51 protein-coding genes (1 of these 51 cut by a window edge) are annotated in these 57671 nt (G+C 59.0%); 33 read left to right on the top strand and 18 right to left on the bottom strand.

The window, feature by feature from the left end; genetic code table 11:
• Window positions 1-2: 2 nt before the first annotated feature.
• A complete protein-coding gene (locus tag O9X91_RS18995; RefSeq protein WP_142913059.1) occupies window positions 3-803 on the bottom strand; it encodes a hypothetical protein in 801 nt (266 codons plus the stop codon).
• Between the two features lie 139 nt (window positions 804-942).
• Between O9X91_RS18995 and O9X91_RS18990 the strand changes: the two genes are divergently transcribed.
• Window positions 943-2010, top strand: coding sequence for a linear amide C-N hydrolase (locus tag O9X91_RS18990; RefSeq protein ID WP_077983983.1), 1068 nt, complete (start codon window positions 943-945; stop codon window positions 2008-2010).
• Between the two features lie 224 nt (window positions 2011-2234).
• Here the strand turns inward: O9X91_RS18990 and O9X91_RS18985 are convergent, their stop codons facing one another.
• The gene (locus O9X91_RS18985; protein ID WP_269833822.1) at window positions 2235-2594 is read right to left on the bottom strand and encodes a VOC family protein; all 360 of its coding nucleotides are present in this window, start codon (window positions 2592-2594) and stop codon (window positions 2235-2237) included.
• Window positions 2595-2886: 292 nt separating this feature from the next.
• Here O9X91_RS18985 and O9X91_RS18980 point away from each other — a divergent pair, with 292 nt between their 5' ends.
• From O9X91_RS18980 to O9X91_RS18960, 5 genes are all read left to right on the top strand, one after another.
• Window positions 2887-3486 (top strand): superoxide dismutase, encoded by a 600-nt coding sequence (locus O9X91_RS18980; protein WP_269833821.1) that lies wholly within the window; start codon window positions 2887-2889, stop codon window positions 3484-3486.
• Between the two features lie 105 nt (window positions 3487-3591).
• Window positions 3592-3927, top strand: a complete 336-nt coding sequence (fdxA, locus tag O9X91_RS18975) for a ferredoxin FdxA (RefSeq protein WP_077983987.1) — start codon at window positions 3592-3594, stop codon at window positions 3925-3927.
• Window positions 3928-3938: 11 nt separating this feature from the next.
• On the top strand, window positions 3939-4514 hold the full coding sequence (locus tag O9X91_RS18970) for a flavin reductase family protein (protein ID WP_269833820.1): 576 nt from the start codon (window positions 3939-3941) through the stop codon (window positions 4512-4514).
• Window positions 4515-4631: 117 nt separating this feature from the next.
• Complete coding sequence (locus tag O9X91_RS18965) at window positions 4632-4985, top strand: GntR family transcriptional regulator (RefSeq protein ID WP_332909291.1); 354 nt, start codon at window positions 4632-4634, stop codon at window positions 4983-4985.
• Between the two features lie 28 nt (window positions 4986-5013).
• A complete protein-coding gene (locus tag O9X91_RS18960) occupies window positions 5014-6462 on the top strand; it encodes an alanine/glycine:cation symporter family protein (protein WP_269833818.1) in 1449 nt (482 codons plus the stop codon).
• 159 nt (window positions 6463-6621) lie between these two features.
• Here O9X91_RS18960 and O9X91_RS18955 read toward each other — a convergent pair whose 3' ends face one another.
• Together O9X91_RS18955 and O9X91_RS18950 are read right to left on the bottom strand one after the other, a co-directional pair.
• Window positions 6622-8604, bottom strand: coding sequence for a phosphatase PAP2 family protein (locus O9X91_RS18955; RefSeq protein WP_269833817.1), 1983 nt, complete (start codon window positions 8602-8604; stop codon window positions 6622-6624).
• A 213-nt stretch (window positions 8605-8817) separates the two neighbouring features.
• The gene (locus O9X91_RS18950) at window positions 8818-10098 is read right to left on the bottom strand and encodes an ABC transporter substrate-binding protein (protein WP_077984130.1); all 1281 of its coding nucleotides are present in this window, start codon (window positions 10096-10098) and stop codon (window positions 8818-8820) included.
• A 194-nt stretch (window positions 10099-10292) separates the two neighbouring features.
• Here O9X91_RS18950 and O9X91_RS18945 point away from each other — a divergent pair, with 194 nt between their 5' ends.
• From O9X91_RS18945 to O9X91_RS18920, 6 genes are read left to right on the top strand one after another with little or no spacing between them, the layout of a single operon-like run.
• On the top strand, window positions 10293-12815 hold the full coding sequence (locus O9X91_RS18945) for a hypothetical protein (protein ID WP_269833816.1): 2523 nt from the start codon (window positions 10293-10295) through the stop codon (window positions 12813-12815).
• A gap of 13 nt (window positions 12816-12828) precedes the next feature.
• Entirely contained in the window at window positions 12829-13923 is a 1095-nt protein-coding gene (gene bglB, locus O9X91_RS18940; RefSeq protein ID WP_269833815.1) for a beta-galactosidase BglB, read from the top strand.
• Window positions 13924-13928: 5 nt separating this feature from the next.
• Complete coding sequence (pglB, locus tag O9X91_RS18935) at window positions 13929-15281, top strand: polygalacturonase PglB (RefSeq protein ID WP_269833814.1); 1353 nt, start codon at window positions 13929-13931, stop codon at window positions 15279-15281.
• A complete protein-coding gene (locus O9X91_RS18930) occupies window positions 15281-16387 on the top strand; it encodes an ABC transporter ATP-binding protein (protein WP_269833813.1) in 1107 nt (368 codons plus the stop codon). Before pglB ends, O9X91_RS18930 begins: the two co-directional genes overlap by 1 nt.
• Window position 16388: 1 nt before the next feature.
• Window positions 16389-17384 carry a carbohydrate ABC transporter permease gene (locus O9X91_RS18925; RefSeq protein ID WP_269833812.1) on the top strand — a complete coding sequence of 332 codons (996 nt, stop codon included), beginning with the start codon at window positions 16389-16391 and terminating at the stop codon, window positions 17382-17384.
• Between the two features lie 2 nt (window positions 17385-17386).
• Window positions 17387-18436: a carbohydrate ABC transporter permease gene (locus tag O9X91_RS18920; RefSeq protein ID WP_142913080.1), complete on the top strand. Its 1050-nt coding sequence runs from the start codon at window positions 17387-17389 to the stop codon at window positions 18434-18436.
• Window positions 18437-18445: 9 nt separating this feature from the next.
• Here the strand turns inward: O9X91_RS18920 and O9X91_RS18915 are convergent, their stop codons facing one another.
• The 9 genes from O9X91_RS18915 to O9X91_RS18875 form a co-directional block, all read right to left on the bottom strand.
• On the bottom strand, window positions 18446-19492 hold the full coding sequence (locus O9X91_RS18915) for a LacI family DNA-binding transcriptional regulator (RefSeq protein ID WP_269833829.1): 1047 nt from the start codon (window positions 19490-19492) through the stop codon (window positions 18446-18448).
• A gap of 183 nt (window positions 19493-19675) precedes the next feature.
• The gene (locus O9X91_RS18910; protein WP_244614250.1) at window positions 19676-21163 is read right to left on the bottom strand and encodes an HlyD family type I secretion periplasmic adaptor subunit; all 1488 of its coding nucleotides are present in this window, start codon (window positions 21161-21163) and stop codon (window positions 19676-19678) included.
• Window positions 21160-23346, bottom strand: a complete 2187-nt coding sequence (locus O9X91_RS18905; RefSeq protein ID WP_142913084.1) for a type I secretion system permease/ATPase — start codon at window positions 23344-23346, stop codon at window positions 21160-21162. The genes O9X91_RS18910 and O9X91_RS18905 overlap by 4 nt, the downstream gene beginning before the upstream one ends.
• Window positions 23347-23494: 148 nt before the next feature.
• A complete protein-coding gene (locus O9X91_RS18900; RefSeq protein ID WP_161596360.1) occupies window positions 23495-27448 on the bottom strand; it encodes an AHH domain-containing protein in 3954 nt (1317 codons plus the stop codon).
• A gap of 43 nt (window positions 27449-27491) precedes the next feature.
• A complete protein-coding gene (locus tag O9X91_RS18895; protein ID WP_269833811.1) occupies window positions 27492-28136 on the bottom strand; it encodes a DUF1629 domain-containing protein in 645 nt (214 codons plus the stop codon).
• Window positions 28137-28755: 619 nt separating this feature from the next.
• Window positions 28756-29541 (bottom strand): TIM barrel protein, encoded by a 786-nt coding sequence (locus tag O9X91_RS18890; protein ID WP_142913088.1) that lies wholly within the window; start codon window positions 29539-29541, stop codon window positions 28756-28758.
• A 144-nt stretch (window positions 29542-29685) separates the two neighbouring features.
• Window positions 29686-30891: a 3-oxoadipyl-CoA thiolase gene (gene pcaF, locus O9X91_RS18885; RefSeq protein ID WP_142913090.1), complete on the bottom strand. Its 1206-nt coding sequence runs from the start codon at window positions 30889-30891 to the stop codon at window positions 29686-29688.
• A 10-nt stretch (window positions 30892-30901) separates the two neighbouring features.
• Window positions 30902-31597, bottom strand: coding sequence for a CoA transferase subunit B (locus O9X91_RS18880; protein WP_142913091.1), 696 nt, complete (start codon window positions 31595-31597; stop codon window positions 30902-30904).
• The gene (locus O9X91_RS18875) at window positions 31594-32301 is read right to left on the bottom strand and encodes a 3-oxoacid CoA-transferase subunit A (protein ID WP_077984019.1); all 708 of its coding nucleotides are present in this window, start codon (window positions 32299-32301) and stop codon (window positions 31594-31596) included. The genes O9X91_RS18880 and O9X91_RS18875 overlap by 4 nt, the downstream gene beginning before the upstream one ends.
• 139 nt (window positions 32302-32440) lie before the next feature.
• Between O9X91_RS18875 and O9X91_RS18870 the strand changes: the two genes are divergently transcribed.
• Window positions 32441-33202, top strand: coding sequence for an IclR family transcriptional regulator (locus O9X91_RS18870; protein WP_077984020.1), 762 nt, complete (start codon window positions 32441-32443; stop codon window positions 33200-33202).
• On the opposite strand, the gene O9X91_RS18865 is transcribed toward O9X91_RS18870, so the two are convergent.
• Complete coding sequence (locus tag O9X91_RS18865; protein WP_142913093.1) at window positions 33172-34095, bottom strand: helix-turn-helix domain-containing protein; 924 nt, start codon at window positions 34093-34095, stop codon at window positions 33172-33174. The two genes, O9X91_RS18870 and O9X91_RS18865, sit on opposite strands and share 31 nt — an antisense overlap.
• A 116-nt stretch (window positions 34096-34211) precedes the next feature.
• On the opposite strand from O9X91_RS18865, the gene pobA reads away from it, so the two are divergent.
• Window positions 34212-35384 carry a 4-hydroxybenzoate 3-monooxygenase gene (pobA, locus tag O9X91_RS18860; RefSeq protein WP_142913095.1) on the top strand — a complete coding sequence of 391 codons (1173 nt, stop codon included), beginning with the start codon at window positions 34212-34214 and terminating at the stop codon, window positions 35382-35384.
• Here pobA and pcaQ read toward each other — a convergent pair.
• Complete coding sequence (gene pcaQ / locus O9X91_RS18855) at window positions 35378-36322, bottom strand: pca operon transcription factor PcaQ (RefSeq protein WP_142913097.1); 945 nt, start codon at window positions 36320-36322, stop codon at window positions 35378-35380. The two genes, pobA and pcaQ, sit on opposite strands and share 7 nt — an antisense overlap.
• A 94-nt stretch (window positions 36323-36416) precedes the next feature.
• Between pcaQ and pcaD the strand changes: the two genes are divergently transcribed.
• From pcaD to aroQ, 11 genes are all read left to right on the top strand, one after another.
• On the top strand, window positions 36417-37214 hold the full coding sequence (pcaD, locus tag O9X91_RS18850) for a 3-oxoadipate enol-lactonase (RefSeq protein ID WP_142913099.1): 798 nt from the start codon (window positions 36417-36419) through the stop codon (window positions 37212-37214).
• 3 nt (window positions 37215-37217) lie between these two features.
• The gene (gene pcaC, locus O9X91_RS18845; RefSeq protein WP_142913100.1) at window positions 37218-37652 is read left to right on the top strand and encodes a 4-carboxymuconolactone decarboxylase; all 435 of its coding nucleotides are present in this window, start codon (window positions 37218-37220) and stop codon (window positions 37650-37652) included.
• Window positions 37649-38389 carry a protocatechuate 3,4-dioxygenase subunit beta gene (gene pcaH, locus O9X91_RS18840; protein ID WP_077984025.1) on the top strand — a complete coding sequence of 247 codons (741 nt, stop codon included), beginning with the start codon at window positions 37649-37651 and terminating at the stop codon, window positions 38387-38389. The genes pcaC and pcaH overlap by 4 nt, the downstream gene beginning before the upstream one ends.
• A gap of 2 nt (window positions 38390-38391) precedes the next feature.
• Window positions 38392-39012, top strand: coding sequence for a protocatechuate 3,4-dioxygenase subunit alpha (pcaG, locus tag O9X91_RS18835; protein ID WP_077984026.1), 621 nt, complete (start codon window positions 38392-38394; stop codon window positions 39010-39012).
• Between the two features lie 68 nt (window positions 39013-39080).
• Window positions 39081-40142 (top strand): 3-carboxy-cis,cis-muconate cycloisomerase, encoded by a 1062-nt coding sequence (locus O9X91_RS18830; RefSeq protein ID WP_142913102.1) that lies wholly within the window; start codon window positions 39081-39083, stop codon window positions 40140-40142.
• A 367-nt stretch (window positions 40143-40509) separates the two neighbouring features.
• A complete protein-coding gene (locus tag O9X91_RS18825; protein ID WP_269833810.1) occupies window positions 40510-41178 on the top strand; it encodes an amino acid ABC transporter permease in 669 nt (222 codons plus the stop codon).
• A gap of 10 nt (window positions 41179-41188) precedes the next feature.
• Window positions 41189-41839, top strand: a complete 651-nt coding sequence (locus tag O9X91_RS18820; protein ID WP_142913105.1) for an amino acid ABC transporter permease — start codon at window positions 41189-41191, stop codon at window positions 41837-41839.
• Window positions 41840-41878: 39 nt separating this feature from the next.
• On the top strand, window positions 41879-42718 hold the full coding sequence (locus O9X91_RS18815; protein WP_142913107.1) for a transporter substrate-binding domain-containing protein: 840 nt from the start codon (window positions 41879-41881) through the stop codon (window positions 42716-42718).
• A 13-nt stretch (window positions 42719-42731) separates the two neighbouring features.
• A complete protein-coding gene (locus O9X91_RS18810) occupies window positions 42732-43493 on the top strand; it encodes an amino acid ABC transporter ATP-binding protein (RefSeq protein ID WP_077984031.1) in 762 nt (253 codons plus the stop codon).
• A gap of 72 nt (window positions 43494-43565) precedes the next feature.
• Window positions 43566-44435 carry a shikimate dehydrogenase gene (locus O9X91_RS18805; RefSeq protein WP_142913109.1) on the top strand — a complete coding sequence of 290 codons (870 nt, stop codon included), beginning with the start codon at window positions 43566-43568 and terminating at the stop codon, window positions 44433-44435.
• The gene (gene aroQ / locus O9X91_RS18800) at window positions 44432-44875 is read left to right on the top strand and encodes a type II 3-dehydroquinate dehydratase (protein WP_142913111.1); all 444 of its coding nucleotides are present in this window, start codon (window positions 44432-44434) and stop codon (window positions 44873-44875) included. The genes O9X91_RS18805 and aroQ overlap by 4 nt, the downstream gene beginning before the upstream one ends.
• On the opposite strand, the gene O9X91_RS18795 is transcribed toward aroQ, so the two are convergent.
• Complete coding sequence (locus O9X91_RS18795) at window positions 44850-45542, bottom strand: TetR/AcrR family transcriptional regulator (RefSeq protein ID WP_142913113.1); 693 nt, start codon at window positions 45540-45542, stop codon at window positions 44850-44852. The two genes, aroQ and O9X91_RS18795, sit on opposite strands and share 26 nt — an antisense overlap.
• Before the next feature lie 119 nt (window positions 45543-45661).
• Between O9X91_RS18795 and O9X91_RS18790 the strand changes: the two genes are divergently transcribed.
• The gene (locus O9X91_RS18790; protein ID WP_142913320.1) at window positions 45662-47563 is read left to right on the top strand and encodes a bifunctional sugar phosphate isomerase/epimerase/4-hydroxyphenylpyruvate dioxygenase family protein; all 1902 of its coding nucleotides are present in this window, start codon (window positions 45662-45664) and stop codon (window positions 47561-47563) included.
• A 77-nt stretch (window positions 47564-47640) separates the two neighbouring features.
• On the opposite strand, the gene O9X91_RS18785 is transcribed toward O9X91_RS18790, so the two are convergent.
• Window positions 47641-47934, bottom strand: a complete 294-nt coding sequence (locus O9X91_RS18785) for a putative quinol monooxygenase (RefSeq protein WP_162520520.1) — start codon at window positions 47932-47934, stop codon at window positions 47641-47643.
• Window positions 47935-48424: 490 nt separating this feature from the next.
• Between O9X91_RS18785 and O9X91_RS18780 the strand changes: the two genes are divergently transcribed.
• From O9X91_RS18780 to O9X91_RS18755, 6 genes are all read left to right on the top strand, one after another.
• The gene (locus O9X91_RS18780; protein WP_142913117.1) at window positions 48425-50245 is read left to right on the top strand and encodes an ABC transporter ATP-binding protein; all 1821 of its coding nucleotides are present in this window, start codon (window positions 48425-48427) and stop codon (window positions 50243-50245) included.
• Between the two features lie 41 nt (window positions 50246-50286).
• Window positions 50287-51822 carry an ABC transporter substrate-binding protein gene (locus O9X91_RS18775; RefSeq protein ID WP_077984037.1) on the top strand — a complete coding sequence of 512 codons (1536 nt, stop codon included), beginning with the start codon at window positions 50287-50289 and terminating at the stop codon, window positions 51820-51822.
• Window positions 51823-51900: 78 nt separating this feature from the next.
• The gene (locus O9X91_RS18770) at window positions 51901-52824 is read left to right on the top strand and encodes an ABC transporter permease (protein WP_003519820.1); all 924 of its coding nucleotides are present in this window, start codon (window positions 51901-51903) and stop codon (window positions 52822-52824) included.
• 6 nt (window positions 52825-52830) lie between these two features.
• Window positions 52831-53679, top strand: a complete 849-nt coding sequence (locus O9X91_RS18765; protein WP_077984038.1) for an ABC transporter permease — start codon at window positions 52831-52833, stop codon at window positions 53677-53679.
• Between the two features lie 5 nt (window positions 53680-53684).
• Window positions 53685-55418, top strand: coding sequence for a M14 family metallopeptidase (locus O9X91_RS18760; RefSeq protein ID WP_269834363.1), 1734 nt, complete (start codon window positions 53685-53687; stop codon window positions 55416-55418).
• 120 nt (window positions 55419-55538) lie between these two features.
• The gene (locus O9X91_RS18755; RefSeq protein ID WP_077984040.1) at window positions 55539-56363 is read left to right on the top strand and encodes an AraC family transcriptional regulator; all 825 of its coding nucleotides are present in this window, start codon (window positions 55539-55541) and stop codon (window positions 56361-56363) included.
• A gap of 84 nt (window positions 56364-56447) precedes the next feature.
• Here the strand turns inward: O9X91_RS18755 and O9X91_RS18750 are convergent, their stop codons facing one another.
• Window positions 56448-56822, bottom strand: a complete 375-nt coding sequence (locus tag O9X91_RS18750; protein ID WP_077984041.1) for a hypothetical protein — start codon at window positions 56820-56822, stop codon at window positions 56448-56450.
• Window positions 56823-57165: 343 nt separating this feature from the next.
• Here O9X91_RS18750 and O9X91_RS18745 point away from each other — a divergent pair, with 343 nt between their 5' ends.
• Window positions 57166-57671, top strand: the start of a protein-coding gene (locus O9X91_RS18745; protein ID WP_142913123.1) for an ABC transporter substrate-binding protein. It continues 667 nt past the right edge of the window; 506 of the gene's 1173 nt are visible here — the first part of the coding sequence; its start codon is at window positions 57166-57168; the stop codon falls past the right edge of the window.

The following is a 57671-nucleotide window of genomic DNA, read 5'->3' as shown; positions in this document are numbered from 1 at the left end:
GGTCAGAACCGATAGGTCAGACCGACAACCGGCCCGCTCAGCCTCGAATCAAAAACATATCCGTCGTCAGAATAGTCCACGTCGAGCACCTTGTAGCCTGCCGAAACGGACAATGTGTCCGTGAAGATGTAGTTCACCGTCGCGAGCGCTGACCAGGTGAGATCGGATCCCGCGCCGAAACCGCCAATATCCACCTGCCCCTGGACGGAGAGCCTGTCTGTCAGGCCAAAAAAAGCGCGCGCGCCGATCACGGGATCAACCCAGCCGAAACTTTCCTTATGCGTGGCTGATACGCTGCCGATCAGGGGATGGCTGGCAGTGACCGCCACCTCGTTGGAGATATGCCAGAAGCGGGCTCCCGCCAAGGCGTCGAGCGAAAATCCGTCTGCATCCACGATCCGGTAACCGGCCTGCAGCGTCGCCATGAATTCCTGCGTATCGACGTTCGCGGCGATTGCCGCGCCAGCCGGAAGGGTGGGCAAACCCGGGATTTGTAGCGCCGGCAGCGGCCCGGCCGCCTTGCTGTCCGTGGTGTCGACATACATTAGATCGCCGGACAGGACAAAGCGGTCATAACGGCCCCAGATGTTCAAGAACCCGCCGAAGTTGAGATCCTCCATGACGTCGGAGAAGGATTTTTCGACATGCAGCGTCGGCGCGCGACGGAAGGGCGAAATGTTGCCGCTCAAACCCGTCGCCCACAGATAACCCGTTGCCTGAAACGCCCAATCCGCGTCATCAACCCTCGCGGGCAGGGAGCCGAGTTGATCCGCGGCTGAGGCCGCGCTTGCAGAAAAAGCCATAACGGCCACCAAAGCTGATAATTTTAGCAATGACGTCTCCCCAACCGATCGCCTGCAGCTAAACCTATTTGACACGCGCCAACAAGTCCGATTTTCTATCTTACGCTGTATTGGTACCGCGAGAACCGGAGACGTTCCCATGCGCCTGAACACCCTTCCGTTTTTTTCCGCCTGCACCGCCGCGATCTTTTCCATCGCGACGCTCACAACCTCTGTCGCGCAGGCCTGCACGCGGTTCGTCTATCTCGGCGAAAATGATCAGGTGATGACGGCCCGGTCGATGGATTGGAAAACGGATGTCGGAACCAACATCTGGGTCTTCCCCCGCGGCATGGAGCGCTCCGGCGAGGCCGGACCAAATTCGGTCAAATGGACCTCGAAATACGGTAGCGTCATTGCTTCCGGTTATGATATTTCGACGACCGACGGCATGAATGAGGCGGGGCTTGCTGCGAACGTCCTCTGGCTGGTTGAGTCGAGCTATCCCGCCTATGACGGCAAATCGCCGGGCCTGTCCATCGCGGCCTGGGCGCAATACGTGCTCGACAATTTCGCGACGGTGGAAGAGGCCGTCGCTGCACTCGAGAAAAACCCCTTCACAATCGTGACCGACAATGTGCCCGGCGAAGAGCGTCTGGCAACGTTGCACCTTTCCCTTTCGGATGCGAGCGGCGACAGCGCGATCGTTGAATATATCGATGGCAAGCAGGTCATCCATCACGGGCGTCAGTATCAGGTGATGACCAATTCGCCGACCTTCGACCACCAGCTGGCACTCAACGAATATTGGCAGCAGATCGGCGGCACTGTCATGCTGCCGGGCACCAACCGCGCATCGGACCGGTTCGCCCGCGCCTCTTTCTACGCCAACGCCATTCCCAAGAGCGAGAACCCTGTCGAAGCCATCGCCAGCGTCTTCAGCGTGATCCGCAACGTCTCCGTTCCTTACGGCATCACCACACCGGACCAGCCGAATATTTCCTCAACCCGCTGGCGCACGGTGATTGATCACAAACGCAAACTCTATTTCTTCGAATCGGCTCTGACGCCGAATATCTTCTGGATCGACATGACGAAACTCGATCTCTCGAAAGAAACCGGTGCGGTCAAGAAACTCGATCTCGGCCCCAATCAGATCCATATTTATTCGGGTATGGCGAATGAGAGCCTGAAGGACACCAAACCCTTCAAGTTCCTTGGGCTTTGAGGGCGCCGATCGTGCCGCAAGGCATATGAGCAATTGATTGAGAAGGCATGACGCGCCGGACAGAGATCAGAATCTGTCGGTCAGAATTGTGTTTATCCCAATCTGAGCGACCGCTCTCCTCGGAAAGCCCATATCGAAACAGCGCGGCCATCGATCCGGCATCAACCCTGGCGCGAGAGAAATCACTCACCTTCCAGTCATATCCGTGCGGGGCACAAATATCGTCAGCTCCGAGCGGGCTCCCACAATTCCACCGGATTACCTTCCGGATCATGTATCCTTGCGAAGCGCCCCACCTCCGAATCCCATTCGGCGCGGGTTTCAACCTCGACGCCGTCTGCCGTCAGCTTCGCGATAAAAGCATCGAGATCATCCACCCGGAAATTGATCATCCATTGCTGTTCAGCACGACCAAAATATTCGCTATTTCTGGCGAAAGGCCCAAAAATCGTCAACCCAGCCTCCTGATGCCACACGGATTTATGCAGATCATCGATGCCGAGATGTTTTTCATACCATTCGGCCAGACCGGCAGCATCTGCTGCTCTGAAGAATACGCCACCAATTCCAACGACTCTGGCCATGACTTACTCCCTCTCATCGACAACGGAAGGCATGCTGCGCAGTCGCCCCCAAAATATCAAGCAGAACGGCAGTCGTAGAGGCCATTAAGACCGGTGTTGCATAGTGGCTCTGCTCTGCCGAAGCCGCTCTACCGGATCCAAAAGCGCTTTCTTCCCGCTTGCGCGTCAGCGTCGCATGGCCTTTCAAAAAACCTCTTGACCTGAACCATGGTTGAGGTCCTAGAAGTACTGTCACCTTGTTTTCGCAAGGCTTTTTACATGCTCTTGAGCAAACAGTGACAAAGGAACACCCATGGCTTTCCAGCTTCCCGACCTCCCCTACGCCCATGATGCGCTTGCCCACGCGGGCATGTCCGAGGAGACGCTGAAGTTCCATCACGATCTTCACCACAAGGCTTATGTCGATAATCTCAACAAGGCGATATCAGGCACCGAATGGGAAAACAGCAGCCTCGAAGAGATCGTCCGTGGCACCTATGAGAAGGGTGCGGTGGCGCAATCCGGCATTTTCAACAATGCCTCCCAGCACTGGAACCACAATCTCTTCTGGGAAATCATGGGGCCGGAAAACCATGCGATCCCCAAGGTGCTGGAAGAGGCCTTGACGCAGTCCTTCGGCTCGGTCGCGCTGTTCAAGCAGAATTTCGCCCTTGCCGGCGCCTCGCAATTCGGTTCGGGCTGGGCGTGGCTGGTGGTGGATACCGACGGTTCGCTGAAGATCACCCGTACCGAAAACGGGGTCAATCCGCTCTGCTTCGGGCAAAAGGCCCTTCTTGGCTGCGATGTGTGGGAACACAGCTATTATATCGATTTCCGCAACAAGCGCCCGGCTTACCTTGAAAACTTCCTCGACAAACTGGTGAACTGGCAGGCGGTCGCGGCCCGCCTTTGATTTGAGCCCCACCGATCCGACCGGTCCCGCTGCCCTTGAGCGGCCCGCCGGATCAGGCGCAGCCGGACAGCCGCCGTCCGGCTGCAACTCCCTTCGAGCATTCCCATGCCCTATGTCGTTACCGAAAACTGCATCGCCTGCAAATACATGGACTGCGTGGAAGTCTGTCCTGTCGAATGTTTCTATGAAGGCGAGAACATGCTCGTCATTCACCCGGACCAATGTATCGACTGCGGGATATGTGAGCGCGAATGTCCCGCCGCAGCGATCCGGCCGGATACCGAAGCCGGACTGCATGCATGGCTCGACCTCAATCGCCATTATTCCGGCATCTGGCCAAGAGTACACCAGAAAAAGTCACCGCCAGACAACGCCGACATCATGAATGGCGCAGCCGCGAAAATGTCCATCTTTTCGAAAAATCCAGGAGCGGGCGGGTAGCCCGGCACATCATGTCTCACAATCTCAGGCTGATCGATGGCGGTGCGGTTAATCATGCGCATATTCCGCTGAAGTCGTGCTCTTCTCCGACGATCTCCCCGCGTGAATTCAAGGATGTAATGGCCGGCCTCGCCTTCACCGTGGCGGTGGCTGCGGCTTCCCACGCTGGCGAACGGGTCGGGCGCACAATCACATCCTTCATGCCGCTCAGCGCAGAACCGCCGCTTCTGATGGTCTCCATCGACGCCAGCAGCCGCATGGTCGATCTCATCGCAGCGAGCCGACGCTTCTCCGTTGCGGCGCTCGCCAGAGGGCAGGAGGAGATTGCCGATGTCTTTGCGGGCAAGGGAAATCACCCGGACCGGTTCAGCATCGGAGACTGGGATGTCTGGCCGTCAGGAAGCCCCAGACTTGCCGATGCGCTTCTGTCAATGGATTGCGAACTTGTCGGTTCCATCGATGCCGCAGACCACATCCTGTTCGTGGGTGCCATAACCGAAGCAATGTCCGGTCCCTTGCGCAAAGCCCTGCTGTGGAGCGAACGCGCCTATACCGGCACGGCCGCTCCTCGCACGCGCCAAACTTGAATGTAAATCGTTTGTTGGGAATCAATTAAGTTGGCGCAACTATTGCTCTTTCTTGTCTCCAAGGTGATAGTTCAGTTTGGATGCATAAACTATAGGCAGACATTCTGAAGAGCAGCATTGGAGCCGTTGTCCTTGCACATTGACCGGACAATTATCGACGCGATCTTCTGCGGTCGGTTGCGACCTGAAATGCGGCTCGGCGAACAGGAACCGGCGACCTTGTTTAATGTGTCACGCACGGTCGTCCGGCAATCTCTGACACGACTGCAGGCCCGCGGCCTGGTTACGGAGCGACGCGGCTCGCGCGTGCGTCATGATCACCGACATAAGCGATATCGAAACCCAGATGACGGCGCGCATCAAGCACACGCCGCAACTCCATCTGCGGGGGGGCACTCCAGATACGCCCCCGAAAACCTGACGTCATCGGCCGGACGAAAGCGACGGCGAACGCATCGCAGACAACTTTAGTGCAACCGCGAAAACAGGAGAGACAGGCATGGCGTCGATCATAGGATTTCTCAATACGTTTTTTTGGGGCTATGTTCTCATCTACGGATTGCTGGCTGTAGGCGTGTTCTTCACATTTCGCCTGGGCTGCCTGCAGATACGTCATTTTCCGGAGTTTATCCGCGTCGTCATGCGTGCGCCTGAGACGGATTCAGCTGGCATCACGCCGTTCCAGGCGCTTTGCACCAGCCTCGCCTCGCGGGTCGGCACAGGTAATCTGGCGGGCGTTGCGGTTGCAATGACGCTGGGCGGGCCAGGCGCTCTTTTCTGGATGTGGTTGGTGGCAGCACTGGGCATGGCAACAGCCTACGCCGAAAGCACGCTGGCGCAATTGTTCAAGGTTCGCGGGCAAAGCGGCGAGTATCGCGGCGGCCCAGCATTTTATATCGCTCGCGGCCTGAACGCCCCCTGGGCAGCGACAATCTTCGCGGTATGCCTGCTCCTGGTTTTTGGCCTCGTGTTCAACGCGGTGCAGGCAAATTCGATCGCCGAGGCGATGAATGGCGCATTCGGGGTACCCAAGCTTGCCGTTGGTGTCGTGATTGCCATCATTTCCGGTGTGGTCATTTTTGGCGGGATCAAGCAGATCGCACGTTGCGCAGAATATGTAGTCCCCTTCATGGCGGTCGCCTATCTCGGCGTTGCTTTGTACGTTCTGATCGTCAACATCGCGGAGGTGCCCGCGGCATTCATGCTTATCATTAAGAGCGCGTTCGGCTTCGAACAAGCAGTTGGCGGCATTGCCGGCGCAATGCTGAACGGCGTCAAGCGTGGCCTCTTCTCAAACGAGGCCGGCATGGGCTCGGCGCCGAACATTGCCGCAGCTGCGACGCCCAATCCACATCACCCCTCCTCGCAAGGCATGGTGCAGGCGCTTGGCGTCTTCATCGATACGCTATTGATCTGCACCGCAACAGGGCTGATGATCGTGTTGTCCGGGGTGCTTGTGCCGGGCGGTGAGTTGACCGGTACGCCACTAACGCAGGCTGCCTTGACTGCCCATATCGGCGGTGCAGGGCATTACTTCATTGCGATCGCGATCTTCTTCTTCGCCTGGACTTCGGTGCTCGGCAACTATTCCTATGCCGAGAATGCTCTGGTCTATCTTGGATTGGACAACAAGATTGGTTTGACGTCAGCGCGTATCGGCCTGCTGTTGATGGTACTCTGGGGGTCTTACGAAAGCGCCATCACGGTCTTTGACGCTGCCGACGCATCGATGGGCCTGATGGCATCCATCAACCTCGTCGCGATTTGCCTGCTGTCGCCACTGGTCATCAAATTGACACGCGACTACTTCGAACAGAAACAGTCCAAGAACCCGGTCTTTGATCCACATAAGTATCCGGAACTCTCCGGGAAGATCGATGCCGAAATCTGGCACGAGGTCTCCTCATCCCCGATTGCAGAGGTAGGGGTGACCCCGGCCAAAGCTTGATAGCTTCGCGTTCGGGCGATCCGTCCGCAATTTGGAACCGCTCTGCAGCCGCTCCGGGTTTGCTATTTCCTGTAGGGCGGCCAATTAGCCTACGGCACCTAAAGTCAAGAGCGAGCGGCGCGGCTGCGCATGCCGCGCCCAACCATATTTTGCGTAGGCTTATTCGACCACCACCGACAGTGCCGAGCCGGTATAAACCGGCCGCACCTTCACATTGCCCGCATCTATCGTGGCGAATGTCCCGGTCAGACCGTTGGCGGAGATCACGTCAAGCCGCGTGCCCGTGACTGGCGCGCCGCCATCGAAAACGAGCTTCAGCGTTGCGCCATCCAGCACCGCATTGCCCTTGATCCGAAGCTTAGTCTTCTGTGGGTCGACCGCCAGCGTGCCGCCAGACTGGTGATAGTCACCGCCGATGACGACCTGCTTCTCTCCCCCGAGCGAAAGCCTGCCGCCGCTCACCAGCACGCCGCCGGTTCCCAGCGCATTGGCGGAGGACGCCACCAGCGTTCCCTCCCGGACGATCGTGCCGCCGCCGTAGCTGTTATGGCCGCCAAGCGTCAGCGCTCCACTGCCGGATTTGACGAGACGCCCTGCCCCGGCAATATCGTTCGCCCATGTGTCCGCCGCATTGAACCCGCCGGCGGCAGCATCCATCGTCACCTCGACATCGCCGTCAAACGCGCCGTAGCCACCGGCAGCGGCCACCAGATTGATACGGCCCCAGCCATTGCTGTCATCCAGCAGCGGATAACCCGCCTCAATGCCGGTGGAAAACAGCACGGCGCGGCGCTGGGCGGCATTCAGATAGGGCAGACGTGTCTCCAGCAGGACCTCCGCCCCCTTCGGCACCACCATCGGCGCATCGCCTGCGGCCTTGTCGCGGCTGAAGGAATAGGTCATGCGCCGGCGATAATCCGCCCCGTTCTTCGCCGCATCGCCAAATTGGTCGACATCCGGCTTTGCGCCATGGGCGAAATCGATGAGCGACTGACCCTGCGGCAGGCGCTTAGTGAAATAGGCGTGCAAGGCCGCATGCGCGGCTTTCTTCACCTCGGCATTTTTCGGGTCCTGCAACATGGCGGCGGCCATGGCGGTTGCGGTGATGCGGCCGCCGATCACGTCGAGCGGCGAATGCATGCCGGCGACGATGCGGCTCTCGCCGAGTTCGGAGGCCGCCGTCAGCAATTCGGAAAAGCGCTCCGGCACCGCATAGGCGTAAGCGATGGCGGCCAGATAGGCGGCATTGGTGTGCCCGCTCGGAAAACCGCCATCCTTGCCGCGACCGCGGGTTTCACGCACGTATTTCAGCGCCGGCACGATGACGCCACGATCGCTTTCATAGCCTTCAAAGCTGCGGTCACCAATCGTTTCCTTGCCGGTCTCGATCACCTCGCCTTTGTCGTTCATGCGCCAGGGCCGTGGCGAGGAATAGAAATATTTTGCCGGCGAGGTCGTGCCCTCCGGGCCGCGGATCACCTTCATGAAGGCGACGAAATCCTTCAGTTCGCTATCGGCAGCACCCGCCTCGGTGCCCTTGTCGTCTTCCTTGAGAGCGATGACCTCGTTCGGATCGAAATCCGCCCGCGTATGATTGATCGTCGTCGTTGCGCCCGCCCCTTCCCGATACCAGGCGGCAAGCGGCCCCATGCCGTCGATGACGCTGTACCCCTGCGAACGCCGGTCGTTCATATAGGCTTCGAAAGCGGCGGCGCGCGTGCGGTTCTCGCCGGTGACGGACAGCACGTAACGCATGTTTTCCTGCCAGATAGCGGGATCGACGATCTGCACATGGCTGAAATCCGCCGGGCCATCGCCATTGGCACCGCCATCCGCCCATTTTTCATCGCCAAGCGTCCAGATGCGGTTGAAACCGGAGAGGATTTCGATGATCGGATTGTCCCGGTCGTCATAGGCGCGAACCGCCTCACCCTTCTCATTCTTGCCGGTCTGGTTGCGGTAATTGTCGGCAAGCGGCAGCGGATAGGGGGCGACCGGCTCAGGCACCGCGATGGTATAACCCTGACCTGCCAGTGCATTGCTATCGTATGCTTCGGCGCTCGAAACGAGTACCAGCAATGCAACGGAGGCAAGCAGGGCCGAGCGTGCGGAGGGAATGGACGACATCTTCAGTTTGGCCATGACGGAGGATCCTGTGATTTGACGCGTGACGAAAGCAGGCGCGCGCAAAGGTTCGGCGCACCGCGCCGTCAGCTTTAAGCCGGGCATATTGCAGTTTTTTTTCGATATGCTGATCAACATAGATCGCATGTAAGAGAACGGCCGGCAGATGGCGGCGCGATCTGCCCGAAGCTCGCTCCGGGCAGATCGACTTTTTATCTCGAAGCGACGCTCTTATTTCTTGACCGCAACCGCCTCGTTGATCTTTGCGACGTCGTCTTCCAGAACCTTGTAGGTCTGGTCGAGCGTCAATTCGCCGACGATGAGCTGGCTCATGCGCTGCACGATCTGCTGATACATGGCGCTGCCGCCCTTGACGCGTTCGAAATCGCGGGCCGCCTGCGGCACGTTCTTCTTGTTGTCGAGGAACACCCTCATCGCCGCCTTGGCGTCTTCGCTCTTCAGCTTGTATTGCGGATCGACGATCTCTGCGCCAGTCAGGATGACGTAGTTCTCGGCGATTTCCCGCTGCACCTTTTCGGAGCCGAGAAATTCGATGAAGTGCGCCACATCTTCCGGATATTTGGTGCGCTTGAAGCCGACAATGGCGGTGCCGCCGGGCATGGCGTAGCATCCGGCATCGCCGCAGGGCGCATTGATCGCCGTCCATTCGAAATTGTCGCCGATCTTGTTCTGGAACGGATTGACCATCCAGTTACCGGCCAGATAGGTCACGACATTGCCGTTGACGAATTCGTCGCCCATGTTCTTGTACTGCGAACCGCCAGCCGCACCCCACATTTCCTTGGGGAAGCTGCCATTCTGCGTCCAAGAATAGATATCGGCGATGTATTTCCTGGCCGCCTCATCCGGGAAGCTGAACTTGCCGTCCTTCACATAGGTCGAACCGTAAGAAAAGGCGCCGCCAGAGAAACGGTGGCCGGACCGATCCATGGTGAAGGGGATCTGCACGCCGGTCGCCTTGGCGACCCGGGCGGAAGCCTCGACGATCTCGCTGAATTTGGCGGTCGGGCCCGGCAAGGGTTCGCCCGCCTGCTCGAACAGCGTCTTGTTGACGAAGGGCAGGTTCAGCGTCTGCGACGCCATATAACCATTGATCGACTGCGGATCGTTGACATTCGGCAGACGAAGCTGATCGAGGCTCGAACCGTGCAGCTTGGCGAATGCATCCGCATCCTTCATGTAAGGGCGCATGTCGAGATAATAGGGTGCAAGCTGCCAGTCGGTGATCTTGGCGATATCAGGACCTTCGCCGACCGCAAGCTGCACCGGCAGCTGCTTGGAAACCGCATCATAACCCGAAGACACGAAATTGATCTTCACACCTGGATTGGCAGCCTCGAACTCCTTGCTGAGATCGGCCATGCGCTGCACGTACCCCTGGTCGTCATCCGTAAAAAGGAAAGTAATCGTTCGGGTCTCGGCTTGGGCCGTCGCAAGACCGGCGACTGAGGCCACTACGAGGGCGCTGACGCCCGAAAACAATTTCATCATGCTCATCCTCCCAATGAAAATATTTTCATAAATCGAACGGAAGCTCCTCTTCTTAATTCGATTTATAATGTTTTGCGACTTGACAGAATAAACGTCAAGCTGTTTGTTTTGGCGAAATCGCACAAATCGAAGCGAAAGAGCGAAAACAGTTTTGTGAAAATAATTTCATAAAGATCGACGGGAGGCGATCCATTATGACGGATGGGCCATTTGCGGCGAACGCGTCGCAGCCGACATATACCGTTGCAAACGGCGAAACGGTGACCGCATGGATCGTCTCCGATCTGGTAGAGACGTCTTTTCCCGGGACCGCGGCCCCCGCCGAAGACCGCGTGAACTATCGCTTCATCAACGGTTTCGTGGATGTGGGCGACCTGCCCTGCCGCAAGGCCTTCCAGCAGACCATGATCGACCGCGATATCGCACCCGAGAATGGCTTTACGGTTTCGCACCTCAACCTGCCAGGCTCCAACCGCCGCGTCGAATTCACCGGCTTCTGGCATGTTCCCACCCACGTGCAGCGCTGGCTGAAGGGCACATTCCGCAGCGAAGCTGCAAGACAGGCGCATTTTCGGCTGCGCACATGCGGTGGCGTCCGCATCTGGGTCGGCGGCGTCGAACAGGTCCGTTTCGAACCCTTCATCCGCAATGTCGAAAGCAGCCGTGACATCACGCTCGATCTTTCGGCCGGCGATAACGAGGTGCTGCTGCTCTGCGAGGATCTGGCGGAGCGCGACATCATCTGGTTCTTCGAGCTTGAGGTCGTCGACGCCGTGCCGCTGACCGTCGTGCTACCCGTGCCGCTCGACCGCGAGGAGACGAAGCGCCTTGCTGCGCTGGTGCGCGATGTTCACCCGGCGCGGGACGTGTTTTCCGGCTCGGCCCTCGAACTGGTCTTCGGGGCGCCGCCTCCGCACGATCTGCCGGTGCATATCACCGTCAAAAGCCATGGCCATGAGCGCGCCACGCTTGCGGAGGTGAATACGGTGCTGAAAGCGGGGCAAGCCTCGCTGACGATCCCCGAAACGACAGGCATTTCGGATGGGTATCACGGTGTCAAAATCACCATGGGTTCGGAAACGGGAACGGTAACGCGCGTCATCGACGCCGCTTTCATGCATGATATCGCGCCGGAAGCATCCAAAGCCGATATCATTGAGCGAAAAAAGGCAGCGCTTTCCTTCAGCGCCCGCTTCGGCGCCTGGCGCATCGGCCGCGCGCTGGCGATGGTCGCCACCGGCAGCGATGACATCGAGAAGATCGGCGGCATCGTCGATGCGACGCTGCATTCCATTGATCGGCGGGAAGACTGCTCCGATTTCGTCATGATCCCGCTTCTGTGGCTGGTGCGCGCCTATGGTGACCGCCTGCCGGCAGAGATGCGGGCGCGGATCGATGCCTCGATCCTCGGCTATCGCTACTGGGTGGACGAACCGGGCAATGACGTCATGTGGTTCTGGAGCGAGAACCATGTTCTGTGCTTCCACACCAGCCAGTTGCTGGCCGGCGAATATCTGCCGGATGCCGTCTTCGCCGCGTCGGGCCGCACCGGCAAAGAACAGGCGGCGCTGGCGGCCGACCGGCTGGAGCGCTGGTTCGACAGCGTCGAGGCCCATGGGCTGGCCGAATGGAACTCCGCTGCCTATTATCCGGTAGATTTCATCGGCCTTCTCGCCATCGAACATTGGGCAGGACCGGAGCTTGCCGCCCGCGCGCGCTATCAGATCGATCTCATTTTCGAAATGATCGCGCTGCACACGCTTGGCGGCGTTCCCTCCGGTTCGCAAGGGCGGGCTTATGACAAGGAGCTGCGCGCCGGGCCGCTGACGGAACTGGCGCCGTTTGCGCAGGTCGCCTTCGGTCAGGGCTGGCTTAACAATGGCGTCGCCTCGCTACCGATGTTCTGCTGCGGCAACTACCTGCCGCCGGCGCATCTTGCCGCCCTCTCCCAGCTGGAAAGCGGCCGTGCTGTCGAAGCGCGTTATGCGCAGGGGCTGGAGCCCGGCAAGCTCGTACTGTTCAAGAACGAGGCCGCCCAGCTTTCCACCGTTGTCGATCACAAGACCGGCCGCAAGGGTCACCAGCAGCACGTCATGGACATCAAGCTTTCCGGCCACCCCATGGCGCGGCTGTGGGTCAATCATCCCGGTGAGGACGATCCGTGGGGCAGCCAGCGCCCCTCCTATTGGGCGGGAAGCGGCATCCTGCCGCGCGTGGCGCAACATCGCGATCTGGCGATGCTGATCTTCGACACTGAGGATCACCGCAACGACTGGACCCACGCCTATCTCGGCCGCGACGGGCTGGAGGAGGTGCTTGTGGAAGGCAACTGGCTCATCACCCGTTCCGGCCGCGGCTTTGCCGCCCTTTACGCCACGAACGGCCTTGAACCCGTCGCCTCTGGCGCCACCGCCAACCGCGAGATCAGATCACCCGGCCGCCGCGCCGGCTGGGTCGGTGTCATCGGCTGCGGCGACACGCAAGCTTTCGCCCGTTTCCGCGAGAAAATTCTCGCCACGAAGATCACCTTCGATGCCGAAAGCAGGCTGCTCTCAGTCACGCCACCCGGCGGACCGGAACTCACTCTCAACTGGGACGGCGCATTCACCATCGGCGGACAGGCCATGGCCTTCGACCATGACCAGCCACAACCGAAAATCACCTTCAACAGTGCCGACCCAGCTTCGGGCAGCGCTGCAAAACCCTTCTACTCCTAAGCGGAATTGACAGATGAACCAGCCAAGCATGGAAAAAGACACTCTCAGGACGACCATCGACAATGTCGCCGCCGCCTTCAGCCGCCTCAAAGGCATTCAGGAAGGTCTGGTCAGCGGCAGTTCCGACGGCAAGATCCAGTTCGATGAATGGGACTGGGAAGTGGGTGTCGGTCTTTACGGCTTCCTGCGGCGGGCGCTCGCCGCCAACGACCGGAAGGCACTGGACGACCTCGTGACATGGTATGGCTGGCAGATCGACCGTGGCCTGCCGCCGCGCCAGATCAACAGTTCCGCGCCGATGCTGCCGCTCGTCATTCTGACCGAACATGTCGACCGGCCGGATTTCCGGGCGCTGGTGGAGGACTGGGCCGACTGGCTGGTGCATCAATTGCCAAAAACCGAAGATGGCGGCTTCCAGCATGTCGTGAAGGAACGGCTGAATGAAGGTGAGCTCTGGGACGACACACTGTTCATGGCCTGTCTGTTTCTCGCCCGCGCCGGTGTGGTCTGTAAACGTCAGGACTGGATTGACGAAGCCGTCTACCAGTTCATGATCCATGCGCGGTATCTCTCCGACCCCATCACCGGGCTCTGGTATCACGGCTGGACCTTCAACGGGCGCCATAATTTCGCGGACGCCTTCTGGGCGCGCGGCAATTCATGGATCACTGTCGCCATTCCCGAACTCTTCGAACTGGCGCCGACGCTTGCGGGGAAAGACAAGCGTTTCCTCGCCAATGTGCTGGCAAGCCAGGTGCGGTCGCTAAGAAAATATCAGCGCGAAGACGGCATGTTCCATACGTTGCTCGATGACCCGACCTCACCGGTCGAGACATCGGCGACGGCCGGCATCGCCTATGGCATTTTGCGCGGCATCGAGGCCGGCATTCTCGGTGAAGAGAACCGTCCCCATGCGGAACGTGCGCTGAAAGCCGTGCTCGGCAATATCGATGACGAAGGCGTCGTTCACGGCGTCTCCGACGGCACGCCGATGGGCCATGATCTCGATTTCTACCGCCGCATTCCCAACCTGCCCACGCCCTATGGGCAGGCACTGACCATGCTGCTTCTTATCGACGTTTTTCTGAAAAGGCCAAAGGCATCGTGAGCATCATGAACATCAGTCAGGACATCACAGTTGCGGCCAGTGGGCTCGATGCCACGGCGACCATCCAGCAGGCTATCAATGCCGCGTCATCAGCAGGCGGCGGGCGCGTTTCTCTCTCGGCGGGACGGCACGTCAGCGCCGGTCTCCAGCTCAAAAGCGGCGTAGAACTGCACCTTGCCGAAGATGCGGTACTCGTGCCGGTTTCAGACTACGACGCTTACGCGCTGACCCGTGTTTCGGTGATTGCCGAAGACTCCGATCGCGGCATGATCATCGCGAACGGCGCAAGCGATATAGCCGTCACGGGTCCCGGCCGTATCGAGGCCGGCGGTGAAAACTTCATCGTCGGCGACGACAAGGCCATGGGCACCTATGTCCCAGCGAAAAAACGCCCACGCGTGATGGTGCTGGAAAGCTGCCGCAACGTGCGCCTTGAAAACCTCTCCGTCAGTGGTTCGCCGATGTGGACGCTGCATATGGTCGATTGCGAAGACCTTCATTTCCGCAATCTGCGCATCGAAAACGACCGCCGCCTGCCGAATACCGACGGTATTGTGCTCGATGCCTGCCGCCGCGCCTTGATCGAGGATTGCTTCATCTCGACCGCCGATGACGGCATCTGCCTGAAGACCAGCGCCGGGCCGGACGGCAAGGCCGTTGGAGCCTGCGCCGATATCACCGTTCGCCGCTGCACCGTTTCCAGCATGAGCTGCGCGCTGAAGCTCGGCACGGAATCCTTCGGCGATTTCACCGATGTCGTGTTCGAGGATTGCAAAATCGTTCAGTCCAATCGCGGCGTCGGCCTGTTCTCCCGCGATGGCGGCGCAATGCGCAACATCCGCTTTTCAAGGATCGAGACCGAATGCCACGAAACGCCGGGCGGCTTCTGGGGTTCGGGCGAAGCGGTCACCGTCACCGTCGTCGACCGCCGCCCGGAGCGTCAGGCCGGCAGCGTCGACAATCTGATCGTGGAAGACTTGAGCGGCTCCATGGAAGGGGCGATCAACCTCGTCGCCACATCGAAGGCCGGCATTCACAATGTCCGACTGGAGCGCATCACGCTGTCGCAGCAACCCGGCAAGCTCGGCACCGGCCTGCAATACGATCTGCGCCCCACAAATGCGGATATTGCGCCAAGCCCCCATGCCGCCGGCCGCGCCAATGCCTGGACGCAGGATGCTGAGGGCAGGATCGTCGGAATGGAGGATTATCCCGGCGGAATGCCGGCGGTCTATCTTGCCGGCGTGGAAGGATTTGCGGCGCGCAATGTCGCCATCAAAAGAACGACGCCCTTGCCCAAGGGCTGGAACAGCCAAGAGATCGTCGCGACGACGAACTTGCCCGAAGGGAGCAGGTGATGGGAAGTCTGAAACTCGAAAACCTCAACAAGGCGTTCGGCGCCGTTCATGTGCTGCATGACATCGATCTTCAGATCGAGAACGGCGAATTCGTCGTCTTCGTCGGCCCTTCGGGCTGCGGAAAGTCGACGCTGCTGCGCATCATCGCCGGTCTCGAGGACGTCACCTCCGGCACCATCGGCATTGGCGGGCGCGATGTCAGCGCGCTGTCCCCGGCCGAGCGCAAGATCGCCATGGTCTTCCAGTCCTACGCGCTTTACCCGCATATGAGCGTGCGCAAGAACCTTGCCTTCGGCCTGGAAAACCTGCGTTTCAAGCGGGCGGAAATCGAAAGCCGCATCAATGAGGCGGCGCGGATGCTCGCCATCGAGCCCTATCTCGACCGCAAGCCGAAACAGCTTTCCGGCGGCCAGCGCCAGCGTGTCGCCATCGGTCGCGCCATCGTGCGCGAACCGGATATCTTCCTGTTCGACGAGCCGCTTTCCAACCTCGATGCGGCGCTGCGCGTGCAGACGCGTGCCGAAATCACCCGCCTGCATCGCGATATCAAGACGACGATGATCTATGTCACCCACGATCAGGTGGAAGCCATGACCATGGCCGACAAGATCGTGGTGCTGCGAGCCGGGCGCATCGAGCAGGTGGGCAGCCCGCTCGAGCTTTTCGACAATCCGCGCAATCTCTTCGTCGCCGGTTTCCTCGGTTCGCCGCGCATGAACATGCTGAAGGGCACGATCATCAAGGGCAGCGACGGTAGCATCGCCATCGACGCCGGCTACGGTGTGTCGCTGCCCTGCCTTGTCGATCCGGCAGCCGTCAGCTCCGGGCAGGCGGTTCTCGCGGGCATCCGCCCCTCGCATTTCACCGTCTCCGACAATGCCGGCTTGCCCTTCGAGGTGCAGTATCACGAAAGCCTCGGCACCGAGACCTATCTCTACGGCAATCTCCAGGGCGAGAAGGAGCAGATCATCGTGCATCAGGCGGGCCATTTCGCCCCCGCTTCCGGCTCGGTGCTGACGATCATGCCGGCGCGGGAAAAGGTGCATGTCTTCGATCCCGCCACCGAACTGGCGTTGCCGCGCCTGAACAGCGAAGGGAGAGGTTAGCATGGCCAATCCGAAGCTTGCGAGACTGTCCGACCGCGCGCTCGATGCCGTGATGGCGATTGCCGAAGTGCCGCTCAATCTCATCGAGCGGCTGATCGGCAAAAGGCGCATGCCCTATATCTTCCTGATGCCGAACCTCGTTCTTTTCGGCATCTTCACCTTCCTGCCGATTGCGATTGCCGTCGGCTACGCCTTTACCGGCGGCACCGAACTTTTGATTACAGACCGCCCCTTCGTCGGCTTTGAAAATTTCGGCAAGCTGCTGGATTGCCAGAGCTATATGGACCCCGGAAGCTGCCGGGAATCGCTGTTCTGGACGGCAATCTGGAACACGCTGTGGTTCGTCGGCTTCAACGTCATCGCCACGTTGCTGGTCGCACTCATCACCGCGCTCATCCTCAACAGGGCGATTGCCGCGCGCGGTTTCTTTCGCGCCATGTTCTTTTACCCGGTCCTGCTGTCGCCCGTCGTCATCGGCCTCATCTGGAAATGGTTTCTGGACCGCAACGGCCTGCTCAACGCCTTCTTCCAGATGCTCGGCGTGCCGCCGGAAATCTTCCTGCTGGATGTCGGCTGGTCGCGGTTCTTCGTCGTTGTGGTCTCGGTCTGGTTCCACATGGGCTTTTATACGCTGATCCTGCTCGCCGGCCTTCAGGCCATCCCGAAGGACCTCTATGAAGCCGCCGCCATCGACGCCGCCTCACCCCGGCGCACCCTCCTGCGCATTACCCTCCCGCTTCTCGGCCCCAACCTGCTCGTCGTGCTCATCCTCTTGATGATCCGCTCCGTGCAGATCTTTGATGAAGCATGGGTTCTGACCAATGGCGGCGGACCGGGCACGGCCAATACATTCGTGGTGCAATATATCTACCAGATGGCCTTCGGCAGCGATCTGAGGCTCTTCGGCCTGGCATCCGCCGCATCGGTTCTGATGGGCCTTGTGCTTCTTGCACTCACCCTCGTGCAGTTGCGCCTCGGCAAAAAGATGGAGTCCTGACCATGTCCAACGCCGTCTCTTTCCTCACACGCACCCGCCGCCCCGGCCGGATCGGCCTCACCGATATCCTCTCCTGGGTCTGGCTCATCGGCGGCACGCTTGCCGTCCTCATCCCGGTCGTCTGGGCCGCCATGTCATCGCTGAAACCGGAAGCCGAAATCACCCGGTTTCCGCCGAGCCTTCTGCCGCGCGCCGCCGTGCAGGTGGAAGTCCAGGGTTACGACAAACCTCTCAGCCTGTGGAAAGCCCCCATCGACGGTATGGAGCGGGAAATGGCCATGATCCGCCGCATCGGCCTGAAAGCCCAGATGGTCGACCCTGCCAATCCCGGCCCGCCCGTCAGCGTCGATACCCGCGAAATAACGCCCGTCCAGAAACTGACTGTTGCGACGGAGAACTTTACCGATCCGCTCACCCGGTTCAGCTTTTTGACCTTCCTCAAGAACTCGGTCTTCGTCACCTTCGTCGCAACCGTCCTGACGCTGATCGTCAACGCCATGGCCGCCTTTGCGCTGTCGAAATACCGTTTCCGCGGTGAGAAGGCGATCTTCGTGCTGATTATCTCCACGCTCATGATCCCGCTCACCGTCGTCATGGTGCCGGCCTATCTCGTGATCGTCGGCGTCGGCCTCGTCGACAATCTCTGGGGCGTCATCATCCCGACGGTCGCGACGCCGACCGGCGTGTTCCTGCTCAGGCAATATATGCTGACCATTCCCGACGAACTGATCGAGGCGGCTCGCGTCGATGCGGCAAGCGAATTCCGCATATTCTGGCGCATCATCCTGCCGCTGACGGCCCCGGCGCTTGCGGTCCTCGCCATCTTCTCGGTGCTCTGGCGCTGGAACGACTTCCTCTGGCCGCTGATCGTTCTCAGCAGCCGTGAAAACTTCACGCTGCAGGTGGGGCTGAACGCCTTCCAGGGGGAGTTCTCGGTGCAATGGCACTATATTCTGGCCATGACCTTCCTCAGCCTCGCACCCGTCACCGTCGTATTCCTGTTCCTGCAGCGCTACATCACGACAGGCATTGCCGGCACGGGCATGAAATAAAACGACAAATCATTTGGGGGGCGGCGCAATGCTGCCCCTCAACACCAGCCGACAACCGAGTTCCAGCCGGTGCGCTGGACGTGTCGGATCGGCCGCCATAAGGCGCTGCTCCAGCAGCGAAAGCGCCGCACCGCCCAAACGGTCGGCGGGCAACTGGATGGTGCTGAGCGGCGGCGCACTGAAGGCCGCCGGCATGATATCGTCAAACCCCAGCACCGAAACATCGTCCGGCACCCGGATTCCTGCCTCCGTCAGGGCCTTCAGACAGCCGAGCGCCAGATTGTCGGCGGCGCAGAAAATCGCGGTGGCGTTTCTGAGCGGCTTGTCATCGGCCAGCAGACGACGGATGGCAGCCTCGCCCCATTCGGGCTCATAGCTCTCCACCTCGATGACCATATCGGCGGGAACAGCGAGACCTGCCGCTAGATACGCGTCGCTATAGCCATCGTAACGGCGGCGGATCGTCGTGCGGCCCTTCCAGGTGATGTGAAGAATATTGCGATGCCCGAGAGACAGCAGATGTTCGATGCCGAGCCGCGCACCAAAACGGTTCTCGGCCGTTACCGTATCGACGATCATGGCCGGGTCCTCGCCATTGATCAGCACCACCGGCCGCGCACGCGCAGACAGCGCCTCGACCAGTTGCGGCCTGTCATCGTTCAGGATGACGATACCGTCGACCTTTTCAGCATCCGCCGCCGCCGCCACCGCAACCGGGTCGAGCCGGCTCGTTGCGCTGACATAGGGAACGATGCGAATGCCGCGCCGCTCGCATTCACGCCGGAAACCGTTCAGCATCGTCCAGCTGACCATGTTGAGATCGCTCTGCGGTGCGGCATCATTGGTCATGGCCAGAAGCACCACGCGCAGGGTGGCGATCGTCGCCTTCTGTCTGCGGTTCTCGAGATAACCGAGCGCCCGGGCCGCCTCCAGCACCCGGTCGCGAACCTGCATGGTCAAGGGTGCGGTGCCGTTGATGGCGTGCGAAGCCGTACTCAGCGAAACATTCGCCTCCCGCGCCACGTCCTTAAGCGTCGTTTTCCTATCCGCTTTCATATAGGGAAAATTCAACCACTCTTCTTCAGACGGTGCGGGCAGAAAGCCTGCCTCACGCAGTTTATATATAGCCTATCTTTGCCATCTCTGTAGAGAAAAACTACAGCATCATCCTGAAATTCGGAATTGATTTCTTTGGATTTTTTGTGAACGGCTACATATTGGATCAGGCGGATTTCGAAATCATCGCTCTTTCATCGCTTCGGACGTAACCTCCGCTAGCGGCGAAAACAGATACTCCAAAATTCGTCGCTGCCCTGTTTTGATTTCTACAGTTACACTCATGCCAGGCGTAACCGGGACAAACCGGCCACTGATTTGCATCGCACTATCCTGAAGAGCGACGGTAACGGGAAAAACAAGATTTTGTACTCTTTGTGCGTTACCCGTGGGAACAACGGATTGGGTAGTTTGCGCTGTTGTTGACTCGAGATTTTGAGCATCCGGTTCAGGAATGGCATCCGCGGAGATATGCTTTACCTCTCCTTTCAAAACGCCAAAACGGGTGTGCGGATAGGCGTCGACTTTCACAATTGCGGACTGCCGCGCTTCAACGAAACCAATATCTTTGTTTGGAAGATATGCTTCAATCTCCAGAACCGAATCGAATGGCACGATACGCATTAGCTCAGTATTCGCCGACACCACTTGCCCTACGGAGGTGATGGATGAAAGTTGAACGACGCCGTCAATTGGCGATCGTATCTGGAGGCGCTGCCTTCGACTTTTTATCTTGATCAACTCCTGCTCCAATTCATCCTTGGCTCGCAATGCTTCCAGCCAACGGTTTGAATTGTCGGCGGATGCCGATTCTATAATTTTTTCACTCTCTGCTATGACAACATTCACCTCCGCTTTTGACACCATGAGTTGTTGCAACTTGTCGGCCAATACCGACTTCGCCTCCTGATATTCCTGCGTTGCATCAAAGACTTCGACTTGTGAGCCTGCGCGAGACAGAAAAATTTGCGTCCGCATATCGACCCGTTGCTCCAGCGTCTGGATAAGTTCGCGTTGGGACGCGATCGCCTCCGTCAACCCGACAATCTGCTCTTCTTTTTGCCGCCGTTGGGCGGCAAGACTAACTATACTGGCCCACAGGCTCCGAAGATCTGCCTCAAATACAGTTTGTTCACGTTGACGGATGGAAACAGGGATCTCACTGGCAAAAATAAGGACTGGATATCCCGACTCGTCAGGTTGTTGCCACGTGCTTTTCTTGAGCCCGGCCAGCACGTCCCTAAACGCACTGCGCCGCAGAGTTTCGGCCTGAAGAGTATGAAAGCTGCTCGATTTCGCGGCCTCGTCTGCTCTCGTTTCAGTGTCCTCCAGTTCAGCAACAATCTCGCCCGCCTCAACGCGATCTCCGTTACCGACGACAACTGAACTGGTCGTTCCATGTTCAAGGGATTCAATGATTTTTACGCGCCCGACCGGTTGAATCTTGCCCTGCGCCGTTGCGACAATGTCAAATTTGCCAAACCATCCCCAAGCAAGCAGCGAGGTTGCCAGAACGCAGATGAACCATAAAAAAGCAATCCGGACGGGAGACTGCGGGGTCTCCAATATCTCGAGAGCGGCCGGGAGAAACTCCATATCCCGGCGAGAGACTGCCTCATTATTTTTGCCGGCAAGCTTCGCGTGCCGGGTAAGACGAGCGTGGACTTTCACGCGAAAACACTTCCACTTTGAAGGTTCCAGAGATGAGCATAGGTTCCACTGGCGCGAGCAAGTAGCTCCTCATGGGTCCCTTGCTCAGTGATGGCGCCGTCCTTCATGCCGATAATGCGGTTACAATAACGAACAGTGGCCAACCTGTGAGCGATGATGATGACTGTACGGCCGCGTACAATATCGCGCATGTTCTGGAGAATGATGCGTTCGCTTTCATAATCGAGCGCACTGGTCGCCTCGTCGAGAATGAGTAAAGGGGGATTGGTTGCCAGCGCACGCGCCAAAGCTATTCTTTGCCGCTGTCCACCAGAAAGATTTGCGCCACGCTCCTCAATCATTGTATCGTAACCGCGAGAAAGCTTGGTAATAAACTCGTCTGCACCGGACATTCGTGCCATCTGGATTACCATTTCGCGAGACATTGCGGGATTACTGAATGCAATATTCTCATGAACAGTGCGATTAAACAGCATGTTTTCCTGCAGCACCACGCCGATATGACTTCTCAGCCACGCGGGATCGGCTTTTGATATGTCCTGGCCATCCAGAAATACCTGACCGCTATCGGGTAAATAGAACCGCTGAATAAGCTTCGTAAGAGTAGACTTCCCGGAACCGGAAGCTCCGACGATTCCCACCACTTCACCCGGCCGAATGGTAACATTAATATCGTTCAGGACATTTGGTGTATCAGGCCGATACCGAAAGTTGACCCGCCTGAACTCCAAGGCACCTCTTGGCGGCGGCAGATTGATGGGTGTTCTTGGCCGTGGTTCCGCAGGGGCATTCAAGATATCCGCCAACCTCGAAACCGATATCTGGACCTGCTGAAAATCCTGCCACAATTGAGAGAGCCGTAAAATCGGCTGCGACACCTGACTGGCAATAATATTAAACGCAACAAGTGCCCCGACACTCAATTCACCATTGATAACGGATTGCGCTCCAAACAGTAGCAGCGCCGCACTCGTAATCTTGTTGATGTACTGAATGGCGTTTTGCCCCTTGGAAGCAAGCATTGTCGCAGCGAAAGAAGACCGCACATAGGCCGCCAGCCGCTCTTCCCATTGCGCGGAAACGACAGGCTCGACTGCTGACGCCTTCAGCGTCTGAATGCCAACAACGGTTTCCACCAGTAACTGCTGGCTGTAGGCACCCCGGTCAAACTTCTCATCGATACGCTCTTTAAGAAATGGCCGGATCAGAATTCCAATCCCAATATAAAATGGGATTGAGGCAACAACGATCCATGCCAAGGTCGTCGAATAACAAAACAGAACGAATATGAAAACGCCTGTAAAAAGCAGATCGAGACCTGAGAACAGTCCCTGCCCCGTCAGAAAATCCCGAATGGTCTCCAGCTCCCTAATGCGGGCAACGGTTTGACCTGCAGCCCGCGTTTCGAAATAGCTCAAAGGCAGGTTCATCATATGCCGAAAGAGCCTCTGGCCGAGTTCGACATCGATACGGTTGGTGGTATGGGATAGAGCATATGTTCTGAGATATTGGAGAATGACATCAAAGAGGCCGAGTGCGACAAGCCCGACAACCAGAACGATAAGAGTTGAATAGCTCCTGTGAGCAAGCACCTTATCGACCACTACCTGAAAGAACAGGGGCGTTACGAGTGCAAAAATCTGTACAAAAAGCGAAGCGATTAAGACGTGGCCGAATGCCTTGCGGTATCGGAACAGGGATGGAAGAAACCATCGAAAACCGAAAGTTTCCTTGGAAGCGCCCGGCCCTGCAAATCGCCTTTGCACGAGAATGAACGCGCCGTTGCCAGCCTCCAGCAAACCGGCAATATCCATCTGCCGTACAGCCAGATTTTCAGGATCGGCGACCTTGCACATGCCCTCGCCTGCCGCTCCAAGATACAGGCCATAGGTGCCGTCATTAAAGCAGAGCACAGCGGGAACCGGTAACGACATGATGCGCTTTTCCGATTTCGCCTGGATAAGTCTTGCTTTCAGACCGATATTCTTTGCGGCCCTCAAAATATCGTGGGAATGCGCTTTACCTGAAATAGCAAGCTCATATCTGATTTTTTTCGGCGCCGCCGCTATCCGATAATGAGCAGCGATAGCACACAGGGCGGCGAGACCGCTATCATGTTCAACCTCAGAGGTTTGTGCATCATCGGTTTTTCGTTCGTTATAGGAATCAACGAGACCTGGCATGGCTCTATTCTGTTTCATCGATATTTGTGTGATGACACAGCCACATGGACGTGGCTAACGCCTGAACTGCACGCGATGGCTAGCCTGAGAGTCGGCTGGCGCGTGAGGCAAACCCGCGAGCCGACATCTCCGAGAACCTGGCAACGCGTTATGTCTGGGGCCTGTAAGCGAGCGCGACGTCTCCGACCAGAATGGACGTTCCGTCTATCCTCTTGGCGGAACTCGTTCCCGTGATCATGGAACCGTCCGGGAACAATTTTGCGCCTTCTCCTCTCGGCATAAGGTCGATGAAAGCGATACCTTCGGCCTCCAATGTACTCAGTTCGCCCTCGTCCGAGGAACCGTTCTGGTTAAAATCCTGCCAGATGCGGAACTCACTCCACCGAGCATCGCGATTATCGAGAATATCGTCCTGGTTTGTGTCGAACGCGAAACGCAGGCCTTCAAGATCGGTGACAGGGCGGCCGGTGTCATCTATGCCTTGAGCTTTGAGTTCGGCTACTCGCTCTTCTTCGGATTTCCACATTGAGAAAGCTATTTCCTCCGGTCTGCTGATTATGCCATCAGGCCCGGTCGCTTCGCTCTTTCCAAGATCAATTGCAAGTATCCCGTCGTTTGGGCCTATCCAGGCTGTATTGTCTAAAATACCATTCCCGTCTGAATCGAAGTGTGCTGTCGAACCATGTCTGACACCTGCGACGGTGTAAATATCTCTGTCCACGCCATCTGAAAGAAGCAGCATCTCCAGCAGCGCATCACCATTAAGATCGAAAGCCACTGGACGTATTCTGCTCCCGCCATAATACCATCGCTCATTACCGGTTATGCCGATCTTTGGATTGTAAGGGACGTTGATTTCAAGACGACCTGGCGGTCTGAAAATTGTGGGGCTGGACGGCAAGTTAGAGAATGTCTGCTGCCTTCTCAAATTCTCGAAAACTCTTTGCTCCGCCTCCCGGTTCAAGCGCTCGCGCTCAGCATCCCGGCGCGCTTGATCGGCTGCGGCCTGTTGGCGACGCTGTTCCGCTTCACGCTGCTGTTGCAAGTTCCATTGGCGCTGCCGCTCGTCCCTCTCCCGTCGGCTTTGTTCTTCTTGCCTCATGCGTTCATTATATCGCTGAAGCTGTAACTCCTGAGCCTTCCGGGCTTCCTCCGAAGCGATCCTGGCACGTTCCGCTTCGGCCTTTGCCGCCGCCTGTCGCTCCGCCTCAGCCTTTGCAGCCGCCTGTCGCTCTGCCTCAGCCTTTGCAGCTGCCTGCCGCTCTGCCTCAGCCTTTGCAGCTGCCTGCCGCTCTGCCTCAGCCTTCACAGCCGCCTGTCGCTCCGCCTCAGCCTTCGCAGCCGCCTGTCGCTCTGCCTCAGCCTTCACAGCCGCCTGCCGCTCCGCCTCAGCCTTCACAGCCGCCTGTCGCTCCGCCTCAGCCTTCGCAGCCGCCTGTCGCTCTGCCTCAGCCTTCACAGCCGCCTGCCGCTCCGCCTCAGCCTTCGCAGTCGCCTGTCGCTCCGCCTCAGCCTTCGCAGCTGCCTGTCGCTCCGCCTCAGCCTTTGCAGCTGCCTGCCGTTCTGCCTCAGCCTTCGCAGCCGCCTGTCGCTCTGCCTCAGCTTTCACAGCCGCCTGTCGCTCCGCCTCAGCCTTCGCAGCGGCCTGTCGCTCTGCCTCAACCTTCACAGCTGCCTGCCGCTCTACCTCAGCCTTTGCCGCCGCCGCTTTGGCTGCAGCGGTTTGACTGTCAGTATCCGTCTGCGCCCTAGCTATTTTTTCCGTCAAAGCTGAAGTAAAGGCGTCTATGTCGCTGGAGAGATTGTCGTTAGCGTCATTGAGAGCCTGCAAATCTTGAAGAAACGTCGTTATATCTAAATCTGCTTCCGCACTCCCAACATCCCGTTCACCGGGAGCTGCTGCACGTTCACGTCCAGCTTGCGCCATCTCCCTTCTTAATTCAGCAAGGTCTTTACTCCAATCGTCCGTTGACTTGACGTTAATCGATCTAGTATCGCCCAAGGCTGCGGGTCCGGGCATCTGTTGTGGGACATTGGCCGAACCAACCATCGGAAGCTGAAAGTTTTCCTCCCTCTTCAGCTCCGCTTCCGCGTATTTTAGCTTTTCATCAGCCTCGTTCATCAAGTTGGTTGCTTGCTGAAACGTCTGGTCAGCCAGGCTATATTGTGATTGCAATCGGTCCCGCTCAGCTCTCGCCCCAGCCGTAATCGAACGCAGTCGCTCAAGATTAAACTTATCTTCTACAGTGGCAATTCGGGTTCTGTAGGTGTATTTGCCGTTGGCGTCCCTTACCCGTATAATAAGAGAACTCATTTCGCGTTCACTCACCTGCAGAGCCTGTTGAGTGCGATCGAAATATTCGGTTGCCGCCTGTAAACGTTGTGACGCGGTTCTTTGGTTTGCCTCAGCTTTACCAAACTGTTGGCGGGCACGTGCCTGATTTGCCAGCCTGATCAAAACCTCCTTCTTTTGGCTGACGATTTGAGAATCCAATGTCAGATTCATAGAAGCAATATAAAACTGCTCCCGTACAACCTCGCCCTGTGGACTGAACGATCTTTCTATACGGTTGCCATCTGGATCATAGGATTTTTCTGTGGTCGATCCATCCGCACTAAATACAACTTCGCCCGTCTTTTTTCCGAGATTATTATGGAAGACAGAAGACACGGGCTTGCCGGTTTCGATTTCATTTATTGATTCGATTTTGCCGCTGCCGCTATTGATAATTGTGGTGGCGTAACGCCCACCCCGAATAGTGGTCACACTGGCACCCGCTTCGTTTTCAGGTTCTATCGCCTGATTTGCGCGAACGTCCCTTATCACGCTTTCTATCAAAGCCTCAGCAGAGACGTCTGGCTGCTGAAGGCGCCGTTCCTTATATTCGGAATTCAACTCGCGCATCAGTTTGTCGGCCAGATCCTTGGGCATGCCACTTGCGATCAGACCGCGATAATACTTTCCAGACGGTTGCAGTAACGGCGCCTCGACGCCTGCTTCCTGAGTGCCCGCCTGGAGAAGCGAAACGACATCATCAGCAGCCTTCCAAAGCGCATCGACGGCCGCATCACCTAAAATCGCGCCGCTGACTCCGCCGACAAGAGCGCCTACAACGGAAGTTGCAAGTGCGGCGGGTCCACCTGCAGCGCCTAGAGCAGCACCGACCGCCGCACCGCCCGCGGCACCTATCGCTCCCCCTTCCATGCCAAGATAGATTCTGCCTGCAAGGCGGGCCATTATATTCCCAGCGCCGGCTTTATCGCCTTTATCGACTGCATTCGCAGCTTCCGCAGTACTTGTGGTGATGTCGTAGAACAGGCCGGCAAGACCGAGAATTTTCAGACCCGTTAAAACCATGGGCATTTGAATGCTTGAGACTGTGGCTTTCCCGCTGAGGATTTCTTTTAAGAGCTGGGCTTCCCAAGTGCCATCGAGCTTCTGTGCGAAAGTCGGTGACACAACCAGACGACCGGATTGCCGCGCTTTCGCTACAGCCAGTCCCAATTCTAATTTGGCTACCTCCGCCGCGCCTTTAGCGCCTTTATAGCCGGTCTGCTCAATTGCTTCGAGAGCCGACTTAAGCTTAGCCTCAGATGCCGTGGCTGCATCCCAACCATTGAATTGCCCTTTATCAAACCTATCAATCTCGACGGGATGCTTACTTGCGTAGGATTTTGGGTCTTTATAGAACCTGTCGTTTATCGCACGCGTCACTTCCGCCAGATTCTCATCAGGAAAGTTAGTAAACAGGTCGCCGTTGATTATCGCTGACCGCATCGTATTGCGCAACGAACTCACTTCTCCAGCAACACGCAAGGCGGCCGATTTGTCACCTTTCATCGCCAATTGGCCATCGGGCGATTTTTCCAACTCCGCTAATTGAAACGCTAACCCATTGGAGTACTCTTTAATAGGCCCGCCTAGATGCGGAGACACGCCCATCTTAATTGCCACTGTACGTTCGCGCGGCAAGTTTATGAGGTTGGCCTGATCGCCCACCTTAAAAAGTCCTAGTTCAATTAGCGCTTCCAACAAAGCGCTCTTGCCCACCGCTTGTTGCTCTATAATATGGTGACTTTGAAACGCAGGAATATCGACCACTAAAATAGCTCCAGCTGAAGTAAATTTTTAATAAAAAATCATTCTAAAGATTTAATGCGTCTAAAAAACAAATACCATTAATGTTTTTTACAGCTTTAAAAGCAACATATAATGCATCGTCACAAATTGGATCTGCCGCAAGTCGTGGCTGAACAAAAACATGAGCGTCGCCAACTACATCTTCGCGGAAATAAATGCTCGCGCCGCCTGCGACGCTGTAAATCTCTTCATCTTCACCAGTCTGATGGTTTCGATAAATTTTAATGCGCATGTCTGAAGCTTCTTTGTCCAATGCATCAATTGATCTGACAACATCACACAAGAAGTGCTTCGGCCCAATCGATCCGTCAGCAAGCGTGTAGTCGCATTCTGCGAAAGCAAACGCCGCTGCGTCGATGGATTCAAAAATGTTCTTCAGTCGCTCGGACACGAACCAGTATCCGCTTAGCGTCCCCTCCAGATCACGTGGGGGTCTCCCCTTCTTCTTGTCGTAGGCAATGTGCGGCCTCTCATTTAATTTTGGGAAGCCGCCGCCGTCAGGACGAAGGATCAGGCGGGGTGGCGTCAACAGTTTCTCTTTGTTGACAAAAACAAGACCATGACCTGGACCTCCACCGGTTATGTCCGGGCCAAATACATAAAATTTTCTCTCGCCGCTGTGGCGGTGGGGCGCTCTCGCGTCGTTCACAATCAACTCCGGAATTATATCGTCTATAATATCTACGTCGCCATACGAGCCTCGGTCCAACAAAATAATCAAGCGCCGTGGGCCGCCCTCGTGTGAAGGACAAACCAACCTCCAGATGACTCGCAGAGAACGCGCCAAGCTTACAAATCATGCTTTTGAGCCAAACACATCAGGCGTCGCCACTCCAGCTCCAAGCTCAAGTGGCCTCCTTTCAGACTCCAATGGCATGTCACACATCACTTCCTTACAGTCTAACACCCAAATCAACTTGGATACCATTTCAAGCGCTAAGCAATAAATTTGTCAACTACAAAACAGTTTAAATGCAGTTTTAAATATTAACAATATCAATCCGTACATAATATTTGTTATGAACGAGCTATATTAAAATTTATTAAGAAAACATATAACCATTCACAAAATCACGCTGGAATTTCTAGAGCATGGCGAACACGCGATCATTATGTAACAATCGCGGCGACGAAACACGCAAAAGTCAATATCAGTTCGGCAATGTCTTTTATGGGATCTTTACGGAGATGCGTCGAACGTTCCTCTCCGCTCCTCACATTTTACCATCGAGCGCACCGCCGGCAGCGAGCCGCGGGCGGCAAGGCGTTCAGAGCGCCTGGCAGATATGGTCGATGCTGTCCTTCACGGCAGCGCCAGGATCCTTCAACTCGTGCACCTCGGTTGCGAAGGGTTCGAAACTGTAAGGTCCCTTGTAACCGGCCGCCTCCAGCCTCCTAATCTGGGCAATATTTTCCAGCCGGTCGCCGCCATCCACCAGTACACGGTGGGCGTCGAGCATGTCGGCGACGGAGACGCCGGGGTCGATCACGCCGGAAATATGCACGAGGCCGGTACGTTCGGGGAAGAACTCCGTCTCGCCTGCGAGATGGTGGTGGAAGGTGTCGTGCACCAGCCTGTAGACATCGCCGCCGCCTGCCGCATCGATGGCCCTGATGGCTTCGGCCTTGGTGCGCATCGAAGAGATCGGGAAACCGAGCGGCTCGACGAAACCAATCAGGCCGCGTTCCTTAAGGATCGGTTTCATGGCCTTCAACGCCGCCACGAGATCGTCGAAGGAAACCACTGTACCGTCGTTAAGCGGGCACATGACCAGCGCTTTCGCGCCGCTTGCCGCCGCATAATCGGCCATGGCGACGGCCCGCGCAGGCAGGTCGCCCGACCAGAGGTTGAAGGGATAAAGCGCATTGATCGAGATGATCGTCACGCCGGCCTTTTCGGCCGCCGCCTTCACGGCCGCCGGCTCCACCGTGCCGACGATATCAGGCAGGTCGTTGCGGATTTCGACTTCAGTGAGGCCGAGTTCGCGGGCTGTCGCAAAGAACGCCTCAAGGGAGAGCTTCGGCGCGGTGATGTGGTTGATGGCAAAACGCATGTAGACCTCTTGGCACACGATGTCACAACCCTATGGCCGATCCCGCGGCCAGTCCAGCGCCAGCTTGTCCGCGCAGACATGTTCTGTGCCCGCGCCAGAACGCAAGCACAGAGGATCAGAATGGATCTAAGCTAGAGCGAAAGGTCAGACCCGTTCCAGCGCCACGGCGATACCCTGCCCGACGCCAATACACATGGTGGCGAGCGCAAGCCGCCTGCCGGTCAGCGAAAGTTCGAGCGCCGCCGTGCCGGCGATGCGGGCGCCGGACATGCCAAGCGGATGGCCAAGCGCGATCGCACCGCCATTGGCATTCACCCGCGCATCGTCATGCGCAATGCCGAGCTGGCGTAGCGTCGCGAGACCCTGGCTGGCGAAAGCCTCGTTCAGCTCGATCACGTCCAGCTGTTCCTGCTTCAGCCCGAGCCGGGCCAGCAGCTTTGCGGAGGCCGGCGCCGGGCCGATCCCCATGACCCGCGGCGGAACGCCGGCGGCGGCGGCGCCGAGAATGCGGGCAATCGGCGTCAGCCCGTATTTTCTCGCAGCTTTCGCCGATGCGACGATGAGTGCGGCAGCACCGTCATTGACGCCAGACGCATTGCCTGCCGTCACAGTCGCACCATCGCGTTTGTTGACCGGTTTCAGCTTCGCCAGCGCTTCAAGGCTAGTGGCCCGAGGATGCTCATCCTTCGATACCACCAGCGGATCGCCCTTGCGCTGCGGGATGGTGACGGACACGATTTCTCTGTCAAGACGACCATTGGTCTGCGCGTCAGCCGCCTTCTGCTGGCTGCGAACGGCGAAGGCGTCCTGATCCTCTCGGGAGACCTGATAGTCAATGGCGACGTTATCGCCAGTCTCCGGCATGGAATCGACGCCATATTGCGCCTTCATCAACGGGTTGATGAAACGCCAGCCAATGGTGGTGTCGTAGATTTCGGCATTGCGCGAAAAGGCGCTCTCCGCCTTGGGCAGCACGAACGGCGCGCGGCTCATGCTTTCCACGCCGCCGGCGATCATCAATTCCGCCTCGCCCGATTTCACGGCGCGGGCGGCTGTGATGAGGGCATCCATGCCCGAGCCGCACAGCCGGTTAATCGTCGTTCCGGTCACCGACACCGGAAGGCCGGCGAGCAGCAGCGACATGCGTGCGACGTTGCGGTTATCCTCTCCCGCCTGGTTGGCGCAGCCGAAGATCACATCTTCGACCGCTTCCCAGTCGACGGACGGGTTGCGCTCGACAAGCGCCTTAAGTGGCACCGCGCCGAGATCGTCGGCCCGCACCGAAGAAAGCGCGCCGCCGAAGCGGCCGATGGGCGTGCGGATATAGTCGCAGATGAATGCATCGGTCATCAGTTCTTCCTCAAAGTTCCGGGGCGACGAGATCGGCGACCTCGCCATCGACCGCCAAAGGCGCGCCGGTCATGGCCTGCAATTCATCGAAGGTCATCGCCGGTAGTTTTTCACGCAGCACGAAACGGCCGTCCACCACATCGATCACCGCATGGCTGGTATAAATGCGGGTGATGCAGCCGACGCCAGTCAGCGGGAAGCTGCATTTTTCAACGAGCTTCGGCTCGCCGTTCTTGGTCACATGTTCGGTGATGACGAAGACCTGCTTGGCGCCATGCACCAGATCCATCGCGCCGCCGACGGCCGGCACGCCCTTGGAGCCGACGCGCCAATTGGCGAGATCACCATTCTGCGCCACCTGATAGGCCCCGAGGATAGCCACATCCAGATGCCCGCCGCGCACCATGGCGAAGCTGTCGGCATGGTGGAAGAAGGCCGCGCCCGGCTTCAGCGTCACGGCTTTCTTGCCGGCATTGATGAGGTTCCAGTCCTCTTCGCCTTCCGGCGGCGCCTCGCCGAAATTCAGGATGCCGTTTTCGGTATGGAAAATCGCCTGACGGCCGGGCGGCTGGTAACGCGCCACCATTTCGGGAAAGCCAATACCGAGATTGACATAAGCGCCGTCCTCGATGTCCTGCGCCGCGCGCCAGGCGATCTGGGCGTTGGAAAGCTTGATGTCTTCGCGGGTGTCGATGGTCGTGGTCATGCGTAGGCTACTCCGGCGCGAATGAGGACTTCTTCCTGTTGCGGATCGGGGATTTCGACGATGCCGTTCACGAAAATGCCTGGTGTGACGACATGCTCCGGATCGATCTCGCCGGCTTTGACGATCTTCGAGACCTGCGCGATGGTGGTCTTTGCCGCCATGCACATTAGCGGGTTAAAATTGCGGCCCGCCTTATTGTAGGTGAGGTTGCCATAGGTATCGCCAAGCTCCGCCTTAACGATGGCGAAATCCGCCTTCAGCCATCGCTCCTGCACGTATGAGCGACCGTCGAATTCCGCGATGACCTTGCCTTGCGCCAGTTCCGTGCCAAAGCCGGTCGGGGTGTAGAACGCCGGAATGCCAGCGCCGCCAGCGCGAATGCGCTCGGCAAGCGTGCCCTGCGGCACCAGTTCCAGCTCGATTTCGCCAGCCAGATACCGGTCGGTGAAAGCGCGCGGATCGGACGAGCGCGGGAAGGAGCAGATCATCTTTTTGACCATGCCGGCATCGATCATGGCGGCGATGCCGATGCGGCCATTGCCGGCATTGTTGTTGATGACCGTCAGGTTCTTTGGGCCCTTGTCGATCAGTGCGTGGATCAGTTCGATAGGCGCGCCGGAGCCGCCGAAACCGCCGATCATGATCGTCGCACCATCGCCGATGCCGGCAAGCGCCTCTTTAGCGCTCTTAATTGTCTTGTCCATTCTCAAAACCTCCATCCAGCCGAGCGGATGGAACCCGCAAGGCTGCCTGACCGTGAGGTAAATCCGAAACCACCTCGACGGCAAGGATTTTGTGCGTTATATGATTTTTGTTCGTATATCGCACAAACGGAGCTAGGACATGGCCGTCAGCGAAAGAGACATGATGGGTGGTCTTGCCAAGGGATTGCGGGTGATCGAGGCCTTCAGCGCCGAACGGCCGCGCCTGTCGATCTCTGACGCCGCCGAGATCGCCGGGCTGGACCGAGCCACGACGCGGCGTTGTTTGCTGACTCTTTCGGAGCTTGGCTATGCGGCCTATGACGGCAAGTTCTTCACCGTGACGCCGAAAGTCCTGCGGCTCGGCACCGGCTGTTTGGCCACCATGCCGCTTCCGAAGATCGTCCAGCCGCTGCTCGACCGATTGTCGGAGGAGATCGGCCAGAGCACCTCCGTTTCCATCCTGGACGAGACCGAAATCGTTTATGTGGCGCGTGCCGCTCAGCAGCGGGTGATGTCGATCGCGCTGATGCCGGGGTCGCGCCTGCCGGCCTATTGCACCTCCATGGGCCGGGTTCTGCTTTCGGCGCAGATGGCCGAGCGGCAGCGCGCCATTCTCGAGGCCTCCAGGCGGGTGGCACGCACGGAAAAGACGATCACCAGGTTGGACGCACTGCTCGCGGAAATCGAGGTCACCGGCCATCGCGGCTATGCGCTGATCGATCAGGAGGTCGAGATCGGCCTTCGCTCCATCGCCGTTCCGCTGAAAAGCGTGCGCGGCCAGACGGTTGCCGCCCTTAATGTCGGGCTTGCCGCCTCGGTCGCCTCGATGGAGGATCTGGTGGAGCGATATCTACCCGCCCTACTTGCCGTTCAGCGCGAACTGGCAAGAATGCTGGTCTGAAGCGGCACCTGCCGCGCGCCGGAATCCCCCATTTTCCGCTGCTCCGCCAGCCGCCAGGCACGCGGGGTCATGCCGGTCTCGCGCTTGAAGAACCGGTTGAAATAGGCCGGATCGGCAAAACCCAGCCCCTCGGCGATCATCTGCACGCTCGAAACGGTAAAGATCAGTTCCTGCTGGGCGATCTCGATCTGGCGTTTGGCGATCAGCCGCTGCAGGCTGAGGCCGGAAACGGAACGGACCAGACGGTTAAGGTGGGTTTCGGAAACACCGAGCTTCCCGGCATAAAACCCGGCTTTCTGCGGCTCGCGGATATGACGGGCGATCAGCGACAGCAGCCGTTCAAAACGCTGCTCGGCCAAGCCTTCGCCGCTGGTTTCCAGAAGCGGCCGCGCCGCCCGTACAAGAAGCGTGACGACGGTGGCGAGCTGCCCTTCGATCATCGCGTCGCGACCGGTCTCGCGGGCCTCATATTCCGCGGATATCCGTTCAAACCCGCTGCGCAGGCAGTCTTTCTCGGCAAAATCCAGCAGGGGCACAAGCACCGGCTGCTGGAAATTCCGCAGCAACAGCGCCTGCACCGATGCAGGCAGCGCCCCGGGCAGCATGGTGACGATGACTCCGCCGATATCTCGGGAAAAACGGAAGCCATGTTCGAACCCCGGCGGCACGATGATGGCGACCGGCGGGCGGATCGGCTCGACACGACCGTCGAGCAACGCATCGCCCTCGCCACCGAAAATGTACAAGATTTGCAGAAAGGCGGAATGCCGGTGCAGACCGATTTCAAAGCGATGCAGGCTGCTTCGCGAAAAAAGCGTCTCGCAATGGAAGCGAAAATCGGTGCCTTGTATGGCTTCTTCGCCATAAAGCCCTTCACTGGCAGTCAACCGCATCTCACCACATTCCTTCGCATGATGGTCGGATTGTGCAATTTACCGGCCGGAAAGTCCATTGAGCTTTCCGCGTCCCCTCGTCAATTCTTGATAGGAGACAAGTTCGGGAGGAAACAATGCGTACACAGGTCGTCATCATCGGCTCCGGTCCCTCGGGGCTGCTGCTTGGCCAGCTTCTGGCGGGAGCCGGCGTCGAGACCGTCATTCTCGACCGGGTCAGCAAGGAGTACATTCTTGGCCGTGTCCGCGCCGGCGTGCTGGAAGAAGGCACGGTGCAACTCATGGAAAAGGTCGGCGCGGATAAGCGCCTGCACCGGGAAGGCCTCCCGCATGACGGTTTTTCGCTGACCTTCGGCGGCCGCGACCACCGCATCGATCTCTTCGACCTGACCGACGGCAAACGCGTCATGGTTTATGGCCAGACCGAGGTGACCCATGACCTGATGGATAGACGCGAAGCGGCAAATCTTGTGACCATCTACGACGCCGGCAATGTCGAACCGCATGATTTCGATGGCGCAAGCCCCTATGTCACCTATCAGAAGGACGGCGTAACCCACCGTATCGATTGCGATTTCATCGCCGGTTGCGACGGCTTTCACGGGGTGAGCCGCAAATCGGTGCCGCAGGGGGCGATCAAGGAATTCGAGAAGGTCTATCCTTTTGGCTGGCTCGGCATTCTCGCTGACGTGCCGCCGGTCAATCACGAACTCATCTATGCCAACCATCCGCGTGGTTTTGCGCTCTGTTCCATGCGCTCAAACACGCGCAGCCGTTATTACATTCAATGTTCGCTGGAGGACCGGCCGGAAGACTGGAGCGACCAGCGCTTCTTCGACGAAATCCGCCGCCGCCTGCCGGAAAACCATGCGGATGCCATGGTCACAGGCCCGTCCTTTGAAAAATCCATCGCGCCGCTCCGGTCATTCGTCTGTGAACCGATGCGGTTCGGAAGGATGTTTCTGGCCGGAGACGCCGCCCATATCGTGCCGCCGACGGGCGCCAAGGGCCTTAACCTTGCCGCCAGCGATGTTCATTATCTGAGCGAGGCGCTGATCGAATTTTATCGCGAGAAGTCCGAGGCCGGCATCGACGGCTATTCGCACAAAGCGCTTTCCCGCGTCTGGAAGGCGGTGCGCTTTTCCTGGTGGATGACAACGATGATGCACCGCTTCCCCGATACCGGAGATTTTGGCCAGCGCATACAGGAGGCGGAGCTGGATTACCTGGTGCAATCGCGCGCCGCTTCCACCGCGCTTGCGGAGAATTATGTGGGGCTTCCTTACTGAGAGACAGCCTCCGGCCGACCATCCAGCAACTCGCCCGCCGCCTCGCGGATGGCCTGCATCAGCAACGACAGCGGCAGCGTGGGCTGCGTATCGGCCCTCACCGTCAGCCCCACCGGGCCACTGGTATCGCCGGTCTCGACGGGCAGGATTGCGAGAATACCATCCGCCACATCGGCCGCCACCACGCCTTCCGAGATGATCCAGATCGCATCGCTGGTGCGCAGGAAGGCGCGGCCGAAGGCGTCGGACACGGTTTCGATGCGGATCGGCAGGGCCGGCACGCCGTTGGCGATCAGGAACTGCTCGACGACTGGGCCGATGACTGATTGGCGTGTCGGCATCAACACCGGATATTCATGCAGGTGATCGAACACGGAAAGGCCGGGTAAGAGCAGCGGATGGCCGGCGCGCACCACGAAGCGCACTTTTTCCGAATAGAGATGCTCGAAGGAAAAACCGGCCATTTTCTGCGGCGCGGCGAGACGCCCGACGACGAGATCGAGATCGCCGACACGCAGCTGCTCCAGCAGAACCGCATTTTCTCCCGTCACGATCTTCACCGGGCTGCCGGTCTTTTCCGCCAGAAATCCGGCCATCGCCTTCGGCATGATGCGAACAGACACCGTGGGCAGAGCGCCGACCCGCACCGGCGGACCGGCGCGCGCCGCCTCCTGCGATACCGAATCGACCGCCTGGCGCAACGCCGTCATCGTCGCGCCCGCGTGGCGCAGGAACACCTCGCCATAACGGCTGATGCGGATGCCGCGCCCCTCCCGGTCGAACAGCGAGACGCCGAGAATCTCTTCCAGTTCACGGATCGTCTTCGTTACCGCCGGCTGGCTGACATGCAGGATCTCCGCGGCCCGGATGACGCTTTTTTGCCGCGCCACCTCCACGAAAGTCTGCAGGTGGCGGAACTTGATACGCTGATCGACCATCGCTCATATAATCCAGTGGTTATGATTTTCATCGATAATGTCATTTTACTTAACCGGAACCCGCTTGCAATATCCCCGGCAGGAGGAGCACATCATGCATTTTCTGCGCTGCGGCGAGACGGTGATCCATTATCACGTCAAGGGATTGGACACAGGCAAGCCGGTCGTCGCCTTCATCAATTCGCTCGGCACGGATTTCCGCATCTGGGATGCGGTGATTGAAGCGCTTGGCGATGATTATGCCTATGTGCTGCACGACAAGCGCGGCCATGGGCTTTCCGATGTCGGGCAGCCGCCCTATTCCATCGACGATCACGCCGGCGATCTGATCGCACTCCTCGATCATCTTGGCGTGAAGAGCGCGATCATCTGGGGCCTGTCGGTCGGCGGCCTGATTGCGCAGGGGCTTTATGCCCGCCGTCCCGATCTGGTGCGCGCGCTCATACTCAGCAACACCGCACACAAGATCGGCACGGCCGAGGTGTGGAACGCCCGCATCGACAAGATCGCCGCAGACGGCCTCGTCTCGCTGGTCGATCCCGTCATGGAGCGTTGGTTTACACCCGCCTTCCGTCAGCCTGACAACGCCGTCTATGCCGGCGCGCGCAATATGCTTTCGCAACAGCCGGAGGCCGGTTACAGCGGCACGTGTGCGGCCATCCGCGATGCGGATTTTACCGAAGAGGCCGGGCGCATCGCCGTGCCGACGCTTTGTGTCGCGGGCGATCAGGATGGCTCTACCCCGCCGGAACTGGTGCAATCGCTGGCCGGTCTCATTCCCGCAAGCCGCTTCGTCACCATTGCCGGCTGCGGCCATATTCCCTGCCTCGAACAGCCGCTCGTTTACGCACAGGCGGCAGGCATTTTTCTCAATACCTTGCCGGAGCATTGACCGATGGCGGACCATATCGACAAGAACGCAAGATTTGAACAGGGCATGAAGACCCGCCGCTCCGTACTCGGCGACGCCCATGTGGACCGGGCGCAGACCATGACGTCCGGTTTCGACCAGCCTTTCCAGCAGCTCATCACCGAAGCCGCCTGGGGAACGGTCTGGTCCGGCAACCACTGGACGAAGCGGGAGCGCTCGATGGTGACCATCGCCCTGCTCGCCGCCCTCGGGCAGGACGAGGAGCTGGCCATGCATGTGCGCGCCACCGCCAATACCGGCGCCACCGAAGCGGATATTCGCGAGGCACTGCTGCATGTGGCGATCTATGCCGGCGTGCCCGCCGCCAACCACGCTTTCAAGATCGCCAAGCTTGCCCTGGCCGGTATGAAGGCCGATAATTCCGCTGATAATTCTGGCGATGGGGAGGAGACGAAATGAGCAACCAACCGCCCGAAACCGGGCCCTTCTTCGCGCGCAACCGCGATATTCATCCGCTCGCCTATGCGCCCGGCTACAAGACCTCGATCCTGCGCTCGCCGCAGCGCGCCCTGATTTCGCTTGAGGGCACCAAAAGCGAGATCACCGGCCCCGTTTTCGGCCATGGCATGCTCAACCCGCTGGATAACGACCTCATCCTCAACTATGCCCGCCCCGGCGAAATGCCTGTTGGCCCGCGCATTCTGGTCCACGGCCGGGTGCTGGACGAACGCGGCCGCGGCGTGGACGGCGCACTGGTGGAATTCTGGCAGGCCAATGCCGGCGGCCGTTACCGCCACAAAAAGGAAAGTTACCTAGCCGCCATCGATCCGAATTTTGGCGGCGTCGGCCGCACGATCACGGATGAAAACGGCTATTACTGGTTCAAGACCATCCAGCCCGGGGCTTATCCCTGGCCGAACGGCGTCAATGACTGGCGGCCGGCCCATATTCACTTCTCAGTCTTCGGCCACGGCTTTGCCCAGCGGCTGATTACCCAGATGTATTTCGAAGGCGATCCGCTGATCTGGAAATGTCCGATCGTGAAGACAATCCCCGATGAGGACGCGATCAAACGCCTGATCGCACCGCTGGACATGAATGCGACGCTGCCGATGGACATGCTCGCCTACAAGTTCGATATCGTCCTGCGCGGCCGCCGCTCGACCCTTTTCGAAAACCGCATGGAGGGAAACTGACCATGGTTCAGCCGCTCAGCTATCTCAAGGAAACCGCCTCGCAGACGGCAGGCCCTTACGTGCATATCGGCTGCACGCCGAATTTCGTCGGCATCGAGGGCGTGTTCGAGCGGGATCTCGGTTCAGGTCCGCTTTATAACGACAAGGCCCGCGGCGAACGCATCAGCGTGCGCGGCACTGTCTATGACGGTGCGGGAATGGCGCTGAAGGACGCGCTGATCGAAATCTGGCAGGCCGATTGCGACGGTTATTACAACAGCCCCAGCGAAACGCGGGGCAAGGCCGATCCGAATTTCATCGGCTGGGGCCGTTCGCCCGGCGACATGGATACGGGCGAATTCGTCTTCGAGACGATCAAGCCTGGTACCGTGCCCTTCCGCGATGGCCGGCCGATGGCGCCGCACATCACCTTCTGGATCGTCGCCCGCGGCATCAATATAGGCCTGCAGACCCGCATGTATTTCCCGGAAGAGCAGGAGGCCAATGCCGCCGACCCGGTTCTTGCCCGCATCGAGCAAAAAAGCCGCATCGCCACGCTTGTCGCCAAAAAGGAAGAAGGCAACGTTTATCGCTTCGATATCCGTCTTCAGGGCGAAGGCGAAACCGTGTTTTTCGATATCTGACGCATATCGCGCTAAGGTGTGCAGCGGTTTTGCGACGAGGATATGCGCAAAAGAAAGCGAGACGGAAGATGAGCCTTTCCCCCTTCGAGCATCCGTTTCTGTCAGGCCTCTTCGGCGACAGTGAAATCGTCGAGCTGTTTTCGGCAAGAGCGGATATCGACGCCATGGTCCGTTTCGAGACGGGGCTGGCGCAGGCGGAAGCACAGGCCGGCATTATCCCCGAGGAGGCGGCAGAAGAAATCGTTTCGCGGCTTTCGGACTTTGCCGCCGATATGACCGCGCTTCGCCATGGCGTCGCGAAGGACGGCGTCGTGGTTCCCGAACTCATCCGGCAGATGCGCGCGTCAGTCGGCGGCAAGGCGGCCGACAGGGTGCATTTCGGCGCCACCAGCCAGGATGTCATCGACACCAGCCTGATGCTGCGGCTGAAGGCTGCGGCGGAAATCATCACGGCCCGCCTCGGCCACCTCATCGATGCGCTGGGAGACCTTGCCTCCCGCGACGGCCGCAACCCGCTGACAGGCTATACCCGTATGCAGGCCGCCATCGGCATCACCGTCGCCGCCCGGGCGGCGAGCTGGACTGCGCCGCTTGAGCGCCATCTGCTGCGGCTCGAAACATTCGCACAGAGCGGCTTCGTCCTGCAATTCGGCGGGGCTGCCGGCACGCTGGAAAAGCTTGGAGACAATGCCGCAGCGGTGCGTGCCGATCTCGCAAAACGGCTCGGCCTTGCCGACAGGCCGCAATGGCAGAGCCAGCGCGACGGCATCGTCGAATTCGCCAATCTGCTCTCGCTGATCACCGGCGCGCTCGGCAAGTTCGGGCAGGATATCGCGCTGATGGCCGAGCTCGGTGCGGAGATCCGCCTTTCCGGCGGCGGCGGCTCGTCGGCCATGCCGCACAAACAGAACCCGGTCAATGCCGAAACGCTGGTGGCACTGGCCCGCTTCAATGCCGTGCAAATCTCGGCGTTGCACCAGTCGCTTGTCCATGAACAGGAAAGGTCGGGTGCGGGCTGGATGCTGGAATGGATGACACTGCCACAAATGGTGACGGCAACAGGGGCGTCCCTGCTGATCGCCGAACGCCTCGCAGGACAGATAGACAGGCTGGGCGCGAAAGACGGCTAACCGGAAGACCGTCGAGTTCTTGATTAAATCAGCTTTCCCGGCACCTCCCGCCACCTCATTGGCGGCAGGATTTTCGCGCGTTGGAATCGCTTGGGTCTTTGCGCATTAGCCATTGATAACAAAAGATTTTCTTAAAAATATCGAATGTAGAAAAAACAGCTTTTTAGCTGCTTTTTGACCGGGTGTAGCGCTTGACATAAAAATGAACTAACTGGTACAAACAATCATGTTGAAGTCATGCCGCAGGTGAGGAAAAGAACCTTCTGGACATGGTCAGACGAATGGAGGGCTTTGGCGCCGTAAGGTTCCCAAAGCGATAAGGACACGGCGAAACGCCTGTCCGGACCCGAACGGGTTGGGAGGAAGAATGTCTTACAGTCTCGATTTTTCGGCGGTCATAGACCGCCTGCCCGAGCTGCTTTTAGCCTGTCTGGCGACGATCGGCCTTGCGATTGCCGGCATGTCGCTCGCCACCGTCATCGGCGTTCTGGGCGTCGTCGCCCGCCGCTCGCGCTTCAAGCTGCTGCGCGGCCTCGTCATCGGCTTTGTGGAAACCATTCGCAACACACCGTTTCTGGTGCAGATATTCTTCATCTTCTTCGCCCTGCCGCAGATTGGTATCAAGCTCAACCCGACGGTGACGGCCATCATCGCGCTGGCTCTCAACGGCGGCGCCTATGCGATAGAAATCATTCGTGGCGGCGTGGATTCCATTCCCAAGGGGCAGGTGGAGGCGGGGCTTGCGCTTGGCCTTCACCGCGCGCAAATCTTCCGGCACATCATCCTGAAGCCGGCGCTGCGGGCGGTCTATCCCTCGCTTACCAGCCAGTTCATCATGTTGACGCTGACCACCTCGGTCTGCACCTCGATCGCCGCTTACGAGCTGACCTCGGTGGCGCAGAAGATCGAGGCCGATACCTTCCGGTCCTTCGAGGTCTATTTCTCGATCACGCTGCTTTATCTCATCATTTCCTCGCTGATGATGGGCATTTTCTCGCTCATCTCCCGCACATCCTTCAGCTATCCGGTCAAGTGAGGAGAAGACAATGGCATCCATCGGTCCCAACGAATTCTTCTTCCTGCTGCAAGGCCTGAAATGGACGCTTGCGCTGACCATCATCGGTTTTATCGGCGGCGGCGTCTTCGGCCTTTGTGTGGCGCTTGCCCGCGTCGCGGACAGCCCGGCGATCCAGAGGGCGAGCACGGCATTCATCGCCGTTTTCCAGGGCACGCCGCTCCTGATGCAGCTTTTTGTGGTCTATTACGGCGTGGCGCTTGCGGGCCTCAATGTCGATGCCTGGGTTGCGGTCGCCATTGCTTTTACGCTGCATGCCAGCGCCTTCCTTGGCGAAATATGGCGCGGCGGCATCCAGGCGGTGCCGAAAGGCCAGACGGAGGCCGCCAATGCGCTCGGCCTGCACTATATCTCGCGCATGAAGGACGTAGTTCTGCCGCAGGCCTTCAAGATTTCGCTGCCCGCCACCATCGGTTTCCTCGTGCAGCTTATCAAGGGCACTTCGCTTGCGGCCATTGTTGGCTTCGTCGAATTGTCGCGCGCCGGCCAGATCGTCTCCAACCAGACGTTCCGCCCACTCACCGTCTTCGCCATCGTCGGCATCATGTATTTCCTGATCTGCTGGCCGCTTTCCCTGTGGGGCGCCGGTGTTGAAAAGCGGCTGCAGGCCGCATCCCGTTAAGTCTCGAAAACTCATCAGCTTTGTAAGGAGGAGCAAAAGATGAAAACCACCAGCATGAAATTCTCTCGTCGCGCCCTGCTCGCGCTTGCCGCGGCAACGGTTGCCCTGCCCTTCATCGCACCGGTCGATGCTTTCGCCGGTACGGTGGAAGAGGCCAAGGCCAAGGGCAAGGTCGTCATCGGCATTCAGGGCGACAACTCACCGTGGGGCTTCGTTAATTCCAGCGGCGTGCAGGACGGCCTCGATGCCGATATCGGCAAGGCCTTTGCCGATTATCTCGGGGTCAAGGTTGAGTTCGTACCGCTCGCCGTGGCAAACCGCATTCCGGCCCTTCTGACCGGCAAGGTCGACCTGCTATTCGCAACCATGGGCATGACGGCCGAACGCGCCAAGACCATTCAATATTCTAAGCCCTATGCCGGCAACGTGCTCTCGGTCTATGGCCCGAAGGACAAGAAGATCGCCGGCTATGACGATCTGACGGGCATCGCCGTCGGCGTGCCGAAGTCGAGCGCCATGGACACCTCGATCACCGCAGGCGCCGGCTCCAAGGCCAATATCCTGCGCTTCGACGATGACGCCGCCAATATTCAGGCGCTGATTTCCGGCCAGGTCGAGGCCGTCGGCGGCAACCAGTTCTACGGCGACCGCCTGAACAAGGCTGCCGAAGGCAAATACGAACCGAAATTCGACCTGACGACGCTCTACAACGGCGCCGGCACCCGGCCCGGCGAAAAGGACTGGAACGAAACCGTCAACGCCTTCCTCGACAAGATCAAGTCCGACGGCCAGCTCGCCAAGATCTATGACAAGTGGATGAAGCGCGAAGTCCCGGCCTTCCCGGACAGCCTGCCCGACATCCCCTTCACCGTGAAGTAAGCAGGAGATTTCCATGCCGCAATCCGCCGCCGCACAGGTTCCGCTGATAGCCCTCGAAGGGGTTGGAAAGTGGTATGGAGCCTTTCATGCGCTTAAAGACGTCAACATGACGGTTCGCAAGGGCGAAAAAATCGTTCTTTGCGGGCCGTCCGGTTCGGGCAAATCCACGCTCATCCGCTGCATCAACCATCTGGAAGAAATCCAGGAGGGCAAGATCACGGTCGAGGGAACGATGCTGTCCGATTCCAGCCGGGCCATCGATGCGGTTCGCCGCGAAGTGGGCATGGTGTTTCAGAGCTTCAATCTCTTCCCGCACAAGACTATCATGGAAAACTGCACGCTCGCGCCCATGCGCGTGAAGGGCCTGTCGAAAGCCGATGCGGAGGCGACGGCGCGCAAATATCTGGAGCGCGTGCGCATTCTCAACCAGGCAGACAAGTACCCGGCCCAGCTTTCCGGCGGCCAGCAACAGCGCGCGGCGATTGCCCGGGCGCTGTGCATGGAGCCGAAGGCGATGCTGTTCGATGAGCCGACCTCGGCTCTCGACCCTGAAATGGTGAAGGAAGTCCTCGACACCATGATCGGCCTTGCCCGTGACGGCATGACGATGATCTGCGTGACCCATGAAATGGGTTTCGCACGGCAGGTGGCCGACCGGGTGATCTTCATGTCGGAAGGCGAGATCATCGAGGAAGGCCCGCCGGAGGAATTCTTCCGCGATCCCAAGCAACAGCGCACGCGCACGTTCCTCGGTGAAATTCTCGCCCATCACTGAGGTTCGCGCGCTCTTAAGGCGGGCGGGGACAATCCCGCCTCTCCCACACCGTCCGATGAGCGACACCCGATCATGACAGAACAAACATCCTTCAAGGTCGGCCTGATAGGCGCCGACATACAGCTTTCCAAATCGCCCGCGCTGCACATGCGCGAAGGGGCGGCTCACGGCCTCGATTATTCCTACGAGCTGGTGGACGTTACCGCCCGCAAGCTGCCACCGAGCGCCCTTCCCGACCTGCTGGACGAGCTGGAAGCGCGCGGTTTTTCCGGCACCAACATCACCCATCCCTTCAAGCAGGCCGTTATTCCGCATCTGCACGAACTGTCTGACGATGCCCGCATGCTGGGCGCGGTCAATACGGTCGTCTTCCGGGACGGACGCCGCATCGGCCACAACACCGACTGGTACGGCTTTTACGAAAGCTTCGTGCGCGGCCTGCCGGATTCGCGGCGTGACCGGGCGCTTCTGGTGGGCGCGGGTGGCGCGGGCGTTGCGGTGGCCCATGCCGCATTGAAGCTCGACTTCGCCCGTCTCGACATTTTCGACCGGGATTTCCCAAGGGCGGAGCAACTGGCCCGCGAACTCAATGCCCGCTTCGGCGAAGGCCGCGCGCTTGCCGTCAAAGACCCCGCCGCCTCCCTGCCCTTTGCCGATGGCCTGATCCATGCAACGCCGATGGGCATGCCGGCCCATCCCGGGATGCCGGTTCCGGCCGATCTCATCGAACGGCGGCACTGGGTGGCCGATATCGTCTACATGCCGCTTGTCACAGAATTGCTGGCGACGGCAGCGAAAAAGGGCTGTCGAACCCTGCCCGGCGGCGGCATGACGGTGTTTCAGGCCGTCGGCGCATTCCGCCTCTTCTGCGGCCGCGAGCCGGATGCCGGGCGCATGACGGCGCATTTTACCGAACTTTGCATGGCGGAGGGCGTCGCATGAGCCTTTTCACGGTTCTGAACGGTCCCAACCTCAACCTGCTCGGCCAGCGCCAGCCGGAAATCTATGGTTATGAAACGCTCGCCGATATCGAAGCCAATTGCCGTGCTATCGCTGATGCCGCTGGCCACGAGCTGTTTTTTGCCCAGAGCAACCGGGAATATGAGCTGATCGACTGGATACACGAAGCCCGCGGCAAGTCTTCGGGAATTGTCATCAATCCCGGCGCCTTTACCCACACCTCGGTGGCAATCCTCGATGCGCTCAATGCCTTCGAGGCGCCTGTGATCGAGGTTCACATTTCCAACATCCACAAACGCGAGGTTTTCCGGCACCATTCTTACGTCTCGACCCGCGCCGAAGGCGTGATCGCCGGTCTCGGCATCGAAGGTTATGAAGTGGCGCTGCGCCACCTCATCAACCGTCTTTCGCGCCCGTCGTGATATGGGCGGGCGTCAGCACATAACGCAGCACCATGTCGCTGACATGCCGCGACAATGTCTCCTGGCCCTTGTCCGTATAAAGGCTGTCGCCGAAGATGAACGAGAAGGTTGCAACATTCGAGACATTGAAAAAGGACAGCGCGCTGATCTGCCAGTGCAGTTCCAGTGCATCGATGCCCTCGCGAAAGACGCCGCTTTTCTGGCCGCGCAGCAGCACGCTTTCGAGCGCGTCGATCGCCGGGCGGTTGAGCTGACGGATCGTTTCGGACGACTGCATATGCCGGCCATGGTGGATGTTCTCAATCATCACCATGCGGATGAAAGCCGGATTGCGCCTGTGGTGATCGAAGGTGAACCGACAGAGCTTGTCGAGCGCCGCCGCCGGCTCCAGACCGTCCAGCTCCAGATCGCTTTCGCCGCCGCGCACCTTGGCATAGGCCTCTTCAAGCACACGCTGATAAAGGCTCTGCTTGTCGGTGAAATAATAATAAATCATGCGCTTGGAGGTTCGCGTACGCGCCGCGATCTCATCGATACGCGCGCCGGAAAGTCCGTTTTGCGAAAACTCCTCCATCGCGACCGAAAGAATGTCGCGGCGCACCCCTTCCGGGTCGCGTTTCGCCTGCCGGGTATCGCGGGCGCCGCTCAAGGTCGTGCTTTTGCTCATGCTTCATTCCCTGGACGGGGCTGCCATCCGGCGGCGGTCCCTTTATTAACCAATCAGTACATAATGCTGAAAAGGAAGGCAATATGGCGAGCTATGACACAATAAGACACGGCATGCCAATGCGCACATCCATTGCAACCGTATCGATCAGCGGCGAATTCCCCGAAAAGCTGGCGGCCATCGCCAAGGCGGGCTTTTCCGGCGTTGAGATTTTCGAAAACGATTTCCTGACTTACGACGCCTCGCCGCGCGAGGTGAAGGCCTTGGCCGCCGATCACGGGCTGGATATCACCCTTTTCCAGCCATTCCGCGATTTCGAGGGCATGCCGGAACCGCACCGCGCACGGGCCTTCGAGAGGGCTGAGCGCAAATTCGACATCATGGGCGAACTCGGCACCGATCTGATGCTGATCTGCTCGAATGTCTCGCCGGTCTCGCTCGGTGGCATCGACCGCGCCGCCGCCGATTTCCATCAGCTCGGTGAATTGGCAGCAAAACATGGCGTGCGCGTCGGTTACGAGGCCCTGGCCTGGGGCCGCCATATCAGCGATCACCGCGATGCCTGGGAGGTGGTGCGCCGCGCCGATCACGCCAATGTCGGCATCATTCTCGATAGTTTCCACACGCTGTCGCGCAAGATCGACCCCAATTCGATCCGCTCCATTCCCGGCGACAAGATTTTCATCGTGCAGCTTGCCGATGCGCCGCTGATCGACATGGACCTGCTCTACTGGAGCCGCCACTTCCGCAACATGCCGGGCGAAGGCGATCTGCCGGTGGTGGATTTCATGCGCGCCGTCGCCGCAACCGGTTACAGCGGCCCGCTGTCGCTCGAAATCTTCAACGACCAATTCCGCGGCGGCTCGGCCCGGCTGCTTGCCGAAGACGGCCACCGCTCGCTCATCAATCTCATGGACCAGGTCCGGCGTCTCGAGCCCGACATCCGCATCGATGTGCCATCAATGCCGGAACGAGTGGAGACGGACGGCGTGGAATTCGTCGAATTCACCACGGCACCGGAAGAAAAACCCAATCTGGAAGCCCTTCTCGCCACGCTCGGCTTTGAAAACACCGCCCGGCACCGCAATCGTGATGTCGATCTTTATACGCAGGGCGATATTCGCATTGTCATCAATACCAGCGATGGCGGCGACAGTTTCGCGGGCGCGTCCTATTCCATCCACGGCACCAATGCCTATGCCTTCGGGCTGAAGGTGGATGATGCCGCAGCAGCCCTTGCCCGGGCAGAAGCGCTCGGCGCGCCCACCTTCGCCGAGCCGCGCAAGTCAGGCGAAGTCGCCGTTCCCGCCATTCAGGGCGTGGGCAACGGCGTCATCTATTTCCTCGACGGCTCACCAGAGCTTTCCTCCATCTGGGACAAGGAATTTGCGCCCACCGACAACCAAGAACCGGCGGGCGACGCAGGACTGAAGCGGATCGATCACCTCGCGCAAACAACGCATTACGATGAAATGCTGACCTGGCTTCTGTTTTACACCTCGCTGTTTTCCACCCGGCGCACGCCGATGGTCGATGTGGTGGATCCCGGCGGACTGGTGCGCAGCCAGGCGATTGAAAGCGTGCCCTCGCCGCTTTTCCGCCTGACCATGAACGGTGCCGACAATCGCAAGACCTTCGCCGGCAAATTTCTGGCCGAGGGCTTCGGCACCAGCATCCAGCACATCGCATTTGCCACCGACGACATCTTCGCCACAGCAAAAGCACTGCAGGCGCGCGGGTTCCACGCCCTGCCGATCTCGCGCAATTATTACGACGATCTGGAAGCCCGTTTCGGGCTGGAACCGGAATTTTCCGATGCGCTCAGGGCGGCAAGCATTCTTTATGACCGCGACGACAATGGCGAATATTTCCAGATATACAGCCGCACCTTCGGGGAAGGTTTCTTCTTCGAAATCATCGAAAGGCGCGGAGCCTATGGCGGTTATGGCGCGATGAACGCCCCCTTCCGCATCGCCGCGCAAAGACGGCTTGCGCCGCCGGTCGGCATGCCGAAGGAATAAATCCTGGCACCGAAATACGATCGGGGAAATCCAGACAGGCCGCGGACAGCAGGGATGCCGCTGCGGCCTGTTTTCATTCACGCCAATGTCGTTATCTCATAGTCGCGCGGAATGGCGGAGGTCGCCCTGAACCACTCGGACGCCCGCGTCCGCTCCTGAAGAAAATCGAAGGCAGCACGGTCGGCAAAAAGCTCCTCCACCTGCCAGATCAGGGGATCGTCCGTCTCGAACACTTCGAAGGAAAGACAGCCGGGTTCCTCTCTGGTCAGGCGAAGATGTTCGGCAAGGCGGCGCCGGACCAGTTCGACATCGTCCTTCGACAAGCACCGTAAAAATCCGCTCAGCCTGACTGCGCCCGCCTGGTCGTTCATGGCCGAGACTCCATTCCTCATCATTCATCTCAAAGGTTCTATCGACGATCATTTCGAAATACACGCATCATTGCGAAGCATTCTTCCAGAACCCGCGCTCAAAATCGGTGCAGCTGCGTATTTGTAGAGCAGTACATAAAAATTGTTCAACACTCTGGACATGATTGTTCGGTTTTGTTAGCTTTTTCGGCAAAACAAGGGTGGGGAATTAGAGTTACATGCGCATCGTCGAATCTGCGTCCGACGCAAATCGTCCGGCCAGCGCCGCTGAGGTTGCCTGCGGCGCTTTGGGGGCATCGAATGTGCCGTTTCAGCGGGCGGCGGCCAACCGGCATTTTGCCGGCAAAGCGGCCTGAAACATGCGACTTTTCGTTGCCTTCTCTGCCTTCAGTGCGGTGTCGCCCAGCAGGCGTGCCCGAGACATTTCCCCTTGCTCATTTTCATATGGCCACGCCAGCCTTGCCGCGTGCGCCACGCCGGAGACGCTGACATGACTGCCGCACACGCAAACGCCCTCCTCTCGGTCGAAGGCCTGAGCGTCGAATTTGGCAACAGCCGCGTCGTGGACGATATCTCCTTCCGCGTCGAGCCCGGCCGCACGGTCGCGGTCGTCGGCGAATCCGGATCAGGAAAATCGGTCACCTCGCTTTCCACCATGCGACTTGCGGACATGATGGGCGCGACCTACCCCACCGGCAAAATCCTGTTTGAAGGCAAGGACTTGCTGAAGGCGTCGCAGAAAGAAATGCGCTCGATCCGCGGCAAGGAGATCGCCATGATCTTCCAGGAGCCGATGACCTCGCTCAACCCTGTCTTCACCATCGGCGACCAGATATGCGAAGTGCTTGTGCTGCATGAGAAAATGGGCAAGCAGGCGGCGATGGCGCGGGCGCAGGAGCTTCTCGAAATGGTGCGCCTGCCCGATGCGGCAGAACTTCTGAAACGGTATCCACACCAGCTTTCCGGCGGCATGCGCCAGCGCGTGATGATCGCCATGGCGCTCGCCTGCCGGCCGAAGCTTCTGATCGCCGACGAGCCGACGACAGCGCTTGACGTCACCATTCAGGCGCAGATCCTCAACATCATGCGCGACCTGCAAAAGAAGCTCGGCATGGGCATGGTCTTCATCACCCACGATATGGGCGTGGTGGCGGAAATGGCCGATGACGTGGTCGTCATGTGGAAGGGCAAGAAGGTGGAGGAAGGTCCGGTCAAGGATATATTCGCCAATCCGCAGCACCCTTACACGCGCGCCCTGCTCTCCGCCGTTCCGCGTCTCGGCAGCATGGAAGGCGAAGAGTTTCCCAAGCGCCTGCCGCTCACGGTGTTGCAAGATGGCCAGCCGGTCGTGGTTGGTGAAGAGCGCGTGCAAAACACTGCGAAATATGACGCGAAGCCGCTGCTGTCGGTGAAGGACCTGTTCGTGCGTTTCGATATCCGCAAGAACCTGTTCGGCAAGGCGACCCATCGCCTCAGCGCCGTGCAGAAGGTCAGCTTCGATATTCACGCCGGCGAAACGCTGGCACTGGTGGGCGAATCCGGTTCCGGCAAATCCACCATCGGCCGCACCATCCAGCAGCTGCAGACGGCGGTATCGGGCGAAATTGCCTTCAATGGCCGCAGCTATTCTGAAATGTCGGCGGCGGAGCGCTTTCGCATGCGCCAGGAAGTGCAATATATCTTCCAGGATCCCTTCGCCTCGCTCGATCCGCGCAAGACGGTCGGTTTCTCGATTGCCGAACCGATCAACACCCATGGTTTGATCAATGATCAAACGGCCGTACGCCGGCGTGTGGATGAATTGCTGGAGCGCGTGGGCCTCTCCTCCGAACATGCCGCACGGTACCCGCACGAATTTTCCGGCGGCCAGCGCCAGCGCGTCTGCATTGCCCGTGCGCTGGCTTCCGACCCGAAGCTCATCATTGCAGACGAAGCGCTGTCGGCGCTCGATGTCTCCATTCAGGCGCAGATCATCAATCTGTTCATGGATTTGCAGGCCGAACGTGGCCTCGCCTATCTGTTCATCAGCCATGACATGGCTGTCGTGGAAAAGATGAGCCATCGTGTGGCCGTGCTTTATCTCGGCCAGATCATGGAAATGGGCAGCCGCCGGCAGGTCTTCGAAACGCCGACGCATGATTATACCCGCCGCCTGCTGTCGGCCGTGCCGGTCGCCGATCCGACCATCGAGCGCCGCATCGCCATGATCGAGGGCGAAATCCCCAATCCCGTGCGCCGTGTCGGTGATGAGCCGGCCATTCTCGCCCATGAGGAAATCAATCCGGGCCACTTCATCGCGAAGAGCGCCTGAATAACAACCAGAACCGCAACCATCTGAAGAGGAACAGGTAGATGACAATAATCAAGAAGGGGATGACGACAACGTTCGTCGCGCTTGCCATGGCCGCATCGGCCTTGACCGCCGCACCGGCTCTTGCCGCCGGCAAGATGACCATTTCCAGCCCGCAGGACCCGGGCAGCTGGGATCCGATCGACACTTTCCTCGTGCAATGGGCTGCCGTCGCCACCAACATCTTCGACGGCCTGACCTATCGCGGCCCGGACCTGAAACTCGTGCCCGGCCTTGCCGAATCCTGGGAAGAGCTGGATGAGGGCAAGCGCATCCGCTTCAAGCTGCGCCAGAACGTCAAGTTCCACAATGGCGAGCCCTTCAACGCCGCCGCGGTCAAGTTCACCTTCGAGCGCCTTCTCGGCGAACAGGGTGCCAAGGGCCCGCAGCGCTCCAACTATGTCGCCATCGAAAGCGTCGATGTCATCGATGACTACACGGTGGACATGAAGCTGAAGGCGCCGGATCCGGTGCTGCTGACCAAGCTTGCCGGTTATGGCGGCATGATCGTTCCGCCGAAGTACATTCAGGAAAAGGGCGAGGACAACTTCAACCTCAACCCGGTTGGCACCGGCGCGTTCAAATTCGTTTCCTACGCACCGAAGACCAACATCAAGCTGGAGGCCAATGCCGACTACTGGGGCGGTGCGCCAAAACTTTCCGAACTCGAATATCGCTTCATTTCCGAGCCGGCGACCGCCGTTGCCGAATTGCAGGCCGGCCGCGTCGATCTCGTCATTCCGCCCACCATCCCGATCGGCATGATCCCGGTTATCCAAGGCGATTCCAAGCTGGAGATTGTCAGCGTGCCCGGCCCGACGGTCGATGCGCTGCGTTTCAACACCCGTGATGGCATCACCGCCGATCCGAAGGTGCGCAAGGCCATCATCATGGCCGTCGACCGTGGCACCATCGTCAAGTCGATCCTCGCCGGTCAGGCCTCCGAGATTGCAAGCTTCCAGAGCGCGCTGTCCTTCGGTTACGATCCGGAGCTGAAGCCGCTGCCCTACGATCCGGAAGGTGCAAAGAAGCTTCTTGCGGAAGCCGGCGTCAAGCCCGGTGCGGCGCTCCAGATCGATATCCGTGGCAATGACGCGACGATGAACGAGGTGGCGCAGGTCATTTCCAGCTATCTGTCCATGGTCGGCATCACCGCCACCATCAAGCCCTATGAGACCAACGTTCTCCTGAACGACATCATCCCGCAGGGCAAGACCGGCGCGATGTTCCAGCAGAAATGGGGCGGCTGGACCTTCGATTACGACAACACGGCCTATTCCATGTATCACTCCGGTGAAAAGTGGAACCCTTACGACAAGGACGAGAAGCTGGACAAGATGCTGGAATCCCAGCGTCCGCTGACCGACCGTGCCGAGCGCGAAAAAATCCTCAAGGAAATCGGCAGCTACACCGCCGAACGCGCGCTCGAAATCCCGCTTTACAACACCAATGCCATTTACGGCATCAACAAGCGGGTCAAGGGTTTTGTGGCACCGCCGGATAACCGCCTGAAGCTGACCGACGTCACCGTCGAATAATCAGGCTGGTTTTTCTGATCAACACACCTTGCCCGCCGCAATGCGGGCAAGGTCGGGTCTCTCTTCAAGGTAAAAAACGTGGCCGGTTTCCTCATCAAGCGATTGCTGCAGGCGATTTTTGTCGTCATCGCCATCACCCTTCTCGTTTCCTTCGCCATCCGCCTCACCGGTGACCCCGCCGTCACCATGTTCCAGGGCGGTGGCAGCATGACGGAAGACGATCTGGCGCGCATCCGCGCAGCGCTCGGCACCGACCGGCCCTTCTTCGTGCAATATTTCAGCTTCCTGAAGGGTCTCGTGACGCTCGATTTCGGCCGCAGCTTCACCGGCAGCACGCCCGTCTCGCGCCTGATCGCAGATGCCCTGCCCGCAACGCTTCTCCTCGCCTTCATCTCCATGGCGGTCTCGATTGCGCTGTCGATCCCGCTCGGCATCAAGGCCGCTACCTCGCGCGGCAAGACGGCCGATCAGGTGATCCGCATCTTCTCGCTCGTCGGCCTGTCATTCCCGAATTTTTGGCTGGCCACCATGCTGGTGCTCTTGTTCTCCATCACGCTCGGCTGGCTGCCGCCAAGCGGTATGGGCGGTTTTGCCAGCTACATCATGCCCGCCGTCACCATGGGCGTCATCCTGACGGCTACCAATGTGCGGCTGGTGCGCACGGCCATGCTGGATACGCTGCGCTCGCAATATGTCATGGTGGCGCGCGCAAAGGGGCTGAGCGAAAATAAGGTTCTCTACAAGCACGCGCTGCGCAATTGCGCCATTCCGCTCATCACCTATTTTGGCCTGCAATTCGGCGGGCTGCTCGGCGGCATCGTCGTCATTGAGCGCGTCTTCAACTGGCCGGGCCTCGGCACGCTGGCCTTCGACGCCGTCGGCGCGCGTGATTATCCCGTGCTTCAGGCCGTCATCACCGTGCTGTCGCTGATGATCGTCGGCATCAACCTTCTGGTCGATATCGCCTATGGCCTTGTCGATCCGCGCATCCGCACGGAGTAAGTGACGATGGCTGCCAAAACCTCGCGTCTTTCGCGCTTCACCAATCTCGAATTCGTCCTCGGCGCGTCGCTGACGACAATCATCTGCCTTGCCGTCATCTTTTCCGACGTGCTGTTTCCGGGCGGGGCCGACAAGATCGACCTCATGGCGCGCCTTGCCAAGCCGTTTGCCAATGCCGCCCATCCGCTCGGCACCGATCCGCTGGGGCGTGACGTGCTCGCGCGCGTCGTCGCCGGCGGCAAGATCTCGCTGCTGGTCGGCTTCACCTCCGTCATCGGCGCTGTCATCTTCGGCGTCGCGGTCGGACTGGTGGCCGGTTATTATCGCGGGTTCTGGGACATGCTGGTCATGCGCTTTGCCGATATCCAGCTCGCCATGCCCTTCATCCTGCTCGCCATCACCTTCATCGCCATTGTCGGCGGCAGCCTCACCAACACCATCATCCTCCTGATCGTCTCGCAATGGGTGCAATATGCCCGCCTCGTGCGCGGCTCGGTGCTGACGCTTCGGGAGCGGGAATTTATCCTTTCCGCCCGCGCTATCGGCGTGAAGGACTGGCGCATCATTCTCCAGCACCTGCTGCCGAACCTCATCGGCCCTGTCATCGTGCTGATGACGCTCAATGTCGCCAACAACATCCTGCTCGAAAGCAGCCTCACCTTCCTCGGTCTCGGCGTCGATCCGACCATTCCGAGCTGGGGCGGCATGCTGGCGGATGGACGGACCTATCTGCAAACCGCATGGTGGGTCAGCGTCTTCCCGGGTCTTGCTATCCTTCTGACGGTGCTTGGCCTCAACCTTCTCGGTGACTGGCTGCGCGACAGCCTCGACCCCACCGGCAGAACCTCGAGGTAACAGCGATGAGCCAGATTTTCGACCAGACTTTCGAACGCACGCTGGATACGCTTCTTGCCAATGCCGAACCCGGCCAGTCCTTCGAGGCATGGAGCTTCGATGACGCCAAAAGCCGTCGCGAAGCCGAAAACCGGCTGAAGAAAAAAGGTGTCAGCGCCCGCATCCGCAGCGCTTACAAGCCGCTTCTCTTCACCTTTCTGGAAGAGATCAGCCTCGATGGCGTCGACACCATCGAGGTGCGTTACCCGGTGCACGCCAGCGCGCCGGCCAACCGTTTCCGGTTGGAGGCCTATCCGCTGGCGGCGCTGGTGGGCGATACGAAGATCGACTTCATCGCCCGAAAAGACGACGAGTTCCATTATGATGTTACCCTGAGCCGCAACGGCAAGACGGAAACCCTGAAGGTTCTGGCGCCGAACCGGGTTCACACCGATATCGTCGGCGAAACCAACGTCTCTCCCACCGGCTGGTTCCGGCCTGCCGGCAACGCTTCAGGTGAGCGGCTGGAGACGGATTTCGAACGGCTTTTCGAAGCGGCGATCCAAGCCGTCGCCGACCATGGCTGGGGTGACAACGAGCCCTATTTCGAAGAACTGAACATTCGCGTCACGCATCCAGCCGAAGATCTGCCGCTGGCGGTTGGCGACGAAGTCGTCAGCCTGCGCGAAGCCCTGCATGAAGATTTCTATTTCTCGCTCTTGGAGTTCTTCCAGAAAAAATCCGGCCGCCCGCTTGGCGACCGGGGACTGAAGCCCGGCCAGATCGTACCGGAAATCGTCAAAAGCGAGGGCGAAGTCTCCGTCCGCATCGAGGCCCGCAGGCTCACCACCGTCTTTCTCGATGGTCGCGAACAGGAGATCGATACAGCCAGCGAACCGGTTGCGGCAGGCCAGCTCACGAAGCTGCTTGAAGAAATCGGCGGCGAGGCATTCGAGGCGCGCTCTCGTTCCGGCCGTATTCTTGCCGCCCGGTATGTCGCCGGCAGCGATGCCGCCGTGATGATCAGCGGCGGTCAGCACCCTAACGAGACCACAGGCATCGTCGGCGCCATCCGGGCCGCCCGCAGGCTCGCCGGACGCAAGGGCGCGCATTTCACCATTTCGCCGCTGGAAAATCCGGATGGTTACGCCCTGCATCAACGGCTGAGAGCCGACAATCCGCGCCACATGCATCACGCAGCGCGTTACACGGCGCTCGGCGACGATCTCGAATATCGCACGCTGGAAAATTCAGGCAGCCATATCAACGAGAAGGAAATCCGCTTCAAGGCGCAGGACATCAGCGGTGCCAGCCTGCATGTGAACCTGCACGGTTATCCATCTCACGAATGGACCCGACCGCTTTCCGGTTATGTACCGCGCAATTTCGCCATGTGGACGCTACCGAAGGGTTTCTTCCTCATCATCCGCCACCACGCGGACTGGGAAAGGCAGGCCGAGGCCCTGCTCGACCGGGTGACCCGCCATCTCGGCGCCATTCCCGGCCTGCTCGACTACAACAACCGACAGATCGCACTTTATGAAATCCACGCCGGTGAAACCGGTTTTCGCATCATCAACGGCTTCCCGTGCCTGTCCTCCGTCGACGACCGCCACACCGTGCCGATGACGCTGATCACCGAATATCCAGACGAGACAATCTACGGCAACGATTTCATCACCGGCCACACCGCACAGATGGAAACGGTTCTCTCCGCCTATGATGCCTGGCAGGAAATCCTGTCACCACAGGTCGCCTGATAGAGCCAGTCGGAGGCGGCGGGAGCAAAAGCGGCGGGAAAAGGCGATAACAAGTCAAACCCGATCAAGCAGGAAGCGGAGCGGTTTTGCATGGTAAGGGCGTGAACCACAGGAGACCCCATGCCCGCTCTCGACAAGCTCATCTGGCAGATCGAAACCGATCTGCACAAGGACCTGACATTGACGGTCCTGTCCGATCGCTGCGCAATCAGTACACATCACATGTGCCGGTTGTTCCAGCTTTCCACCGGCCTGTCGATCATGTCCTACGTCCGGGCACGCCGCCTTTCCAGGGCGGCAGAAACCATCGCGCTGTGCGATGGCGACATCCTCACCGCAGCACTTGATGCGGGATACGGGTCCCATGAGGCGTTCACGCGAGCCTTTGCGAATTATTTCAATGCATTACCGAGCACTGTTCGCAAGGCCCGATCAACCTCGTCCCTTGATCTCATGGAGCCATTAAAAATGAAAACCGACATGTTCGTCGAAGTCCAGCCGCCGGAAATACGCCGTGCCGACGCCTTTATGGTTGTGGGTCTCAGTACCCCGTGCTCACTGGAGAATAACAGCACCATTCCCGCCCTCTGGCAGCGCTTCAATCTGCGCGAAAGCGAGGTCGAGGAGGTGGTATCCGGGGCCGCCTACGGAGTGTGCAGCGCCGCCGATGAAGCCGGCAACTGCACCTATCTCGCCGGCGTCCAGGCGCTGAAAACAACACCGGGCATGGATCATATCGAGTTGCCCGCACAATCCTACGCGGTCTTCACCCATAACGGACACATCTCGGATCTTCCACGAACGGTCTACACGATCTGGAACAAGGCGCTGCCCGATGCCGGACTGAAAACCGCCGACTCTCCCGATTTCGAACGTTATGACCGGCGCTTCAATCCTGAGACCGGGCGGGGAAGCGTGGAAATCTGGATACCCGTCATCGCCTGAAACAATGGCCTGTAAAGACCATATGCTCCAGCCAGCGTTGGGGCATATGGCGCATGGGCCGCCGCCCAACCGGAGACGGTCCGCCTATTTTGCCGACGCGGCGGTGGCGAGCTTCTGGTCCCGCTGCTTCTGCAGCAGCTTCTTGCCCTTGCTGAGAATATGCAAGTTGGCGGCATCCAGCTTGTTATAGGCAGCCTGGATGATATCGAGATCGGAGACATGCCCGACCGCTGCGAGCTTGTACATGACGTCTCCGACGGCGACGTCGATGGTCGGCGCAGGCGTGGTGGCGACGTCCCGCGCGGCGGCTTGAACACCCTCCGCCGTTCCGCCCATGCCGAGATAGAGCGTGAGCGCCTTGCGAAGAAACGCCTCGCGGCGTTCGATCTTGTTGTTGAGTATACTTTCGCCGACGCGATTACGCATCAGCTCAACGGCTCTGTTTTGATATTCGCTCATCAGACACCAAATAAAGTTCAGAAATATTCTTCGCGAGGCTACGAACAATCCCCTTAAAACTGGTTAAGGCGTGGCGTTCGCCTTCGCGTGAACACCATTGCGCACCGAGTTTACCCGAAGCTGTTTTCCCGCGTCTGAAACGACCGGCGACGGAACCGGTTTGAAAATCTTTCAGGCGGCGTTATTGTCCTTTCCGGTTTGGGGCGGGGCGCAACAAAGCCGTTATTGATAACCGTCAGGTTATTTATACCCCCCCTTATTTCATTTTACTTTGGCCGCCGCACTCATCAATCTGACAGCCTGGATCGGTGGACGGGAGCCACGGATCAATTGGGAGGAAGTCATGAAAATGCGGATCACCGCCGCCATCGCGGCCATTTGTTTTAGTTCCGTTGCCTATGCCGATACGATCAAGGTGGGTGTAGTCGGTCCGTTCTCCGGCCCCTTCGCGTTGCAGGGCAAGAACTTCAAGGCCGGCATCGACGCCTGGTTCGCCCTTCACGGCAACAAGGTCGGCGACGATACGGTTGAAATCGTCTATCGCGATGTTCCGCAGGCCGATCCGGCGCAGTCCAAGGCGCTGGCGCAGGAGCTGGTGGTCAAGGAAGGCGTGCAATATCTCGCCGGCTTTTATTTCACCCCCGACGCCATGGCGGTTACGCCGCTTCTGAAGCAGGGCAATGTGCCGATGGTCATCATGAATGCCGCCACTTCGGCCATCGTGACCAAGAGCCCCTATGTGGTGCGCACCTCGTTCACCACCTGGCAGACCTCCACCCCCATCGCCAAGGTGGCCTTTGACGGCGGCGTGAAGAAGGTCATTTCGCTGGTCAGCGATTACGGCCCGGG

It is taken from the genome of Agrobacterium salinitolerans (assembly GCF_027498475.1).
GTDB classification, from domain to species: domain Bacteria; phylum Pseudomonadota; class Alphaproteobacteria; order Rhizobiales; family Rhizobiaceae; genus Agrobacterium; species Agrobacterium salinitolerans.
Note: the sequence above shows the minus strand (reverse complement) of the source record. Positions and strands in the feature narration are given on the sequence as shown.

Bases quoted from the DNA above. Each gene is read 5' to 3' on its own strand.
- O9X91_RS18995 (WP_142913059.1), bottom strand. From the start codon at position 803: ATGGCTTTTTCTGCAAGCGCGGCCTCAGCCGCGGATCAACTCGGCTCC.
- O9X91_RS18990 (WP_077983983.1), top strand. From the start codon at position 943: ATGCGCCTGAACACCCTTCCGTTTTTTTCCGCCTGCACCGCCGCGATC.
- O9X91_RS18985 (WP_269833822.1), bottom strand. From the start codon at position 2,594: ATGGCCAGAGTCGTTGGAATTGGTGGCGTATTCTTCAGAGCAGCAGAT.
- O9X91_RS18980 (WP_269833821.1), top strand. From the start codon at position 2,887: ATGGCTTTCCAGCTTCCCGACCTCCCCTACGCCCATGATGCGCTTGCC.
- fdxA (WP_077983987.1), top strand. From the start codon at position 3,592: ATGCCCTATGTCGTTACCGAAAACTGCATCGCCTGCAAATACATGGAC.
- O9X91_RS18970 (WP_269833820.1), top strand. From the start codon at position 3,939: ATGTCTCACAATCTCAGGCTGATCGATGGCGGTGCGGTTAATCATGCG.
- O9X91_RS18960 (WP_269833818.1), top strand. From the start codon at position 5,014: ATGGCGTCGATCATAGGATTTCTCAATACGTTTTTTTGGGGCTATGTT.
- O9X91_RS18955 (WP_269833817.1), bottom strand. From the start codon at position 8,604: ATGGCCAAACTGAAGATGTCGTCCATTCCCTCCGCACGCTCGGCCCTG.
- O9X91_RS18950 (WP_077984130.1), bottom strand. From the start codon at position 10,098: ATGATGAAATTGTTTTCGGGCGTCAGCGCCCTCGTAGTGGCCTCAGTC.
- O9X91_RS18945 (WP_269833816.1), top strand. From the start codon at position 10,293: ATGACGGATGGGCCATTTGCGGCGAACGCGTCGCAGCCGACATATACC.
- bglB (WP_269833815.1), top strand. From the start codon at position 12,829: ATGAACCAGCCAAGCATGGAAAAAGACACTCTCAGGACGACCATCGAC.
- pglB (WP_269833814.1), top strand. From the start codon at position 13,929: ATGAACATCAGTCAGGACATCACAGTTGCGGCCAGTGGGCTCGATGCC.
- O9X91_RS18930 (WP_269833813.1), top strand. From the start codon at position 15,281: ATGGGAAGTCTGAAACTCGAAAACCTCAACAAGGCGTTCGGCGCCGTT.
- O9X91_RS18925 (WP_269833812.1), top strand. From the start codon at position 16,389: ATGGCCAATCCGAAGCTTGCGAGACTGTCCGACCGCGCGCTCGATGCC.
- O9X91_RS18920 (WP_142913080.1), top strand. From the start codon at position 17,387: ATGTCCAACGCCGTCTCTTTCCTCACACGCACCCGCCGCCCCGGCCGG.
- O9X91_RS18915 (WP_269833829.1), bottom strand. From the start codon at position 19,492: ATGAAAGCGGATAGGAAAACGACGCTTAAGGACGTGGCGCGGGAGGCG.
- O9X91_RS18905 (WP_142913084.1), bottom strand. From the start codon at position 23,346: ATGCCAGGTCTCGTTGATTCCTATAACGAACGAAAAACCGATGATGCA.
- O9X91_RS18890 (WP_142913088.1), bottom strand. From the start codon at position 29,541: ATGCGTTTTGCCATCAACCACATCACCGCGCCGAAGCTCTCCCTTGAG.
- pcaF (WP_142913090.1), bottom strand. From the start codon at position 30,891: ATGACCGATGCATTCATCTGCGACTATATCCGCACGCCCATCGGCCGC.
- O9X91_RS18880 (WP_142913091.1), bottom strand. From the start codon at position 31,597: ATGACCACGACCATCGACACCCGCGAAGACATCAAGCTTTCCAACGCC.
- O9X91_RS18875 (WP_077984019.1), bottom strand. From the start codon at position 32,301: ATGGACAAGACAATTAAGAGCGCTAAAGAGGCGCTTGCCGGCATCGGC.
- O9X91_RS18870 (WP_077984020.1), top strand. From the start codon at position 32,441: ATGGCCGTCAGCGAAAGAGACATGATGGGTGGTCTTGCCAAGGGATTG.
- O9X91_RS18865 (WP_142913093.1), bottom strand. From the start codon at position 34,095: ATGCGGTTGACTGCCAGTGAAGGGCTTTATGGCGAAGAAGCCATACAA.
- pobA (WP_142913095.1), top strand. From the start codon at position 34,212: ATGCGTACACAGGTCGTCATCATCGGCTCCGGTCCCTCGGGGCTGCTG.
- pcaQ (WP_142913097.1), bottom strand. From the start codon at position 36,322: ATGGTCGATCAGCGTATCAAGTTCCGCCACCTGCAGACTTTCGTGGAG.
- pcaD (WP_142913099.1), top strand. From the start codon at position 36,417: ATGCATTTTCTGCGCTGCGGCGAGACGGTGATCCATTATCACGTCAAG.
- pcaC (WP_142913100.1), top strand. From the start codon at position 37,218: ATGGCGGACCATATCGACAAGAACGCAAGATTTGAACAGGGCATGAAG.
- pcaH (WP_077984025.1), top strand. From the start codon at position 37,649: ATGAGCAACCAACCGCCCGAAACCGGGCCCTTCTTCGCGCGCAACCGC.
- pcaG (WP_077984026.1), top strand. From the start codon at position 38,392: ATGGTTCAGCCGCTCAGCTATCTCAAGGAAACCGCCTCGCAGACGGCA.
- O9X91_RS18830 (WP_142913102.1), top strand. From the start codon at position 39,081: ATGAGCCTTTCCCCCTTCGAGCATCCGTTTCTGTCAGGCCTCTTCGGC.
- O9X91_RS18825 (WP_269833810.1), top strand. From the start codon at position 40,510: ATGTCTTACAGTCTCGATTTTTCGGCGGTCATAGACCGCCTGCCCGAG.
- O9X91_RS18820 (WP_142913105.1), top strand. From the start codon at position 41,189: ATGGCATCCATCGGTCCCAACGAATTCTTCTTCCTGCTGCAAGGCCTG.
- O9X91_RS18815 (WP_142913107.1), top strand. From the start codon at position 41,879: ATGAAAACCACCAGCATGAAATTCTCTCGTCGCGCCCTGCTCGCGCTT.
- O9X91_RS18810 (WP_077984031.1), top strand. From the start codon at position 42,732: ATGCCGCAATCCGCCGCCGCACAGGTTCCGCTGATAGCCCTCGAAGGG.
- O9X91_RS18805 (WP_142913109.1), top strand. From the start codon at position 43,566: ATGACAGAACAAACATCCTTCAAGGTCGGCCTGATAGGCGCCGACATA.
- aroQ (WP_142913111.1), top strand. From the start codon at position 44,432: ATGAGCCTTTTCACGGTTCTGAACGGTCCCAACCTCAACCTGCTCGGC.
- O9X91_RS18795 (WP_142913113.1), bottom strand. From the start codon at position 45,542: ATGAGCAAAAGCACGACCTTGAGCGGCGCCCGCGATACCCGGCAGGCG.
- O9X91_RS18790 (WP_142913320.1), top strand. From the start codon at position 45,662: ATGCGCACATCCATTGCAACCGTATCGATCAGCGGCGAATTCCCCGAA.
- O9X91_RS18785 (WP_162520520.1), bottom strand. From the start codon at position 47,934: ATGAACGACCAGGCGGGCGCAGTCAGGCTGAGCGGATTTTTACGGTGC.
- O9X91_RS18780 (WP_142913117.1), top strand. From the start codon at position 48,425: ATGACTGCCGCACACGCAAACGCCCTCCTCTCGGTCGAAGGCCTGAGC.
- O9X91_RS18775 (WP_077984037.1), top strand. From the start codon at position 50,287: ATGACAATAATCAAGAAGGGGATGACGACAACGTTCGTCGCGCTTGCC.
- O9X91_RS18765 (WP_077984038.1), top strand. From the start codon at position 52,831: ATGGCTGCCAAAACCTCGCGTCTTTCGCGCTTCACCAATCTCGAATTC.
- O9X91_RS18760 (WP_269834363.1), top strand. From the start codon at position 53,685: ATGAGCCAGATTTTCGACCAGACTTTCGAACGCACGCTGGATACGCTT.
- O9X91_RS18755 (WP_077984040.1), top strand. From the start codon at position 55,539: ATGCCCGCTCTCGACAAGCTCATCTGGCAGATCGAAACCGATCTGCAC.
- O9X91_RS18750 (WP_077984041.1), bottom strand. From the start codon at position 56,822: ATGAGCGAATATCAAAACAGAGCCGTTGAGCTGATGCGTAATCGCGTC.